The 57,671-nt window shown below is 31.1% G+C and carries 43 protein-coding genes and 1 tRNA gene (1 of these 44 running past the window's edge); 14 read left to right on the top strand and 30 right to left on the bottom strand.

Going from position 1 to position 57,671, the window contains the following annotated elements; genetic code table 11:
- The 4 genes in view from gcvH to WH52_RS12855 are tightly spaced (at most 57 nt apart) and all read right to left on the bottom strand, a layout consistent with a single transcriptional unit that may run on beyond the window.
- Positions 1 to 91, bottom strand: partial view of a glycine cleavage system protein GcvH gene (gene gcvH, locus WH52_RS12870; protein WP_086031367.1) — the start only. The gene continues 290 nt to the left of window position 1, outside the view; only the first 91 of its 381 coding nucleotides appear in the window; it begins with the start codon at positions 89 to 91; the stop codon falls past the left edge of the window.
- A 27-nt stretch (positions 92 to 118) separates the two neighbouring features.
- On the bottom strand, positions 119 to 7,360 hold the full coding sequence (gene sov, locus WH52_RS12865; RefSeq protein ID WP_233131565.1) for a T9SS outer membrane translocon Sov/SprA: 7,242 nt from the start codon (positions 7,358 to 7,360) through the stop codon (positions 119 to 121).
- A gap of 6 nt (positions 7,361 to 7,366) precedes the next feature.
- Complete coding sequence (ruvA, locus tag WH52_RS12860) at positions 7,367 to 7,948, bottom strand: Holliday junction branch migration protein RuvA (protein ID WP_086031365.1); 582 nt, start codon at positions 7,946 to 7,948, stop codon at positions 7,367 to 7,369.
- A gap of 57 nt (positions 7,949 to 8,005) precedes the next feature.
- Entirely contained in the window at positions 8,006 to 10,309 is a 2,304-nt protein-coding gene (locus WH52_RS12855) for an NADP-dependent malic enzyme (RefSeq protein WP_086031364.1), read from the bottom strand.
- 141 nt (positions 10,310 to 10,450) lie between these two features.
- Between WH52_RS12855 and WH52_RS12850 the strand changes: the two genes are divergently transcribed.
- On the top strand, positions 10,451 to 11,074 hold the full coding sequence (locus WH52_RS12850; protein WP_086031363.1) for a PAS domain-containing protein: 624 nt from the start codon (positions 10,451 to 10,453) through the stop codon (positions 11,072 to 11,074).
- Between the two features lie 38 nt (positions 11,075 to 11,112).
- Here WH52_RS12850 and queG read toward each other — a convergent pair whose 3' ends face one another.
- Positions 11,113 to 12,039 (bottom strand): tRNA epoxyqueuosine(34) reductase QueG, encoded by a 927-nt coding sequence (queG, locus tag WH52_RS12845; RefSeq protein WP_086031362.1) that lies wholly within the window; start codon positions 12,037 to 12,039, stop codon positions 11,113 to 11,115.
- Positions 12,040 to 12,145: 106 nt separating this feature from the next.
- Between queG and WH52_RS12840 the strand changes: the two genes are divergently transcribed.
- The 3 genes from WH52_RS12840 (at position 12,146) to WH52_RS12830 (ending at position 17,598) form a co-directional block, all read left to right on the top strand.
- Positions 12,146 to 14,737: an AsmA-like C-terminal region-containing protein gene (locus tag WH52_RS12840; RefSeq protein ID WP_086031361.1), complete on the top strand. Its 2,592-nt coding sequence runs from the start codon at positions 12,146 to 12,148 to the stop codon at positions 14,735 to 14,737.
- Between the two features lie 129 nt (positions 14,738 to 14,866).
- On the top strand, positions 14,867 to 17,341 hold the full coding sequence (locus tag WH52_RS12835) for a DUF5686 and carboxypeptidase regulatory-like domain-containing protein (protein WP_086031360.1): 2,475 nt from the start codon (positions 14,867 to 14,869) through the stop codon (positions 17,339 to 17,341).
- A 14-nt stretch (positions 17,342 to 17,355) separates the two neighbouring features.
- Positions 17,356 to 17,598 carry a MoaD/ThiS family protein gene (locus WH52_RS12830; RefSeq protein WP_086031359.1) on the top strand — a complete coding sequence of 81 codons (243 nt, stop codon included), beginning with the start codon at positions 17,356 to 17,358 and terminating at the stop codon, positions 17,596 to 17,598.
- A gap of 30 nt (positions 17,599 to 17,628) precedes the next feature.
- Here WH52_RS12830 and WH52_RS12825 read toward each other — a convergent pair whose 3' ends face one another.
- From WH52_RS12825 to porZ, 4 genes are read right to left on the bottom strand one after another with little or no spacing between them, the layout of a single operon-like run.
- Positions 17,629 to 17,898, bottom strand: coding sequence for a DUF3817 domain-containing protein (locus WH52_RS12825; protein WP_086031358.1), 270 nt, complete (start codon positions 17,896 to 17,898; stop codon positions 17,629 to 17,631).
- 10 nt (positions 17,899 to 17,908) lie between these two features.
- Entirely contained in the window at positions 17,909 to 20,374 is a 2,466-nt protein-coding gene (locus tag WH52_RS12820) for a TonB-dependent receptor (RefSeq protein WP_086031357.1), read from the bottom strand.
- 3 nt (positions 20,375 to 20,377) lie between these two features.
- Positions 20,378 to 21,100, bottom strand: coding sequence for a DNA repair protein RecO (gene recO, locus WH52_RS12815; RefSeq protein ID WP_086031356.1), 723 nt, complete (start codon positions 21,098 to 21,100; stop codon positions 20,378 to 20,380).
- On the bottom strand, positions 21,100 to 23,418 hold the full coding sequence (gene porZ / locus WH52_RS12810) for a type IX secretion system anionic LPS delivery protein PorZ (RefSeq protein ID WP_086031355.1): 2,319 nt from the start codon (positions 23,416 to 23,418) through the stop codon (positions 21,100 to 21,102). Before porZ ends, recO begins: the two co-directional genes overlap by 1 nt.
- 63 nt (positions 23,419 to 23,481) lie before the next feature.
- Here porZ and WH52_RS12805 point away from each other — a divergent pair, with 63 nt between their 5' ends.
- Positions 23,482 to 23,952 carry a CYTH domain-containing protein gene (locus WH52_RS12805; RefSeq protein ID WP_086031354.1) on the top strand — a complete coding sequence of 157 codons (471 nt, stop codon included), beginning with the start codon at positions 23,482 to 23,484 and terminating at the stop codon, positions 23,950 to 23,952.
- A gap of 192 nt (positions 23,953 to 24,144) precedes the next feature.
- Here the strand turns inward: WH52_RS12805 and WH52_RS12800 are convergent, their stop codons facing one another.
- The 5 genes from WH52_RS12800 to WH52_RS12780 are packed head-to-tail and all read right to left on the bottom strand — an operon-like array spanning position 24,145 to position 28,948.
- The gene (locus WH52_RS12800) at positions 24,145 to 25,479 is read right to left on the bottom strand and encodes a sensor histidine kinase (protein ID WP_086031353.1); all 1,335 of its coding nucleotides are present in this window, start codon (positions 25,477 to 25,479) and stop codon (positions 24,145 to 24,147) included.
- Positions 25,479 to 26,183 carry a LytR/AlgR family response regulator transcription factor gene (locus WH52_RS12795; protein WP_086031352.1) on the bottom strand — a complete coding sequence of 235 codons (705 nt, stop codon included), beginning with the start codon at positions 26,181 to 26,183 and terminating at the stop codon, positions 25,479 to 25,481. Before WH52_RS12795 ends, WH52_RS12800 begins: the two co-directional genes overlap by 1 nt.
- 10 nt (positions 26,184 to 26,193) lie before the next feature.
- Positions 26,194 to 27,531 carry a sensor histidine kinase gene (locus tag WH52_RS12790; RefSeq protein ID WP_086031351.1) on the bottom strand — a complete coding sequence of 446 codons (1,338 nt, stop codon included), beginning with the start codon at positions 27,529 to 27,531 and terminating at the stop codon, positions 26,194 to 26,196.
- Between the two features lie 9 nt (positions 27,532 to 27,540).
- On the bottom strand, positions 27,541 to 28,182 hold the full coding sequence (gene trhA, locus WH52_RS12785; protein ID WP_086031350.1) for a PAQR family membrane homeostasis protein TrhA: 642 nt from the start codon (positions 28,180 to 28,182) through the stop codon (positions 27,541 to 27,543).
- Positions 28,154 to 28,948, bottom strand: coding sequence for a lysophospholipid acyltransferase family protein (locus WH52_RS12780; RefSeq protein ID WP_233131564.1), 795 nt, complete (start codon positions 28,946 to 28,948; stop codon positions 28,154 to 28,156). The genes trhA and WH52_RS12780 overlap by 29 nt, the downstream gene beginning before the upstream one ends.
- 94 nt (positions 28,949 to 29,042) lie before the next feature.
- On the opposite strand from WH52_RS12780, the gene trpS reads away from it, so the two are divergent.
- On the top strand, positions 29,043 to 30,011 hold the full coding sequence (gene trpS / locus WH52_RS12775; RefSeq protein WP_086031348.1) for a tryptophan--tRNA ligase: 969 nt from the start codon (positions 29,043 to 29,045) through the stop codon (positions 30,009 to 30,011).
- Between the two features lie 10 nt (positions 30,012 to 30,021).
- Positions 30,022 to 30,330: a DUF6370 family protein gene (locus WH52_RS12770; RefSeq protein ID WP_086031423.1), complete on the top strand. Its 309-nt coding sequence runs from the start codon at positions 30,022 to 30,024 to the stop codon at positions 30,328 to 30,330.
- A gap of 52 nt (positions 30,331 to 30,382) precedes the next feature.
- Here WH52_RS12770 and WH52_RS12765 read toward each other — a convergent pair whose 3' ends face one another.
- From WH52_RS12765 to WH52_RS12755, 3 genes are all read right to left on the bottom strand, one after another.
- Entirely contained in the window at positions 30,383 to 31,423 is a 1,041-nt protein-coding gene (locus WH52_RS12765; RefSeq protein WP_086031347.1) for an NADP(H)-dependent aldo-keto reductase, read from the bottom strand.
- Between the two features lie 117 nt (positions 31,424 to 31,540).
- Positions 31,541 to 32,728, bottom strand: a complete 1,188-nt coding sequence (locus WH52_RS12760; protein ID WP_086031346.1) for a phosphoglycerate kinase — start codon at positions 32,726 to 32,728, stop codon at positions 31,541 to 31,543.
- Between the two features lie 9 nt (positions 32,729 to 32,737).
- Positions 32,738 to 34,282 (bottom strand): hypothetical protein, encoded by a 1,545-nt coding sequence (locus tag WH52_RS12755; RefSeq protein WP_143592167.1) that lies wholly within the window; start codon positions 34,280 to 34,282, stop codon positions 32,738 to 32,740.
- Between the two features lie 80 nt (positions 34,283 to 34,362).
- Here WH52_RS12755 and WH52_RS12750 point away from each other — a divergent pair, with 80 nt between their 5' ends.
- Both WH52_RS12750 and WH52_RS12745 read left to right on the top strand, forming a co-directional pair.
- Positions 34,363 to 34,785, top strand: coding sequence for a molybdenum cofactor biosynthesis protein MoaE (locus WH52_RS12750; RefSeq protein ID WP_086031344.1), 423 nt, complete (start codon positions 34,363 to 34,365; stop codon positions 34,783 to 34,785).
- Positions 34,786 to 34,797: 12 nt separating this feature from the next.
- Positions 34,798 to 34,870, top strand: a tRNA-Ala gene (locus WH52_RS12745).
- A 3-nt stretch (positions 34,871 to 34,873) separates the two neighbouring features.
- On the opposite strand, the gene WH52_RS12740 is transcribed toward WH52_RS12745, so the two are convergent.
- Complete coding sequence (locus tag WH52_RS12740) at positions 34,874 to 37,627, bottom strand: PD-(D/E)XK nuclease family protein (protein ID WP_086031343.1); 2,754 nt, start codon at positions 37,625 to 37,627, stop codon at positions 34,874 to 34,876.
- A 124-nt stretch (positions 37,628 to 37,751) separates the two neighbouring features.
- On the opposite strand from WH52_RS12740, the gene WH52_RS12735 reads away from it, so the two are divergent.
- A complete protein-coding gene (locus WH52_RS12735; RefSeq protein ID WP_086031342.1) occupies positions 37,752 to 38,534 on the top strand; it encodes an amidohydrolase in 783 nt (260 codons plus the stop codon).
- A gap of 31 nt (positions 38,535 to 38,565) precedes the next feature.
- Here WH52_RS12735 and WH52_RS12730 read toward each other — a convergent pair whose 3' ends face one another.
- From WH52_RS12730 to WH52_RS12680, 11 genes are all read right to left on the bottom strand, one after another.
- The gene (locus WH52_RS12730; protein WP_086031341.1) at positions 38,566 to 39,546 is read right to left on the bottom strand and encodes an acyl-ACP desaturase; all 981 of its coding nucleotides are present in this window, start codon (positions 39,544 to 39,546) and stop codon (positions 38,566 to 38,568) included.
- A gap of 19 nt (positions 39,547 to 39,565) precedes the next feature.
- A complete protein-coding gene (locus tag WH52_RS12725) occupies positions 39,566 to 40,297 on the bottom strand; it encodes a lysophospholipid acyltransferase family protein (RefSeq protein WP_086031340.1) in 732 nt (243 codons plus the stop codon).
- Positions 40,298 to 40,360: 63 nt separating this feature from the next.
- Positions 40,361 to 40,789 (bottom strand): hypothetical protein, encoded by a 429-nt coding sequence (locus WH52_RS12720; protein ID WP_198938440.1) that lies wholly within the window; start codon positions 40,787 to 40,789, stop codon positions 40,361 to 40,363.
- Positions 40,790 to 40,892: 103 nt separating this feature from the next.
- Positions 40,893 to 43,556, bottom strand: coding sequence for a TonB-dependent receptor (locus WH52_RS12715; protein WP_086031339.1), 2,664 nt, complete (start codon positions 43,554 to 43,556; stop codon positions 40,893 to 40,895).
- A gap of 155 nt (positions 43,557 to 43,711) precedes the next feature.
- Positions 43,712 to 45,280: a glucose-6-phosphate isomerase gene (gene pgi, locus WH52_RS12710; RefSeq protein ID WP_086031338.1), complete on the bottom strand. Its 1,569-nt coding sequence runs from the start codon at positions 45,278 to 45,280 to the stop codon at positions 43,712 to 43,714.
- 7 nt (positions 45,281 to 45,287) lie between these two features.
- Positions 45,288 to 46,568: a peptidoglycan DD-metalloendopeptidase family protein gene (locus tag WH52_RS12705; protein WP_086031337.1), complete on the bottom strand. Its 1,281-nt coding sequence runs from the start codon at positions 46,566 to 46,568 to the stop codon at positions 45,288 to 45,290.
- 96 nt (positions 46,569 to 46,664) lie between these two features.
- The gene (locus WH52_RS12700; protein WP_086031336.1) at positions 46,665 to 47,147 is read right to left on the bottom strand and encodes a hypothetical protein; all 483 of its coding nucleotides are present in this window, start codon (positions 47,145 to 47,147) and stop codon (positions 46,665 to 46,667) included.
- A gap of 17 nt (positions 47,148 to 47,164) precedes the next feature.
- The gene (locus WH52_RS12695; RefSeq protein ID WP_086031335.1) at positions 47,165 to 47,947 is read right to left on the bottom strand and encodes a DUF3108 domain-containing protein; all 783 of its coding nucleotides are present in this window, start codon (positions 47,945 to 47,947) and stop codon (positions 47,165 to 47,167) included.
- 98 nt (positions 47,948 to 48,045) lie between these two features.
- Positions 48,046 to 48,963: a tryptophan 2,3-dioxygenase family protein gene (locus tag WH52_RS12690; RefSeq protein ID WP_086031334.1), complete on the bottom strand. Its 918-nt coding sequence runs from the start codon at positions 48,961 to 48,963 to the stop codon at positions 48,046 to 48,048.
- A 102-nt stretch (positions 48,964 to 49,065) separates the two neighbouring features.
- Positions 49,066 to 50,226: a 4-hydroxyphenylpyruvate dioxygenase gene (hppD, locus tag WH52_RS12685; RefSeq protein WP_086031333.1), complete on the bottom strand. Its 1,161-nt coding sequence runs from the start codon at positions 50,224 to 50,226 to the stop codon at positions 49,066 to 49,068.
- Between the two features lie 20 nt (positions 50,227 to 50,246).
- A complete protein-coding gene (locus tag WH52_RS12680; RefSeq protein ID WP_086031332.1) occupies positions 50,247 to 51,404 on the bottom strand; it encodes a homogentisate 1,2-dioxygenase in 1,158 nt (385 codons plus the stop codon).
- Positions 51,405 to 51,715: 311 nt separating this feature from the next.
- Between WH52_RS12680 and WH52_RS12675 the strand changes: the two genes are divergently transcribed.
- The 4 genes from WH52_RS12675 (at position 51,716) to WH52_RS12655 (ending at position 57,457) form a co-directional block, all read left to right on the top strand.
- The gene (locus WH52_RS12675; protein WP_086031331.1) at positions 51,716 to 54,121 is read left to right on the top strand and encodes a TonB-dependent receptor; all 2,406 of its coding nucleotides are present in this window, start codon (positions 51,716 to 51,718) and stop codon (positions 54,119 to 54,121) included.
- A 384-nt stretch (positions 54,122 to 54,505) separates the two neighbouring features.
- Positions 54,506 to 54,808 carry a hypothetical protein gene (locus WH52_RS12665; RefSeq protein WP_086031329.1) on the top strand — a complete coding sequence of 101 codons (303 nt, stop codon included), beginning with the start codon at positions 54,506 to 54,508 and terminating at the stop codon, positions 54,806 to 54,808.
- Positions 54,808 to 56,889: a PepSY-associated TM helix domain-containing protein gene (locus tag WH52_RS12660; RefSeq protein ID WP_086031328.1), complete on the top strand. Its 2,082-nt coding sequence runs from the start codon at positions 54,808 to 54,810 to the stop codon at positions 56,887 to 56,889. Before WH52_RS12665 ends, WH52_RS12660 begins: the two co-directional genes overlap by 1 nt.
- Before the next feature lie 43 nt (positions 56,890 to 56,932).
- The gene (locus tag WH52_RS12655) at positions 56,933 to 57,457 is read left to right on the top strand and encodes a flavodoxin (protein WP_086031327.1); all 525 of its coding nucleotides are present in this window, start codon (positions 56,933 to 56,935) and stop codon (positions 57,455 to 57,457) included.
- Here WH52_RS12655 and WH52_RS12650 read toward each other — a convergent pair.
- Positions 57,454 to 57,671, bottom strand: a 218-nt coding sequence (locus WH52_RS12650; protein WP_143592165.1) for a 2Fe-2S iron-sulfur cluster-binding protein, incomplete at its 5' end; no start/stop codon positions are given. The two genes, WH52_RS12655 and WH52_RS12650, sit on opposite strands and share 4 nt — an antisense overlap.

The raw sequence follows: 57,671 nt of genomic DNA, 5'->3' as shown, positions 1-57,671 counted from the left end.
CAAAATCTGTAATACCAATTGTAGCTACATCTCCTTCTATTTTAATCCACTCGTGGTCTTTAGTGTATTTTAATTCTGATGGAATATTCATTGTACTGTTTTTTTATATTGTTTGTTTTTAATTTCCTAAATTATATACCAAATTAAATCCTGCATTAATTGCTTGTCTTGGAAACGTGGTAGAAACTGCATAGTTAAATGTTTGATGATTGTAATAAAACGATGCTGTTAAATTTCTACTCAAGTTATAATCGGCAAGAAACTTTATACCGAATAAACGCTCACCTCCTGTAATTTGATTGTTATCTTCATCGATACTTCTAATAAGAGTTAAGTTATCTCGTAACGAAATATCTGCTCTTAAATTTATATCTCCTTTTAGGGTTTCTTTTTTCCCTGTAAATCGGGTTACAAATTTAACATCTCTTATCTTATATCCAAATCCAATTACATATTCTGTTCCTTTAATATCTGTTAATGTATTGTTATTAAAGTTAAGTGTTAAACTTCTATCTTTTCTAATTTCTCCTTTTACCGAGAATGAATTTTTCATTCTAAAATCTACTTTAACTAATGGCGAAAATTCATCAATTAAAGTAGCAGAAGTAATTAATGTTTCTGGTTGATAATTGCCTGAAGCATTCGTTACAGTAGAAGTTGGACCTTCATATTGTAAATTACTAGAATAATTACCAATAGTGTAAGAAGACTTGTATCCATGCGTTAACGTGAACGAAGAGAAGTTCTTTTTAAACCACTTATACTTCATAAATCCGTTGTAACGTAAGGTCCAATTAGGAATAGGAATATTTCTAAAAATACCAGTACTTATTGAATTAGGACTTGTACCAGAATATGCAGCTAAAAATGCAGGTAACATTGCTTGTTGACCAGAAACTTTATACCCCGTTTGATCTAACCCAGTTTCAGCAGATAATCTACCAGCAATGATCTCTCTATAACTTCTAAATTTGGCAAATAAATCATCACTATTCGTAAATATAGTACCTAACATAAAATGGCTAATGCTATAATCTCCCGTTTCAAAAGCTCTTAAATTTCTGTTTTGTTCATAATTACTGTTATCTAATGGATCAGTTGCTCCATCTTTTAACACAACATCTAATTGTTGTGTTATTCTACTTGTTTGAATACGATTAGCTCTTAAATCAATTGTTAAACTTCTTAATGGCTTAACAGAAATGTTATAATCTAGTTTTTTATAACGTGTTTTTCCATATTCCTTATTATAATAAATATCATCAGGGTTATTCCTATCTCTGGTTACTAACCATCCATTTTGAATTGCTCTTTGTAAAATATCAGATTGACTTCCGAAAACAAAACCAAAAGTAGGTGCTAATCCTCCTCCAATATTATCTCTTCCTAAAAATCCTACTGAAGGTTTATATCCTTGTAATAAAGTACCATTGTTTTGCGTATAACTAATCTTTGCTCTTTTTACAGAAGTCAATACATCATACACACCTTTTAATGCTTTTTGACCAAAAGAAGCATTCTTTTTAAGTTTTGTCTTTTGATTTACTTGCTTGCTTCCTAAAGCCACCGATCCTTTTTGAGTTGGTTTCTTTCTTGTTCCTTTCAACATTAGCTTATCTAAACCTAATGTTTTGTAGAAACGCCCAAAATCTATATTAGTATTCAAATTATGCGTATTCGCATTTTGAATCATATTCCCTACTTTATCAGCAACAGTACCATTTTCTACACCTGCTTCGTTAAATACAGGTCCTTGAGAAGCTGCTTGCCAATCGAAATCGGCTGTATATCCATAATCTGCAGTTAAGAATCCTAAATACGGTAATTTATTAATCGGAATCTTGTAAGTAGCATTTAATTTTTGATGATAATTATTTGGTCTACCAATATTGAAGAATTTATCAAAAATTTCTAATTCTTCATCTCTACCAAAGCTATCATAAATATAATTGTTAGTAGCTTTAAAATTTAACTGTAATGATTTTGTTAAATCAAATCCAATAGTATAATCCCAATCAAACAAAAATCTCCTTTGAGTTAATGTTGGTTGCTCGTTAGGTAATTCAATTAAATTCCTAGACTGTTGTAAATTATAATTTCTAGTAATTCGAGAATTTATAGCTATTGTTTTAGGAACCGGATTAATATTTAAATCTCTTATAAAACGTAAATACTTATTATTTAATGTTTTTGATTTTTTAAATGGCTCTAAAACCCAAGGTTGAAAATTAAAATTATAACTCGCCCCTGCCATTAAATTTTGATTAACATATCTTTTGATATTATAATCTTTATGGAATTCTTCACTAAATGAATACGAAACTGCAAAGTTTTCAACATCGTAAAACTTAGGCTTTTCTTTACTTTCTGGGTTTCTATTCTTCTTAACATTAATAAAGCTTATACTCTTTCTACGTGTATAATCTTGTGCATTACTGATATTTTCTAAATCTTTAGCTTTCTTAATTGGATCATTTTCTCTATCCGCGGCAGCTCTAGCTTGTTCTAAAGTTACATCTTGACGTTGAGGATCATACTTAGGATCTTTAAACTCTTCTCCGTAACTAAAACTCATAGGTACTTGCATATTCCATTTTTTAGGCATCATTTTACCTAATTGAACATTGGTAGCGACACTATATTGTTTACGCTCTTCAAGACTTCTTTGTTGTACTCTATCTTCTACATTTCCAAAACCAATGGTAGACATGCTTCCTGCTAAAGCAATATCTGCTACATCTGCAAAATTAGCATCGGCATTTACCACTGCTGCCCACCCTCCTTTGTTATCGAAACCAACTGCACGTAATTCGTTAAACCAAACTTCTACCGATTTGTTTGGGTCTGCAGTCGTATTTTTAACTCCTAACATCACTGTTCTTACTTGAGCTAATGTTGGGTTTCCTTTTACAGATATTTTTAATCCGTTAGTACTTTGTCCTGAAAAAACATCTGAAATAGAACCCGTTGTAGGTCTAATCAACTTTAAATTAGCTAATTCTTCTAACGGAACATCTAAATCATTTTCAGTTGGCCAAATATCAGTATCTGTAGCACTCGAGGTTGATAAGGTTAATGGTTTTTCTACTTCGTAATAGTTATCGTTTAAATCTGTACCTAAACGAATAACCGCAGCCATATCTCCACTTTGTGTACTTGAGTTATTTTCATTTTGAGCGTGTAAAAACATTCGTAGTGTTTTATATCTACGCATATCTACACTAATATTTTTATAAATTGTTCTCGATTCTCCTGCTGGTAAATCGGTAACTTTTAAGGTAACAGATTGTTCATTTTGTCGTTGAATTCTGTTTGTACCTTGCAATTGCTCTCTTACAATTCCTGGAGGTAACTTATAAATCTGAGGGTTTTGCTCTACACTTACAACCCCAACTTCAAACTTGTTTAACTCATCAGAATCTAATGGTTGTGGCTGTCCTGTGGTTGGTAATGTGTTTGTATATCTTCTCCAATCTCCTCTTACTAATTCTAATTCTCCTAAACGTAAAACAACAGGCATTTTAAATCCTTTCATGAACATTCTTATAAAACGAATGCTATTAAAATCGGTAATTCCTCCAATCTTTTGAGCATCGGTTACATTTCTTACAGGAATTCTAAACTGATACCACGTAGTACTTCTTGTTTCACCGTTTGCTAATGTAATTGGTTCTGATTTTACGTCAACAATATTGTTTTGCCCTCGAACTAAATCAGCTCTATTTAACGATACTCTATATTCAAAATAACTATTAACAGTATTCATTGTTTGATCTCTGTTAATATCTTCTGTATCTGGATAAGTAGTTGATGATGTTGGAAATGCCTCACCAGATTGCCCTGGTGTCGGAGAGTTCCCTTCAGTTCCATTATAATTCTTATAACGAGAAAGAATAGATGCATTGGCAGCGTCTAACTCTGCTCCTCTAAAAAACTGGAAATTATCTCCTGCTGGGTCATTAGTATTAATCTTACTAAAGTCTATATTGTATATCGGCTTTCGATTATTTAACTCTTGTAAAAACGTTAATTCGTCATCATTTTTAACTCCATCAAGCCCAATATCTTGATTATTTCTCTCATCTAAACTATTTCCGAAAGCATATAAAATAGAAGGTGCAAATGGTGTATAACCCCAATCTGACAAACGAGTATTTACAGAACCTGTAAGTACAGGAGTTCCATCTCCTGGCAAACCATTTTCGTACTGTTTATTCTTATCTCTTAAAATATCTTCGGAGATGTTTCCTAAGTTAAAGAATAATTCTCCTACTTGATTCATTGGTAAATTTGGGTCAACTCCTGCTGGCAAACCTTCATCCTCTCTTATAGAGTAATTTTCATACGGATCCATTAACCAAAACTGAATATACTCCACATTGGCTTGTTCAAAATTACTTGTAGTTAAACTACGCATAATTCCACCCCAATTTTCTTCTGGTCTTATTAATTTCCCTTCGCTATCTACATCAGCCGATGTATCAAAGTTATAAGGACCTTTTTCGTGAGGATAATATGCTAAATCCAAAGTACGCACAATATTTTGTTGTGTAATATCTAAGTCTGTAGCTGGGAATAATTCTTCATAACGAATTTGACGAACTTCATTTCTTGATAATTCTGTTTCATTAATACTTCCTGGTCTATTACTTACACCATAAAATAATTGATCTACATTATACCAAGCTAGTTTCGCTCTCTTATAATTATAACGTAAATCATCATTATCATCTCCGTTTAAAGTCTGTGATATTGGCGTACTTGCTAAAAACCATTGTTGTGGTGAACTTAAATTGATTGGTATTTGAGAAGCTTCAAAATCATCTACATACGAAGTTGCTGTTCCATTAACATCGATACCACTTGGTGAACCTGGTAATAAATATGCCATATCTGCACGCACCGATAAGTTTGAAGGTGCATCAGTTTCTACAAACGGTAACTTATTCGCTAACTTGGTAAAATACGGTACTTCTGTAGAATAATCTACATTTAAACCTAACATTACATTATCAATAGGTTCAGCTCCATAGTTTACTTTTGGAGTAATTGGTCTTTCACTTACATTTAAAAATGTACCTCCTAAAATAAACTTATCAGAAAAACGATGCTCAACATCTATTCCTATAAATGTTTTACGTTGTTGATTGAAAAAGGTATTATTTTCAACTGTTGCATTAATTGGTACTCCTGATGCTTCTAAACCTGGATCTAAAATTTGTACACGCCCTAATTGATAATCTACTACATAATCTACTCCTTCTACTAATTGACGTCCTCCTGCTGTTACATTAACCGATCCTCTAGGAATATTAAATGCTCCTAAAGAAATTCCTCTACTAGATTCTGATTTAAAATATCCTTTTAAGAAGAATTTATCTTTGTCTTGATATTCGTTTTTTGCTTGAATTTTAGTTGTTAAGTATAATTCTTCAAAGACATATTTATCTCTATCCGACGGATTTGTTAACTCATCAGCTAAATCATTTCCAAATGGTTCTGGCTCAGGAAAAATCACATATCCTCTTTCTGAGTTTACCGTAATTCCTTCTACATAATCAAAGAAACCATCTCCATCAGGAACTGCATATTGACTTTGGTCTAACTTATCTAAATTAAAAATTCTCAGTAATGGTTTATTCTTCAAGTCTGCATTTGAGGCGTTTTGTAATGTGTTTTGTAATGTTCCTGTTTGATCATCACGATATAATAGCTCAAAACGAAAGCCTTCTCTTTGTAACGGAAATGCTCCTAAAGCATATACGTTTTTCATCATTAAGTTCCATGTAGGAAATCCTTCAACTGCATTAGTTATTGGGTTTTGTCTTGTGGTCGTTAAAATTTCACTACGTAATAATTTTACAACGATATTGTTTGGTGCTGCTACTCCATCGTTAGAAAATTCTCCAACTCTAAAAACTGTTTCAGTTCCTGTAGCTCCAACTACCGAATATTCATAGGCAATTGCTAAAACTTCTCCGTCATTTAATCTTCTGTTTAAAGATATATATCCTAATTGCGGATGTAAACGAAACTCATTCGGTTGTAATTTTCTTGCGTTTTGCAAGTAAGAATATCCTAAACCTTCTTTAATATTGAATGGATTTAAAGCATCATCAATAGTAGTTGCTTGTCTTATTTGACCATTCGGGTCGGTTAAAAGTCCATCTAAATTATTTGCCCCATTATACGGTATTACTTTTGCCATACCGCTTGAACTTACTGTTACAGCTCCAGGGGTTGTTGTTACCGTAGTAGGGTTCACCTTATTAGCATCTGCTCCTTCTCCAATATCGGCAAGTGCTACTATACTACGATAGTCAGTAACATTTTGATTTCTGTTAGTAACCCAAACTTCAACTCGAGTAATATTTATTGGACTGTTGATTAATGGATAATTGGTTAAGGCAGCTTTATAGTTCTCTCTAAAATATTGAGATAAGAAAAAGTGACGATCGTTATCATAGTCTGTTGCACGAAGTTCAAATTCTTCAACAGTAGCTCCTCCTTCAGCAACTACAGTTCTACTTTGTGAGTTTTGTTGAGAGAATGCTGTACGAATTGTAGTTTTTCCAAACTGAAAATCGGCACGAACACCAAATAATGACTGAGCACCATTAATTAACGAGTTTTTAATTGGAAGATTTATGTTACCTGCATCAATTTTTCTAATGATATCATCCTCTGTTGGTGTATACTCTAACTTTATAATGTTTTGAAAATCGAAAGTAGATTGTGTGTCGTAATTTGCCGTTACTTGTAATCTCTTACCTACTTTAGCTTGTAAACTTGCACTAATTTGCTGGTCGAAATCAAATGTAAAACTACTTTGGTTTTCAATAGAAACTTGAGGGTTTTCGTTACGTTGGTATATTCCTCCTAGCTTAATATTTATTTGACCTGATGGAATTACCTCAACAGTATTTCCTCCAAAAACAGATTCGAAAAACTTTGAGTTAACATAGTATTTAGGCAATAAGTTTTTTCTTGCATTTCTATTACCGTTTTTCTTACCGCTAGTAGCATCTACTTTTTCTTTAAAATAAGCTTTCATATCGTTCTTTAAACGATACTTATTATACTCTTCTGGAGTTAAAAAAATTGGAGTTCCAACATAATAGTTCCCTATTTTTTCAACAATTATAAATTTATTTAAAGCCTTATCGTAAGTGATTTGAGTTTGCGATGGGTTGTTTAAAAATAAACTTCCTTTTTGGTTAGCATTAAAATTATACTTAAGCGGAATTGTGTCTCTTTTTACAACATTTGTAGAATCTTGAGAAGTATTTTGTGAAAACGAAACAACACTTACCATAACAGTAAGTGCTGTAATTATGTGTTTAATAAACGATCTTTCCAACCTTATTTATAAGTTTTTCAGCGCCTTTTTTATAAGCTCTTCAACCGTAGCTTGTGGCGTTTCTTTTAATATATTACTAACTACTTTATCGGCTTGTTTACGTGCAAAACCTAAAACCTCTAATGCAGATAACGCTTCTTCCTTACGAGTATTGTCTTCAACAATCGAAACCTCATCAATATCAAACGTTTTAAGCATTTTGTCTTTTAAATCGACTATAACACGTTGCGCCGTTTTAGCACCAATACCTTTTACCGATTGAATTAACTTTACATTTTCAGAGGCTATTCCTTGTTGAATATCTTGGGTAGTCATAGAAGACAGCATTGTTCTTGCTGTACTAGGTCCTACACCCGATACAGAAATTAAAAGTTTAAAAACTTCTCTTTCGACCTTGTTAATAAATCCGTAAAGTGTATGGGCATCTTCTCGAATAGAAAGATGAGTATATAACACAACATTTTCATCACTTGGTAATGCGGAATATGTATTTAGAGAAATATGAAGTAAGTATCCTACACCATTGCAATCTACCACTACTTCTGTTGGATTTTTCTCAACAAGTCTTCCCCTAATTTGTGTTATCATCCCTAATTTATTTCGAGTTGTCTAAAGTAGAAAAAAATATTTGTCTTTGAAAACCTATTATTTTGCTTGATTTTTTTGTTTTGCTCGACGTTTTTTCTCTTTATTTTGAGCATCTACAACAGCAACAGCAGCCATATTTACCATCTCATCTACACTAGCTCCTAATTGTAAAATATGAACTGGCTTACTCATACCTAATAAAATTGGACCGATAGACTCAACTCCATCTACCTGTTTCATTAATTTATAAGTAATATTTGCAGATTCAAGATTAGGAAAAATAAGTACGTTCACTTTCTTTCCATTTAACTTTGAAAAAGGAAATTCTTTCGCTAACAAGCTTGGGTTTAATGCGAAATCTGCTTGTAATTCTCCATCAACCACTACATTTGGATGGTTTCTATGGATATAAGACACCGCTTCTCTTATTTTTTGAGAAGTTTCAGTTTTCGATGACCCAAAATTTGAAAATCCTAACATGGCAATATTAGGTTTCATTCCAAACATTTTTGCTAATACTGAAGTTAACTGTGTGATTTTAGCTAAGTCTTTTGCTGTCGGATTAATGTTTATCGTTGTATCAGATAAGAACATTGGTCCTTGTTTGGTAAGCATTAAGTTTGTTGCAGCCACTCTAGTTACTCCATGATCTTTTTCAATAAGCTCTAACATTGGTTTTACAACTGCAGGATACGGTCTTGAATATCCAGTTATTAAAGCATCTGCCTCACCACAATTCACCATCATTGCAGCAAAATAATTACGCTCACGCATCCATTTTTTAGCTTCAAAAAATGTTACTCCTTTACGCTGACGAGAAGCCCAAAATATTTCAGCAAAACGACGACGTCTTTCTTTTTCTTCTGGAGTTTTAGGGTCAATAATTGGCACATCTGCATCAAAACCTAATTCTTCTTTTAGCTCTAAAATTATCTCTTTATTTCCTAAAAGAATTGGCTTTCCTAATCGTTCATCATGAACTCGTTGTGCAGCTTTTAACACATCTAAATGATCTGCTTCAGCAAAAATTACTCGTTTAGGGTTTTTCTTAGCACGGTTGTGAATTAATCTAATTTCTTTACTACCAGTACCCGAACGATCCATTAATTCTTCTCGGTATTTATCCCAATCGGTAATTGGTTCTTGAGCAACTCCAGAGTCCATCGCAGCTTTAGCAATTGCTGGTGGAATTTCATATATTAATCTTGGATCAAATGGCTTCGGAATAATATAATCTTTACCGAATGAAAGACTTACCTCATCATAAACAATATTTACTTGCTCTGGCACTGTTTTCTTTGCTAAATCTGCAATTGCATGAACAGCAGCCATCTTCATTTCTTCATTAATTGCTGTTGCTCTTACATCTAATGCCCCTCTAAAGATAAATGGAAAACCTAATACATTATTTACTTGATTAGGGTGATCTGACCTTCCTGTTGCCATGATAATATCTTCTCTTGAAGCTACTGCTTCTTCATAAGAAATTTCAGGAACCGGATTTGCCATTGCAAATACAATAGGGTTTTTAGCCATAGACTGCACCATTTCTTTTGTTACCAATCCACCAACAGAAAGCCCAAGAAAAACATCAGCAGCTACCATTGCTTCAGCAAGGTTTTTATAGTTTTTATCTGTTGTAAATTTCTGTTGATTTGGTGCTAAATCGGTTCTGTTTTTATCTAACAATCCGTTTACATCAAACATTGTAATATTTTCTGCTCTGGCTCCAAGTGCTAGATATAATGTAGCACAAGACACTGCTGCAGAACCCGCTCCGCTTACTACGATTCTTACATCTTCAATATTCTTTTCTGCAATTTCTAATGCATTTTTTAATGCCGCAGCAGAAATAATTGCTGTACCATGTTGATCGTCGTGCATTACTGGAATATCTAATTCCTCTTTTAATCGACGTTCTATTTCAAAAGCTTCAGGAGCTTTAATATCTTCAAGATTTATCCCTCCAAAAGTAGGAGCTATTGCTTTTACTGTTTCTACAAATCTATCTACATCGGTAGCATCAACTTCAATATCAAAAACATCAATATCAGCAAAAATTTTAAATAATAAACCTTTACCTTCCATTACTGGTTTTGAAGCTTCAGGACCAATATCTCCTAAACCTAAAACGGCAGTTCCGTTAGATATTACTGCCACTAAATTACCTTTAGCGGTATATTTATATACGTTATTTTTATCTTTTGCAATTTCTAAACAAGGCTCTGCTACTCCTGGGGAATACGCCAATGCTAAATCGCGCTGGGTAGCATATTTTTTAGTTGGTACCACAGCTATCTTACCTGGTTTTGGTTTAGCGTGATACAATAAAGCCTCGCGTCTTTTTCGAGAATTACTCATAGATCTTCGGTTGTTTGTTTGAACCTGCAAATATACGGTTTGTTATTTAGTTTAAATAATATTGCTAAACTGACAAATATCATTTTCGCTTCTCCTTAAACTCATGATTTTTGTAAAACATAATTTAATAAATACGCTAAAATGAAAACAATTACTCCCCCAACTATTATTTTAGATGAAGAAGTTAAATGGGACAAATCTCAAACTATTGTAAGTAAAACAGATGTTCACGGTACTATTTTGTATGCTAATGATGCATTTACAAAAACTTGTGAATACAACGCTATTGAATTAATAGGTGAACCCCACAATGTTATTCGACACCCAGATATGCCTAAAGTTGCCTTTAAAGCCTTATGGGATGCATTAAAAAAAGGCAACAACTTTCATGCTATTGTAAAAAACTTAACTCGTTCAGGTAGGTATTATTGGGTGATTACCGACTTTACAATTGACAAAAACGAAAAAGGAGAAGTTACTGGTTATACCGGAAGGAGAAAAGCAGTGCCTAATAGTGTTATTGAAAAAATTGAACCTTTATACAAAACACTTTTAGACATTGAAAAAATTAAAGGAGAAAAGGCAAGTGAACTTTATTTCGAAGCTTATTTAAAAGAAGAAATAGGTAAGAGTTATGATGAGTTTGTTATTGACTTATTTGCACAAGAAACTATGAAAGAGAATAGTAAAGAACCAGCAGAAGAAACTAACAAATTTAAAAAAGGCTTAAATTGGTTTTTCTTCGGAGAAACCAACCCTAAATAAAAAGTACCTAATGAAAAACAGAGCAAATTTGCTCTGTTTTATTTTTTTAAAAAAGAAATATTTCGCTGCAAGCCTGCATATTTAGTTCTCTTTACAGCAGATTTTTTAAACACTTTACTAAAAGTTTCTTGTGTTATTTCCTCCCAATCTCTTTTAGTCATTTCTAACAAATCTTCTTGAGGTGCAAAAAGTGGCTCTGAATGTGGTTTAGAAAAACGATTCCAAGGACAAACATCTTGACAAACATCACAACCGAACATCCAATTATCTGTTTTGTCTTTAAATTCTGATGGAATCGCATCTCTTAATTCTATCGTTAAGTATGAAATGCATTTACTACCATCAACTGTATTATTGGGTAAAATGGCTTCTGTAGGACAAGCATCAATACATCGTCTACATTTTCCGCAGTGATCTGTAGCAAACGGATTGTCGTATGCTAATTCTAAATCAATTATTAATTCTGCTAAAAAGAAAAAAGATCCCTGTTGTTTTTGAATGAGTAATGTGTGTTTTCCGTTCCAACCTAAACCTGCTTTTTCTGCCCATGCTCTTTCTAATACTGGAGCTGAATCTACAAAACATCTTCCTGAAACTTCTCCAATTTCATCATTTATCAACGAAAGCAATTCTCTTAGTTTCGCTTTAATTATGTGGTGATAATCTTGTCCGTATGCATACTTAGAAATTTTATAATCTTGGTTTTTCTGAACTTCTTTTGGAAAATAATTGTACGACAACGAAACAACCGATTTTGCTCCTTCTACCAATAATCTCGGGTCTAAACGCTTATCGAAATGATTTTCCATATAGCGCATTTCTCCATGATAATTATTCTGCAACCAATTTTCTAATCTTGGTGCTTCTTCTTCTAAAAAATCGGCTTTGGCAATACCGCATTCTAAAAATCCCAAACGTTTTGCTTGGGCTTTTATAAATTGTGAATATTGTTCTTTTATTTTCAACTTAAATGCAAAACTACCAAAAGTTTTAATTTTATAGTTTTATTAGCGGTTTCTTAACAAATAATCAAGAACTTTGAACGTTATTAAGTTTTAAGTGTTTCTTTCTATGAAAAAAGTTTTCAAAATAGTCGCAGGTATCGTAGTATTTGGTTTAATAGTACTAATCACCATTCCTTTATTATTTCAAGACAAAATTATAAATCTTGTAAAAGAAACTATTAATAATAATGTAAATGCTCAGGTTGATTTTTCTAACGCGAACTTAAGTTTACTTAGTAATTTCCCTAACGCTTCAGTAAATTTAGAAAATATTACTGTTATTAATTTTGAACCTTTTAAAGGTGACACTTTATTCTACGGAAAAGAAATTAGTCTAAACCTAAGTTTATCAGAATTACTAAAAAACAGTAGTGAACAACTGAATGTTAAATCTTTTTCTATTAAAAATGCTTTAGTTGATGTGAAAGTTAATAAAAATGGAAAAGCTAATTACGACATTTCTAAAACGAAAACGACACAAACATCTTCTTCAGAAACTCCTGTTAGCTCAAGTAGTTTTGGAGTTTCTATAAAAAACTACAGTATTGAAAACAGTACAATAAAATATAACGATCTACAAACTAAAACTGAATTAGCATTAACAGATTTCAATCATTCTGGAAGTGGAGATTTCTCTCAATCTAACTCAGAGTTAGATACCAAAACCTCAACAACAATTTCTTTTGGTAAAAACGGAACTTTATATGCGAATAATCAAAAAGTTTCTTTAGATGCTGTTATTGGAATGGATTTAGAAAACAAAAAATTCACTTTTAAAGAGAATGAATTGTTACTAAACAAACTTCCTTTAAAATTTGACGGTTCTGTTAAAGTTAACGATAAAAATCAAGAAATTGCTTTAACTTTTGAAACCCCTTCTTCTGATTTTAAAAACTTTTTAGGGTTAATTCCTGAAGCTTACGCAAAGAACTTAAACGGAGTTACAACTACTGGTAACTTTTCGGTAAAAGGAAATATAAATGGAATTATAGATGATAAGCATATTCCAAAAATGGCAATTAATGTTGCTTCTAGCAATGCTTCTTTTAAATATCCTGATTTACCTAAAAGTGTGCAAAACATTCATATAGATGCTCAACTTAAAAACACTACTGGACTTTTAAAAAACACCTTTGTAAACATTCATAATTTCGCTTTTCAAATTGATAAAGACAAATTCTCTGGAAAAGGAAATATTTTTAACCTAACAACAAACCCGAAAGTAGATGGAACTGTAAATGGAACTCTTAACTTAGGAAATATTAACAAAGCATATCCTGTTACTTTTAAAAATGAATTGAGTGGTATTTTAAAAGCAAACTTAAACACTCAGTTTGATGTTGAAGCTATTCAAAAAAACATTGTTAATAGAATTAAAAATAGTGGACATATTGAAATTAACGATTTTGTTTTTTCTTCAAAAGACATTGTTAATCCGCTAACTATTAACAGTGCAAAAGTTGCTTTTACACCAAGCACTGTCAAGCTAACTAAGTTTGATGCTTTGTCTGGGAAAAGTGATTTTAAAGCTACAGGGAAAATTGATAATCTTCTAGGTTTTTTACTATCAAACAAAAAACTTAAAGGAAACTTTAATGCAAAATCAAACAATTTTTATGTGAGCGATTTTATGCAAGCTAAACCCGAGAATAAAGAACCTGAAACACCAACAAAAGAAGAAGCTCCTAAAACTGAAGAAGCATTGAAAATACCTGCATTTTTAGATTGCTCTGTGTATGCAGATGCTGCAAATGTATATTATGATAATCTTACTTTAAAAAATGTAAAAGGTCGCTTATTATTAAAAGACGAAAAAGCTGTTTTACAAAATGTAAACGCTAATATTTTTAACGGAGCTATTGCTTTAAATGGAGAAATAAACACTCAGAAAAAAGAGCCAACTTTTGCCATGAAATTAGGCATTAAATCTTTCAATATTGGGCAATCTTTTAACAGTTTAGAATTGTTACAAAACCTAAGCCCAATTGCCTCTGCTATGGACGGAAAGCTAAACTCAGACATTGACTTATCTGGAAGCTTAAACAAAGATTTTACACCAAATTTAACATCAGTTTCGGGAGATGCATTAGCAGAGTTACTTACAACTAAAATCAATCCTGAAAAAACAAAAGCTTTAAGCTTGTTAAACGACAAACTTTCTTTTATTGATTTAACTAAATTAGACTTGTCTGATATTAAAACAAAACTTTCTTTTAAAGATGGTAAAGTTGCAGTAAAACCTTTCAAAATAAAATATCAAGATATCGGAATTAATATTGGTGGAACTCATGGTTTCGATCAAACAATGAACTACAATGTTACCTTCGATGTTCCTGCAAAATACTTAGGTAACGAGGTACAGGGTTTATTATCTAAACTAAGTGCTAACGACCAAAACATTACTGTACCTGTAACTGCGAATATCACAGGAAACATGTCGAGTCCGAGTGTTAAAACAGATTTATCTTCATCAGTAACAAAACTTACTCAAACCTTAATTCAAAAGCAAAAAGACAAGTTAGTAAACAATACTCTTAATAGTTTGTTAGGCGGAGGTACTAAGAAAGATTCTACCAACAAAAAGAACGATGTTGTTAAAGACGTAAAAGACGTTTTAGGTGGCTTATTCGGAAAGAAGAAAAAGAAAAAAGATCAATAGAAGCAACCTTTTACAAAAATTAGTAGTCTATCTTTTTTAAGAGTTCTTTGTAACTTATTTAACTTTTTGTATACATATTTACTAACGGTTATTAAATAGGTTTGCCACCTATAAATCAACAATTAAACTATGAAAAAAATTACATTGCTACTTTTTTTATGTTGCTATTCTTTTAAGTTTTCTGCTCAAATAAAGGGAACTGTAAGTGACAAAAACAACAAACCAATCTCTTTTGTAAGCATTTATTTAGACGGAACGGTTACTGGTACATCTTCTAACAATAATGGTGAATATGAGTTATCGTTATCTAAAACAGGAAAACACACTGTAGTTTTTCAAATGTTAGGTTTTAAAACCTTACGAAAAGAAATTTCAGTAAACGAATTTCCTTATAAGCTTAATGTTCAACTTTCGGAAGAACAAGTTACTTTAGACGAAGCTGTGGTTAACAGCAAAGACAATCCTGCTATTAGAATTATCAGAAATGCAATTAATAATAAAGATCGAAATACCAATAAAACTGCTGAATACAACGCTAACTTTTATTCTCGTGGATTGATTAAAATAAAGAATGCGCCGAAACAAATTCTAGGTCAAAAAATAGGTGATTTAGGAGGCGGTTTAGATTCTACAAGAAGTGGAATAATTTATCTTTCAGAAACTGTTTCTAAAATTTCTTATCAAAAAAAACCTAAAAACTTTAAGGAGCATATTATAGCTTCAAAGGTTAGTGGACAAGACAACGGAATTTCTTTCAATCAAGCAGAAGAAGTTAACTTCAACTTTTATAATAATACAATTAACATTGTTGAAACTGATATTGTTTCTCCAATTGCAAACTATGCTTTTAGCTATTACAACTACAAATTAGCGGGTACTTTTTATACCAAAAGCGGTATTTTAATTAATAAAATTAAAGTTACACCTAAGCGCAAAAACGATAGAGTAGTAGAAGGTTTTATTTACATTATTGAAGATACTTGGGCTTTATACGGAACAGACATTACTGTTACTGGAGAACAGGTAAACAGCCCAATGATAAAGAATTTACATTTCAAACAGAACTATAATTACTCTAAAGATAACGATGCTTGGGTTATTATTTCTCAAACTATCGATTTTAAAGCTGGTATGTTAGGAATTAACGTTAATGGTCGTTTTACTGCTGCGTATTCTGACTATAATTTTACACCTAGTTTTACTAAAAAATCTTTTGGAAATGAGATTTTATCTTTTGAAAAAAATGCAACCAAAAAAGACTCCGCATATTGGAATACATTAAGACCAATTCCGCTTACAAAAGAAGAACACAAAGACTATATTGTAAAAGATGCTATTAAATTGGTTAGAAAATCTGAAAAGTATTTAGATTCTGTAGATCAAACTCGTAATAAACTTTCTTGGGCTACTCCTTTAGTTGGTTATACTTATAGAGACTCTTACGAAAAATGGAGTTTTAATATTGATTCTCCTATTCTAAACACTAATTTCAACACGGTTCAAGGATTCAACACATCGTTAAACATGTCTTATTTTAAACGTTTAAATGATAAAGGAAAATGGTATAGAATTGGTACTGATTTTAACTACGGTTTTTCTGACAAACGCTTAAGACCTACTGCTAGCTTCACGTATAAATGGAATAATATAAACAAACCGATATTGCGTATTTCTGGAGGTGTAACTACGAGTCAATTTAACAATAGAAATCCTATACCAAAACTATTCAACTCAATTAGCTCGTTGTTTTACGAAAGAAACTATATAAAGCTTTACGAGAAAAAGTTTGCTAAAGTTAGTTTTGATAATGATATTTTAAATGGAGTTCGTTTGTATTCTTCTTTAGAATTTGCAGATAGAAAACCACTTACAAATACTACCGATTATAGTTTTGTAAATAGAGATAATGTGGAATACACTTCAAACGATCCAAGAAATCCATTGAACACAAACCCTTCATTTACTCCACATCACATATGGACTGCAACTATTGGAGCTTCTATTAGTTTTGGAAATAAGTTTTTATCGTATCCAGATGCAAAATGGAACGTTCGTAACAAAAACTATCCTTCTTTATTTGTGGGATATAAAAAGACTTTTGGTTCAGGAAATAGTCAATTACATTCTGATTTAGTTTTCACAAGAATAAATCAAGATATTTCTTTAGGAAACATTGGTGATTTTAAATATAATATTCGTTCGGGAATTTTCCTTGAAAAGAACAATATTCCATTTATGGATTATCAACATTTTAATGGAAACCAAACCTCAGTAGCTCCTTCTAATGATTACACAAATCATTTTAACTTATTAGGGTATTATGATTTAAGCACAAATGATAAGTTTTCTGAAATGCATGCAGAGCACAATTTTAAAGGGTTCATTTTAAATAAAATCCCGTTATTAAATAAACTAAACTTTCATTTAGTTGCTGGTGCAAAAGGATTGTTTACTGGAGATACAAAACCTTATTCAGAACTTTCTTTAGGATTAGACAATATTGGCTGGGGTAAATGGCGTTTTTTACGAGTAGACTATGTTCGCTCTAGCTTTAATGGTAATCACAAAAACGGAGTCGTTTTTGGTATAAAACTGTTAGATTAATTTACCTTTGTTGTATGAGAATACAAATCCTATTATTTGGTATTGCTTCAGATTTAGTTGGAGAATCTTCAATAACAGTAGAGTTTCCTGAAAATATCTCTGTTTTAGAGTTTAAAACATTCTTTTCAGAAAAATTTCCGAAGTTAAAAACAGTAAGTTCTTATGCTATCGCCGTAAATGAGAGTTATGCGCAAGACGATTATATTATTAAAAGCAATGATGTAATAGCAATTATACCACCTGTGAGTGGTGGATAAAATAAAAAGTCGGGTTTAAAACCCGACTTTTTATTTTAAATATTTTCCTACAAAGAAAGTTCCGAAAGGTAATATGGAAAGTAAACATACAATTCCGAATGTTTTACCGTTCCAATTCAATTCATACTTTAACATTATTGCCATTATTATATAGGCAACAAATAATAATCCGTGTGGCATTCCTAACATTTTTACATATTCAGGATTTCCTTGTAAATACTTTATTGGCACTGCAATAAACAGTAATAAAATATATGATATTCCTTCTAAAAGACTTACGAGTTTAAACGCGTTGATCATGTTTTTGTGTTTATAAATTAATCATAAGAGAAACTGATAAATTTCTACCTGGAGCAGATACCCCAGATGCAAATTCTTTATAGTGAACATCAAACAAATTTGTTAATTGTCCTTGAACTGCTACACTAGAGTTTAGCTTGTATTTTCCGTACAAACCTACAGTTATCCAACTAGGTGTACCATAATACTTTTCTCTAGCATCTGTAGCATTTTCGTTAACTATTGGAGTTTGTTGATGATTATCAATTCCTTCTTCTATATTGTAATCTTCTATATCTTTTCGAGCATTAAAAACTAGGTTAGCTCCTGCTTCAATTTTATCGTCAGAATACCCTAATTCAAACCTACCAAATAATGGAGGAATAGATGATAATGGTTTATTAGTATCGTATGCCCTTCCTTTGGTATAGGTTATAAATCCTTCAGTTTTAAAATTATTAAACAACTTACCTAAATAACTTATTGTAAACCCAGTAACATAGGCAGACCCTTTGTTTACATTCGAAACAGTTGCTAATGATTGACCATCATAATTAATGTTCGTATTTCCATCTAACTGAAAAGCTTCACGATAAATATAATTATCTAATAAGGTATAGTATATATTAGCTCCTACTCTAAATTTTCTTTCATTAAAATACTTCTGAATACCAATTTCTGCATTATAAGCATACTCTGGTTTCAAATTAATGTTCGGCACTGTTACCAAGTCGTTTTTCTCTCTAACTTTACCTACATCGTCAATATTTGGAGATCTAAACCCTGATGAAACTACCGCATTTAATTGCCAGTTTTTTGTTGGTTTATAAACGTAACCAACGGTAGCAGTAACAGCAGTATTATTTAACTGAATATCATTATTTGGTAATTGAATAAAAGTCTCATCATTCCATTTAGCTTTAAGAACTGTGTTTGTTAATCGAATTCCAGTATTTAAAGTTGATTTACTATTAATATCTTGCCTATAATCTGTATAAATCGCAGTACTTAAATAGCTACTTCCGCCATCGGCATAACGAGATTGCACAGGAAAACTTCCACTAAAACCAATAATTTCACCATTGTTAATATTTAAAATTTTTCCTTCTGGTGTAGAATCTACATCATTGTAAGACATTTCAAAACCATATCCTAAATTTCTTTTTTCTGCCAATGGCACAGAAAAATCTCCATTTATACTAAAGATATTTACTTTTTCAGTTCTATAAGTTCTATTCAAACTACCAAATTTTCTATTTATTCGGCTTTCTTTAATATTTTGATATGCCAATGTTAACGTTCCTTTTTCCATCCATTTTTTGTTTGGAGAAAATAGTAACTGTGGAGAAATTAACAATCTGCTTTGAGGGCCATAATACCATTCTGCAAATTTTAAACTACCTCCTTTTAATTCGGTTAATCGATCAAACCTTGGTATGTCTGAAGATGTTGAATATTGAAAATTTAATTTTAAATCTGTTTTTTTAGAAAGAGGAATATAGAATTTCTGTAAAACATCCGTTTGTTTGTATCCTGTATTTCTTTGCAAGTTTACATCAGAATTTGCTGTTGGAGTTTCTTTATAATTTCCGTTTAAATTTTCTGAATAAAAGAATACTTTTCCCCAATCGTTAAAACCATGAGTTCTATTTTCTCCCATTTTTAAATCTCCAAAATTACTATGCGCTACCGAAGTAAATGAAGCCCATTTTTTAAATCGAAGTTCTGCAGAAAACACATTAGTGGTCTCTTGATTTACGGTGCTATATCTTGAAAACAAAGAGCTTCTTACTTCGTTTTTCTCAGATAATTTTGGTGTTTTGGTATAATAGTGAATAACCCCTCCTAAAGCATCTGAACCATAAATAACCGATGATGGTCCAAAAACAACCTCAGTTCTATCTAATAAATTCGGAGCAACGGTAATAGCGTTTTGTAAATGCCCTTTTCTGTAAATAGCATTATTCAATCGAACTCCATCTACCACCAATAAAACCCTGTTACTTTCCATTCCTCTTAACACTGGGCTTCCTCCTCCAAACTGAGATTTTTGAACTTTAATACCAGGAATATTTGCTAATAAATCTGCAGAAGTTTGCGGTGAAACCCGTTCTATTTCTTTTTGAGAAACAATAGCTATTTGTTCCGCTATTCTATTAGTTTTGGCTTTGTTCTTAAACATAGAAACCACTACCTCATCCAATTGTTCAGATTGTTTAGATAAAAAAACTTCGTTATAATTTGCTACAACTGTAGCTTTACTTAACTGTAATTCGGCATAAGAAACATGTGTAAAAATCAACAATTCTTTATCGGAAAAATCACTGACATCTATAACTCCATCTGAATTTGTTACCCCAGATTTAGACTTGTCTTTATTAAAAACCGCCACTGCTTCAATCGGCTTGCCTGTTTCACCATCGAATACAGTAACTTCTTGAGAAAAAATACTAATTGAAAAAAATAATATAAGTACTATAAATAAAGCCTTCTTCATGAGTTAACTAAACACCGTTTCTAATACATCTAACGATTTAGGTTGTTTAAAACCGTCCAAATGTAGTTCAAAATATTGAATTATAATTCTTAATACAGTTTGTCTTTCATTCTTACTAAATGAAATTTTATCTATTGCATCAAAATTTATGCCTAAAAGCCTTTTAAAAAGACCTAATTCGGGGTTTATTACTAAAAACTTTTCGTACTGATTATCTACAAATGCTCCCTCCAACAAATTAAAGGCTTCTTTGTGATGTTCACTTACATCTGGATAAAAACCTAAATACTTTGAAAAATTCAACAAAAACAGCAGATGAAAGTTTGAAACATTGTCATGAGTATCAATCCAAAGTAATGACGTTTCTATATATTCGTACAAAGGCTTATTCTGTTCTTCTTCTCTAATAATACCAGACAATACTTCAGACAAAAACAGTATAATAGTTTGTTTTATGACTGAAACTGGAATTGAATTATACGGATGAATAACTTCCACTTCTTTAATAGAATTTAAACTTCCTTTGGTATTGTGATTTACTAATAATTTTAATTGTGTTAATGGTTGAAAATACCCAGGCTTTATCTTACCTTTTTTAGATTTTAAAACACCTCGAAGCATGTACGATTTTACACCTTCTTCTTCAGTAAAACATTTTACAATTAAGCTTGTGTCTCCGTATTTTATCGCATTTAAAACAATTGCTTTTGTTGCAACTATAGCCATTAATTTACGATTGCTATTTTAGTTGTTGAAGTTTCGGAACCATCTTCATTTGAAAGTAATACGATATATATTCCTGAAGCTACTTTAGTACCTGCTAAGTTCTTTTTATTCCAAACTACTCTTCCTCCCAATAATTGCTGACCTTCTACCACATTTGTTTCATACACTAAATTACCAGCAACATCTAATATTTTAACGTTGGTTCCTTTTGGTAAATGCTTACCATTTCTACCATCAATTGTTACGGTCTCATGATTTTTTAATACAGGATTTGGATATGCATATACTTCCCCCAATTCTTCGCCAAACGGAGCTACTTTACTGTTATAAGCTACCATTCCTTTATTGGTAGCAAAGTATACTTTTCCTGTAATATCGTCTACCTTAATTTTTGCTATTTTGTTTGAAGGTAAAGGTGAATTGTCTTTATCAAACCTTGCTAATGTATTTTGCCCTGACGGATTTGTGTATACAACTCCACCATTATCGGTGCCAAACCATTTATTATCAGCTCCGTCAATTTCTATGCTATTTACTGTTTGATCTCCTAATAATCTTCTCGCAGCGCCATCATCTAAAATAATTACAGGTTCTGCATTGGTTATATCAGCATCAAAAACCCCCAACGCATTATTATAAACTACTAAGCCTGTTAAAGTTCCTAACCAAACTCTATTATTTCTATCTACAGCTACAGTTCTTACATTTAAATTTGGCAAATTTCCTTTATTAGGTTCAGTAACTAGAGATTTTTTTCGATTTCCGTTTTCATTATAAATAAACACTCCGTTTCTACGAGTTCCTACCCAAACTGTATTAGCTCTATCTACCACAACCTCGTTCATACCATTTCTTCTTGAAAGATCTAAAACATTTAAATCGATACTAGTCCATTGTCCGTTTGGTGATAATTTCTTTAGTTTATTTGGAACTCCAACATTAGTCACCCATAAATTCCCTTGTCCATCGAATGCGGTTCCACTTATTCTAATTGTGGTAAACGGAACACCCGCAATAGGTTCTAACAAACTATTGTTTTGATTAAAATAATTGGTAATTACATCATTTTCAACTTCCATTAAACCTCCCGTAGTTACTGAATTAGGATTCGTTGTTCCTCCCATAGTACTTATGTATGCTTTATTTTCTAGGGTTTTATCAATAGTAACATGTACTAAATCAGGATAAGGATATGAATTTGTATATCTAGAATTTAACCAATTAGCTCCATTAAAATGACTAAACCCTTTTCTAAAACCTAAAGGTGTATAGGCTGCATCGTAACCACCATAAACCACCCAAAGATTATTATTATGAACATCTATGGAAAAGATATCATTGAATAATGGACCTTCTGGATGAATTTCTTCAAAAGTTTGCGGAGAAGCTATTTGCGTTTTTAAAATTCCGAAGGTTTTAGTTGCTAAGTAAATTTCTCCATTTTCTTCATAAGATTGATTTAGTGTAAAACCAAAATTAGTAGTAGGTTGAACTTGTACTCTTGTATTTAAAGAAGTATTTAATACAAATGCCTCACTATTTAAGGAAACAGATAAACTCGATGGTGAACTTTTTAAAGCTACTACATCTTGAGAAAAACTCCTAACAACTGAACTCATAGTTCCATTAATTCGCAATAAATCTCTTCCTCTACCAGCAAACAACTGAGTATTAAAACTTGTTATACTTTTAAAATCTCCTGTAATCTGTCTTGTCCAATTACTAAAATCTATGAGGTTAGGATTATTTATATCAGCACTATACAATCCGCTTCTTGTAGCTGCATAAATTCTGTTTTGAAATACTGTCATTTCATTAACCCATTCATCTGAAGATCCTGCTCCAATAAAATATGTATCTCCAAACTCTAAATTATCTATATCGTAAACGACAATTGCAAATGACGTAGAAATATATAGCTTGTTTTGATATTCGTAAATATGATTTACTCTCTTCTCTCCGGTTTGATTAAAGTTGGTAATTTCTGGAGATGTTGTTATTTTTCCATCTCTATCTACAACTTCAATTAAGCCATTTTCATACCCTAAAACTAATCGTTCGTTGCTTTTATTGTAGTGAATTGATGTTGTAGTTTCTCCAGAAAGCCCCTGTATTGATGATAATTTTCTGGTACTTTTAGTTTGGGTGTCATAAATAAACACCGCATTATCGGTTACCGCATAAATTGTGTTACCTTCTTTTACAAAATCTTTTACGTTTGTATACGAAAATAAATCTTCCCAACGATTACTATAATCTGTTTGAGAAACAGCTATAAAACTCCAAAAAAACAGTAAAAACGTATGTATCCTTCTCATCTAAACATCAAAGATATTTATTATTAACGATAAAAAATGATACATTCGTACAAATCATCTTTTATGGCTACAGAAATCGAACGTAAATTCTTGGTAAACTCAAACAAGTACAAAGAAACTTCACACAAAAAAAACTATATAAAACAAGGTTTTTTAAACTCTAATAAAGAACGAGTTGTTAGGGTTAGAATTAAAGATGATACAGGATTTTTAACTATAAAAGGACCATCTAATAAAGAAGGGACTACTCGTTATGAGTGGGAAAAAGAAATTAGTTTAACAGAGGCTAAGGAACTTTTTGCTCTTTGTGAAAAAGGAATTATAGAAAAGTATCGTTATTTGGTAGAGGTAGAAAATCATCTTTTTGAAGTTGATGAGTTCTTAGGAGATAATAACGGACTAATCATTGCTGAAGTAGAACTTAATTCAGAAAACGAGTCTTTTATAAAGCCCAATTGGTTAGACCAAGAAGTTACTGGAGATGAAAAATACTACAACTCAAACTTAAGTAAGTTACCTTTTAAAGATTGGTAAAAACAAAAAGGTTAAAGTTTTTACACTTCAACCTTTCCTTTCCCTAATAATTAAAAGACTATGGGTTCCCCCCAGACACCACATATCTTTATTAATACAGCTAAATTATAACTTAATACCTTGTGATTACTGAGTTTTTAACATTTGGTAGTAAAAAAACAATATTTTGCTACGTTTTTTAAATATTTGGATTTATTCTACATAAGGAAAAGTTATAGTAACCATAGTGCCTGAGCTCGCATTCTCATTAATTTCTTTAATCTTTATAAACGTTTTTTGTGGTTGATACATAATTCTCAACCTTTCTTTTACAATACTTATTCCGTAAGATTTTCTTTTAACATTGCTTTTCTGTTTTCTCTTTTTACTTTCTTCAACTCCAATTCCGTTATCTATAATTTTAACTTCTATAGCATCATTCTTTTTCGAAATAGAAACATCTAATTTTTTATCTCCCTCTTTTAATGTTAACCCATGCCAAATAGCATTTTCTACAAAAGGTTGTAAAAACAATGGGACCACTTTTAACGATTCTACATTAATATTTTCATCTATCTTCTTAGTAAAAATAAAGTTATTTTTTAATCGCATTTGTTCTAGTTTCACATAAATAGCTAGCATATCTAATTCTTCTTGTAGGGTAATAGAATTCTTATTTGTAGCTTGTAAAACTTTTCTTACTAGAGATGAAAATTTGGTAATAAAATCTGAAGCTAATTCAATTTTATTTTGAATTACATAATTATTGATTGAGTTTAATGAATTGAATAAAAAGTGAGGGTTCATTTGACTCTTGAGAGCCGTTAATTTTAATTCAGAAATTTGATGTTCTTTACGAAGTAAACTTACTTCCATTTCTCTTTTCTTTTCAGCAATTTCACTAAAATAATTTCCTGTTAAAACTGCAAAAATGGTACTTTGTATTAAAGCCCCTACAAAGTAATAAAACATTCTATGTACTTTAAAATCGATTAAATAGTACTCTCCTTTAATCATTTTTATAGAACTGATATTAGCAAAAATTAAAAACAAAATTGATCCAAGGAGTAAGTAAAAAACCTCGGTTGTTCTTTTTTTAGAGATTAAATAAAAAACAACTAAACCACATATTGATGAAAACGGAACCGAATATGCTACTACTTTCTTTTGCACCTCATATCCATAAACAAATTGAACTCCAACTAAAATAGCCGCAAAAAGTAACATTACCTGTGACAAACGAACTACCCAAAAATCTAACTTCGGAAAATCAACTTTACTATTTACCAAACTTCTTGCAAAGTGAATAAAATAAACATATCCTACATACTGAATTGAAAAGCTAATGTATTTATAGAACTCTTGAACAGTAGGGTTAGGAAAAGCATCTCTTACCAAATAAACAGTTAAACAGAATAAATAACCAGTATAATACTTATGAATTTTGTCTCTACTTTGTAAATAGATTATGAAATGGTAAACGAATAACATTACCAAGCCTCCTCTAATCCATGAGTAAAATGCTGATGTAATATCTAATAACTGCATTATCTATCTAAATACAACTTTTCTATAAGTTCGTTCTTTTTAGTTCTACTAATACTTACCACAGTACCATCTTTCATAGTTAATTCACTTGCCCCTTTATTATATTCAGTTACATATTTCAGGTTAATCACATATGAATTATGAACTCTAAAAAACTCAGGACAGATAAATTTTTTCTGAACTTCTTTTAAAGTTTTTGTAGCTACTATCTTTTTCCCATTTTCTAAACTGATTGTTGTATAACTTTTGTCTGACTTTAGATAGAGAACTTCATCTTTATGAATTAAATATACCTTACCATCAGCAGCTATATTAATTTTAGCATCAATGTTTTGAGCAGATTCAATTTTAACTTCGTTTTTAATTTTGGTAATTGCCAAGGTTAATTCATCAATATCTATTGGCTTTAGCAAATAATCAAAAGCTTTAACTTTTACCGCTTTAACCCCGTATTCATCATAAGCAGTGGTAAATACTACTTTAAATTTTCTTTCAGGAAAATGTTCTATAAATGAAAAGCCATCCATTTCAGGCATTTGAATGTCTAGAAATACAATGTCTGGTTGAATTTCTTTAACAAGTTCAATACCTATTATTGGCGAACTACATTTGGTTATCGAAACATTTTCTTCACACCTATTAATTTTCCATTCTAATGCTTCTAAGGCATCCTTTTCATCGTCAATTAAAACAATTTTCAACATAAATCTTTTCTTATACTTTAAACTCTTTAGGAAATAAAACTGATACTCTAGTTCCCTTTCCTCTTTTCATTTTTGTTAAATCTTCAATAATAATTTGAACGTTTTCTTTTTTATAGATTAACTCCATACGGTTTTTTACCGTTTTTATTCCGTATGATTTTCGTTCTAAATTATCTTTCTTATTAATAGAATTGCTTAATCCTACTCCATTATCTTCTATTTCGGTAAGAATAAACTCACCGTTATCTTCTATTTTAACATGTAAAATACTTTTTCCTTCATTTAAACTTAGTCCATGCCATATTGCATTTTCTAAAAACGGCTGCATATATAGTGGCACAACTTCTAAATTAGAGTTTCGTAAGCTTTCATCTACTTCAATCTTATAAGTAAAAGAATTTCGTAATCGTACTTGTTCTATTTTTATGTATAGTTCAGCAATTCTAAGTTCTTCTTCTAATGGTATTGATACTTTTTCAGTTGTTTGAAGCACTTTTCTTATTAATCTTGAAAACTTTGTTATATAATCTGAAGCTACCTCTTTTTTGTTCTGAATAACAAAATTGTTAATTGAATTTAATGAATTGAACAAAAAATGCGGATTCATTTGATTTTTAAAAGCTGTCATTTTCAACTCATATAATTGAGATGATTTTTTCAATAAATTCAACTCTACTTTACTTTTCTCCTCTTCAATTCTCTTAAAAGTATCTGCCAACAACATTGCATATATAATCGTTTGAATTAAGATTCCTATAAAATAGTAAAACATGCTATGTACAGGAAATGAGAACAAATAATCTGTACCTCTAGCTAATTTCATTACTGTTACATTTGCTAATAACAAGAAAATTATAGAACCAATCATAAGGTATATTCCTTCAACAGTTTCTACAATTGTAATAAACATTAATGTTAAAAGCATAGTAACTGAAAAAACAGGAGCTATGTAAGACATAATTTCTAACTGATATTCAAACCCGTATAAAATTTGAACTCCTAGTAAGAACACAGCTAATACTAGTAGAATTATATTTGAATACCCAGCAGCTTTATCCCACAGCTGAAAAAACTTACGTGTATTAATAACTGCTCTTGTAAACTGTATATAAAAAACAAAAGCTATAAATTGAACTGGAAAGAAAAGATATTCATAAACCTTAGCCACACAAGGATTGTCAATGAATACATCTCTCATTAAAAACACAAAAACTCCTAAAAGATAAATGGAGTAAAATAGGTATATTTTCTCTCTATTTTTTAGATAAAAAATAAAATGATACAGTAGTAATAATAAAATTCCACCTCTTATCCATGAATAAAAAATAGAATGAATGTCTTGCAGCATTTTTCGTTTTTAAGCATAATAATATATGGATATAAAATGACTTATGCTACCTAACAGTACAAAAACATGAAAAATTGCGTGATTATAAGCTATTTTTCCTATGGAATAAAATATAGCCCCAACCGTATAAAAAATACCACCAGCAATTAAATAATATAATCCTTCGATCGGTAAACTTGCTATTAATGGTTTTATAAAAAACACTACCTGCCATCCCATTAGTAAATACATAGCGGTTGATATTCTATCGAATTTACCTGTAAAAAATAGTTTTAAAACAACTCCAACTAAAGCGAACAACCAAACAAAAACAAACATGTACCACCCTAATTCCGAATCCAATACCACTAAACAAAAAGGAGAGTAACTTCCTGCTATTAAAACATAAATAGCTGCATGGTCAAAAATATTGAGTTTTCTTCTTAAAACAGGATCTTTTGCCGCATGATAAAAAGTAGACGCAGCATATAACACAATCATACTTACCCCATAAATCACAAAACTCGCTTGTTTCCAAAAACCAGTGTATTCAAACGATTTGGTAATTAAAAAGTATAAACCTATGATACTCATCAGTAAACCAAAACCATGAGTAAGAACATTTAGTCGTTCTTCTTTTTCGCTATAACGGTGATTTAAACTCTCGCTCATTATTAGGTCTATTAGTGTCTTTCATATACAACTCATCATTAATTAATTCATTGTATATTAAATCGAAAGTTTGTCGTTTTAGTTGCTCTTTATCATCCATTGTTAAACCTTCTGTTTTAATAAAAGGTTTCTGTTTAACTCTAAACGTTCCTGGGTGACCTTTAAAGAAATCCCAAGAAAACAAACGTTTTGCATCGTAATAAATTTGAGGCACAATTTCCATTTGATACTCTATTGATAAACTAAAAGCTCCATTGGTAAATGGTGCTAAAGTTACATTTTCGGTAGGCACTAATCCTTCTGGAAAAATACCAATGCTCAATCCATCATCTAAACGTTTCTTAACTCTGGTATATACTTCTTTTCTACTTTTAGGATCTTTTCTATCGACCATTACGACCGCTTTTTTGTAGAAATATCCAAAAACAGGAAGCTTTACCAATTCCTTTTTCCCAACAAATAAGATCGGATTTTTACTCATTGCAATCATAATCCAAGGATCTAATAAAGAAGCATGATTCGCAATTATCATATAGCTTTTTCCGTATTCTAATTTTTGTTCAACAACTTTCTTTAGTCTAAACCCCATTCCGTAAATAAGGAAGAAAGACCAAAGTCGCATCAACTTCCAAAAAACTCCATAATATTTTTCTTTAGATAATAATATTAATACTAATGGAGACATGGCTAGTACAGAAACTATTACGAGAAGATAAAACCAAATTCTCCATATAAGTCGAAAAGGAAATACTAAATATTTAATCATAGTTTGCTAAAGTAGTAATTTCTTTTGTTTGATAAATTTTAACCTTACTTTTGCTTACTATTTTAAGATTATTACAAATAAATAACACTTTAAAATGCCAAGAGTTTTAACAGGAGTACAAAGTACAGGAACCCCACATTTAGGGAATTTATTAGGAGCAATTTTACCAGCTATTGAAATGGCTAACGACCCTAATAACGAATCGTTTTTATTTATTGCCGATATGCATTCTTTAACGCAAATTAAAGACGGAAAGCAATTACGAGAAAACACCTACAGTACTGCTGCTACTTGGCTTGCTTGTGGAATTGATATTAACAAAACAGTATTTTATCGTCAAAGTGATATTCCAGAAGTTACTGAATTAACTTGGTATTTAAGTTGTTTCTTTCCTTACCAACGCTTAACATTAGCGCATAGTTTTAAGGACAAAGCAGATCGTTTAGCTGATGTAAATGCTGGTTTATTTACCTACCCAATGTTAATGGCTGCTGATATTTTATTATACGATGCCGAAGTTGTACCAGTAGGAAAAGATCAATTACAACATTTAGAAATGACGCGTGATGTTGCTAATAGGTTTAATAATATTGTTGGAGACATTTTAATTCCACCAAAGGAAAAAATTAATGAAAACACAAAATTAGTTCCTGGTACCGATGGTGAAAAAATGAGTAAGTCGAGAAATAATTTTATCGATATTTTCTTGCCAGAAAAGAAGCTTCGTAAGCAAATTATGGGAATTCAAACCGATAGTAAAGCTTTAGAAGAGCCGAAAGACCCAGATACCGATAATGTTTTCGCCTTATATAAATTATTAGCTTCTGATGAGCAAATTGCTGAAATGAGAGCTAATTACGAAAATGGAGGTTACGGTTACGGACATGCAAAACAAGCTTTATATGAATTAATTTTAGAAAAGTTTAGTGATGTACGTGCAAAATACAATCATTATATGGAAAATCGACATGAGATTGATGAAGCCTTAGCTATTGGAGCAGAAAAAGCTCATTCGGTTGCTAAAGATGTTTTACAAAGAGTTCGTGAAAAAGTTGGTTACTAAAAAAGACTTTATGAATAAAATCTTATTCCTTTTATTTTTAGGATTAATGGCTTGTTCAAAGCCTGTTTCTAAAGAAAAAGAACAAATTGTTGAAGCTTCTTGTGGTCAATGTCAATTCGGGTTAAAAACTCAAAAAGGTTGTGATTTAGCCGTAAGAATTGATGGAGAAGTTTATTTCGTTGATGGCGCTCATATAGATGATTATGGCGATGCCCACGATGAAAACATTGGTTTATGTAACGCAATAAGAAAAGCCAAAGTAAAAGGAAAAATTGAAGACAATAAGTATAAAGCATCTTCTTTTGAAATTATAGAATAACAAAAAACTCCAATGAAATTTCATTGGAGTTTTTGTTTAAATTTTAGTTTATTTATGGTGCTGGATTCGGCATTGCTTTATGTACAGCTTCAATTTCGCTTAAAACTTCATCTGACAATTCAATATTAATAGAATCAATATTTTCTTTTAATTGACTCATTTTTGTAGCTCCAATAATGTTACTGGTTACAAATGGTAATTGATTGATATACGCTAATGACAATTGCGCTAACGTTAATCCGTGTTTTTCTGCAATTTTTAAATATTCTGCTACTGCTTTTTGAGAACCTTCGGTCATGTAACGAGCAATAAATCTTGGAAATAACGTTCCTCTTGCCCCTTCTGGTTGACCTCCATTTAAATACTTACCAGATAATACTCCTTGTGCTAAAGGAGAATATGCTAACAATCCAATATTCTCTCTCATAGAAACTTCACTCATTCCAACCTCATATCCTCTATGGATTAATGAATAAGAGTTTTGAATCGTTGCCATTCTAGGTAAATTATGCTGTTCTGCAGTTTGTAAATACTTCATCGTTCCCCATGGAGTTTCATTTGACAAACCAACATGTTTTATTTTTCCTTGTTTAATAAAATCGTTTAAAGTTTCTAAAATCTCTAAATGATTTTCAGCTTCTTTTGTAGACGTTTTATAAGGATAGTCACGAACTCCAAAACAATTCACTCCACGATCTGGCCAATGCAACTGGTATAAGTCAATATAATCGGTTTGTAAACGTTTTAAACTACCTTCAATTGCTTCTGAAATATTCTTTCTTCCAAACTTGCCCGAACGAATGTGAGCTGTATAATCACCTCCTCCAGCAATTTTAGACGCTAAAACTACTTCTTCTCTTTTACCTGTTTTTTTAAACCAGTTTCCTATAATTTTTTCGGTAGCCCCATACGTTTCTGGAGTTGCTGGCACTGAATATAATTCTGCAGTATCCCAAAAATTTACGCCTTTTTCTAAAGCATAATCCATTTGTTCAAAAGCATCTTCTTGAGTATTTTGTCTTCCCCATGTCATGGTTCCTAAACATATTTTAGAAACCTTAATATCTGTATTTGGTAAAGTTGTGTATTTCATAATTTAGTTAATCGTGTATTTATATGTAAAAATACGTCGTTTAAGTTCTGGATTCCTTAAAATTAGCATAAAAAAATCCCGCTTATAGCGGGATTTTCAATTTATATCTTTCTAAACCTATTTTAAAATAGCTTCAATTCCTGGCAATGTTTTTCCTTCTAAGCTTTCTAACATTGCTCCACCACCTGTAGAAACATAACTTACTTTATCTGCAAATCCGAATTGTTTTACAGCCGCAACAGAATCTCCTCCTCCAACTAAAGAGAAAGCTCCATTTTCAGTTGCTTTAGCAATTGCATTTCCTAACTCAATAGTTCCTTTTGAAAAGTTTTCCATTTCAAAAACACCTAAAGGTCCGTTCCATAAAATGGTTTTAGATTCAGCAATAACTTGCGCAAAATTCTCTGAAGTTTTTGGTCCAACATCTAGCCCCATCCATCCATCAGGAATTTCTTTTGTATCTACTATTTGCGTATTAGCATCGTTTGAAAAGACATCAGCAATTACAGCGTCTACTGGTAAATGAATTTTTGTGTTCTTTTCTTCTGCTAATTTTAAAATATCTAAGGCTAATTGTAATTTATCGTCTTCAACTAACGAATTACCAATTTTTCCTCCTAAAGCTTTCACAAAAGTAAAAGTCATACCACCACCAATAATAATATGATCTACTTTCTCGATAATGTTTTCTACAATTCCGATTTTTGATGAAACTTTAGCGCCTCCTAAAATTGCTGTTACTGGTTTTTGAGAATCGTTTAAAACCTTATTGATACTTTCAATTTCTTTTGCTAATAAACTTCCGAAGCATTTATTTCCTTCAAAAAACTGGGCAATAACAGCAGTTGATGCATGAGCTCTGTGTGCTGTACCAAAAGCATCATTTACGTAAATATCTCCCCATTGAGAAAGTTGTTTTGCAAATGCTTCGTCTCCTGCTTTTTCTTCTGAATGAAAACGTAAATTTTCTAATAATAACACTTCCCCGTTTTCTAAATTAGCTACAGCTTCTGCAACTTTATCGCCAATACAGTCCTCAACAAATTTTATTTTAACCCCAATTACTTCAGTAACTTTATCAACTATATGACGTAGAGAGAATTTATCTTCTACTCCTTTCGGACGCCCTAAATGCGACATTAACACACAGCTTCCACCGTCTTCTAATACTTTAATAATAGTTGGTTTTGCAGCTTGTATACGCGTATTGTCTGTTACTTGAAACTCGTCATTTAAAGGCACATTAAAATCTACTCTTATTAGTGCTTTTTTATTATCGAAGTTAAAATTGTTAAGTGTTTTCATTCTATTATTCTAGTTGATTGTTATTTTAATTAATTGTTTTTTCTTCTTTTTCTGACCATACAAAATTAACTCATTTTCAGACACTTGCTCTACATACCTACAATTAAAAATAGTTTCTTCATTTTTATTATGTAAAATTGTCTTATAAATAAAGTCACCATCATCATCAATTTTAACCATATATAAGTTTGTATTTCTTTTGGTAGCTTTCCATAGAAAACTTTCTCTAAACTTTATTCTACCTCCAGATAATTCTCCCATATTTTTATGGGCATTCAAAATCAAATATTCATGATTATTATATTGAGCTGTACCAAAAGACATTAATGGATCTGAAAAATACCCAGACGTTTGAGCTTTATTAATATTTCTAGCCCAAATTAACTTACCTTCTTTATTCAACTTTAACACCATTATATCGTCAAAATTATAAGAAGTAGTTGTATAACCTCCATATTGTGTGTACACGTAATTTGTAGTAATAAAGAATTCTTCCGCAGTAATAATCATATTTCCATCATTATCGTAAGAAACATTTTTAAAAGTAACGTTGGATAATTCTTTATCTTTTTTCTTCCCATATTTATCAGTAATAAATTGTTCTGTAAAAGGAGAAAAGTAAGTATTCGTTTTTTCTAAGTTTTCTGAGTTAATTAAAAAAGAACAAACTCCTTTGAATTGAAAATCATTCTTATTAGAATAAAAACCTATTAAACTAACATTACCTTTTGTGTCAAAATCTAACTCTAAAGTAGCAACAAAATGTTCTTCTACTGATATTTTAGATGACATAACTTTGTCTTTAGTAAGTTTAAATAATTCATAATTATATTTTCCTCCCTTCTTCTTTTTCTTTTTCTTAATTATTACTTTTCCTAAAACAAACACCTCTCCTTCATTAGAAACAATAACATCTTGCAATTGAAATTTTCTATCTTCGTATGGTAATTGAAAGTCTTTTTCCCATAGTTTATTGAATTCTTTATCAAATACAAGTATGGTATGTTTTTCGTTTTTTTTATCAAATGAATCAATATTAAAAACATAATAATTTCCTGACTTAGAAAAGGACATGTTCCCTTTAAAATTTCTATCAATCTTAGAAGAAGAAAACAAGCTTTCAAAAAAAGTTGGATAACTATCTATTCCTACTTCAAATATTTTTCTAGAAACAAATTCAAAATTATCTTTATTCGAAGTATGCAAAAAAGCTTCTACTTTATCTTCTTTTTTATTTCTATAATACTCTATAAACCCTATTTTATTTCCATCTAAAAAACCTCCAGATATTTGATGTCTCTTTTTTAATTTATGCTCATAAGAATTAATTTTTTCAAAGTCTTTTGTAAAAACATCTATTAGTAAACTTTTACCATTTTCGAGTGTTCTTATAACATATAAATTATTGTTTTTATCCTTAAAAATAGTATTTAAAACACTTTCTTTTTTCTCTTTAAAAACTTTACTCTTCACTATGTCTATATCAATAGTTTCTTGAGCTTTCATTGAAGAAAATACGAACGTAAATATTAATAAGTAAATTAGGTTTTTCATAGTAATTATTCTGGTTATATTTTAGCTGCGAAAAATACTATATTTTCGTAGAATATTAATCTATTTTTCATTTAAGTTTTATGGAAAAAATTGCCATTAAAATAACCGAAGAAAAACTGAATTTACAAGAATGTATTAATTTTGTAACCGAAGATAATTGCGGCGGAATTGTACCTTTTATTGGTACTGTGAGAAATGCTACTAAAAACAAAACAGTTACTCAACTTGAGTTTTCTAGTTATGTACCTATGGCTATAAAAGAAATGGAAAAAATTGCATTGAAAGCCTTGGAGAAGTTTGCTGTTGAAAAAATTGCGATTCATCATGCTATTGGGACTTTAAAAGTTGGCGATATTCCTGTAATTATTACTGTTTCTGCTCCTCATAGAAGAGCTGCTTTTGAAGCTTGCGAATACGCTATTGATACTTTAAAAGAAACCGTGCCTATTTGGAAAAAAGAGTTTTTCGAAGATGGTGAAGTGTGGGTAAATGCACATCCTTAAAAACTTATTTCAGGGCATTAGCTCAGTTGGCTAGAGCGTTTGACTGGCAGTCAAAAAGTCATCGGTTCGATTCCTATATGCTCCACTTTTAAAAAGGTAAATCTAAAGGTTCTTTAAATGTAACTTCAGGATTATACATTTCTAGAATAATACTTTTAATTTCTTCCATAAAAGTTACTATTCTTTCAGCTGTAACTTCGTTATCTGCAGTTCTTGAAGAAGAAAAATTCACAGGCATAAAACCACTTTTTAAATTCTTAAAAGAAATGATTCCTGTTTGAATAGGTGTGTTTTCTGGAATATGATTTGAACTCGTATATAAAAACGAATACAACATAACCTGAATAGCTTTATGATATTTGTAGGCTCTTATTTCTTCGTCAAACTCAGTAACTTTTAAATTACTTGCTTCTACTTTTCCTGTTTTATAATCAATAATTCGTAAGGTACCGTTTAGCTCATCAATTCTGTCTACGATTCCTCTAATTTTTATTGGATAATCAATCCCGTCAACTTTAATATCAGCTTCTAATTTTTGTTCAGTCGCTATAATTCTAAGTGTGTTTTTCGGATCCTTTAAGATTTTCTTTTCATGATTTAGATAGTTTTGAACATAACGTTTAGCTACTTCAAAAATAAGTCGGTTTTTACCCGTAGTTATACCTCCATTTTTAAAGTGTTTTTTGAAATAAACTGTTACCAAATCTTGAACTTCCTTCTCCATTCCAAGAATATCATTATACACAATATTCTTTCTTTCAAAAGGTTTGAATAGCTGCTCTAAAGTATCGTGAACCACAGTTCCCATAGTGTTTACTGCTACCGTTTCTTCAACATCTTCTAGTTCTTTTATCTTTAAAACTTTTTGCTTGTAAAATGCTATCGGATTGTACAAATAGTTGGTTAATGTCGAGGGAGAAATTCCTTTTTCCGCTAACTCTTTTAGTTTTTCTAAAACAGCTTCATTTTTATGAATTTCTTTTAGCTCTTCTTTTGAAGAAATTCCTTTTGGCACTACAATTTGTTCCAAAGCATTTTCTTTCATCATTTGTAACTGCGTAACAAAACGGCTTTTTTCTCCACTACCATAAACATCATGCTCGGTATTGTATAAAATGGAAATATTTTTAGCACGTTGCAACAACCTAAAGAAGTGATATGAAAATAACGCGTCTTTCTCTTTATACGTTGGTAATTCAAAAGCTAATTTTACATCAAAAGGAATGAAAGTATTTTGTGAATTACTCGCTGGTAAAATTCCCTCGTTTACCGAAGTTAGAATTACATTTTCAAAATCTAATACACGTGTTTCTAACAATCCCATTAATTGCAAACCTTTTAAAGGCTCACCTTGAAAGGATAAATTTTCTGACGAAATTAATTGTTTAAAAAACTGATTTAGCGTTTTTAAATCTTTTATATAACCGAATTCTTTGTCTAAGTTTTGTAGTTGGGTAAACGTAGTATAAAAACGGAATAAGTATTCTTTTTCTAACTCATTTGCTCCTTCTTTTAGATAGAATAGTAGACTTAAAATTCGTTCAATAAATTCAGAAACTGTAGTAATTCTATTAAAAATATTTACTATTATTTCTTTGGTTTCTGTTGGAAGTTTTCCAAGGCATTCTTCAAGAAACTTTTGATTAACAAATGTGTTATTCTCTTTTACTATTTTCTGTGAAATACTATCGGTTAGTGATTCTTCATTTACTAATAAAACTTTATAAATAGAAGCATCTTTTAACAATCGAAGCACATCCTTGTAATAGAAATTATTTTCTTCTTTCTGATTTAATTTTTCCTGTGAAAGAAACAATTGAAAAATAGACAGTACCAAATTTGTAGTCGGAATATTTTTTAACGGATATCCCATAGTAATGTTTACCGCTTCTACTTTTTTAGGTAACGAATTCAGTGTTATTGGCAACAATGTTTCGTCTGCTAGTACTAATGCTGTATTCTCAAAATTGTCTTGTTTTTCTAGTAATTCACCAGCATATTTTAGTTGCGTAATGTTTTTTGACGCCCCAATTACCTGAATGGTTTTATCTTTTGAAAACCAACCCTCTACAGTTTTTATTTCGTTAGATTGATAATACTTCCAACGTGTTTTGTATTTTCTGATAAAAAAACCTGCTTGATGATTACTTTCATAAAAAGCCTTATCTATATCCCAATAGGCGTCAGCAATTTCAGCTTCTAACATTCTTTGAAACAAGAATTCTTCTGCTTTATTTAAGGCGTTAAATCCAATAAAATAGTATTTCTTGTTTTTATTAGCATCAATAAAATCAGTTACTTTTTTTACAGCTTCTCTATATAAAACTCCTTGATAGCCTACTTGTTTTTCAATCAAAAAACTATAAAACGCATCGTAATATTCGTTTAGCTTTTCAATAAACGAGAAATAGTCTTTAATCAATTCTGTTTCTTGAAAAGTGCCTTTAACCGACCATTTTCTTAATCGATGAATATCTCTTAAATAAATAAAAATGTCTTTTGTATTTACTAAGTGCTGATCTAATTCATTAAAGTCTTGCAATACTGTAATTGCCCATGAAGAAAACACATCGAAGCTATCAGGATTTTCTTCAATTGATGTATAAATCGAATAAAAGTGGAATAATAACTGTACAGAATCTATTTTATTTACTCCAGAAACTTGTTCTACAAAAGACTCAATATTTACTATTTCTGGTAAAAATCCTTGTTGAATTTCTTCTTTTAAAGCGTCTTTTACAAATACACGTGCTCTTTGAGAAGGCAAGACTAAAACTACATTTTCAAATGACTTTTGTGTTTTAGCAATAGCTTTTATAGTTTCTGAAATAAAGGTTTGCATGTATCTTGTTTACTCTTAGATTTATGATTTATAGCTGTCTAAATTTCCAAAAATAGATTTCAACCAACAAACCTAAAGTACAATATTTATCTTATTTTTAGTCATTATTTAATTTTAATCGAACGTGAAAAATTCATCAAAATTACAAGTAGCTTTAGTTCAAGCAGATTTAGTTTGGGAAGCCATTGATTTGAATAAAAAACATCTTGAAGAAAAGATTAATTCAATCCAAAACAATGTGGATTTAATTATACTTCCGGAGTTATTCACTACTGGTTTTACCATGAACACTTTGTTAGCTGAAACTATGAACGGTACTACCATTTCTTGGATGCAAGAATTAGCAAAATCAAATAATACTGCGATTACTGGAAGTATTATTATTGAAGAAAATAGTTCTTTTTACAATCGATTATTATTCGTTCATCCTACTGGAAAAATTGACTTTTACGACAAACACCATACCTTTACACTTGCCAAAGAACACAAAGCTTTTAACGCTGGAAAAGAACAAGTAATTATTGAGTACAAAGGTTGGAAAATTAGGCCTTTAGTTTGTTATGATTTACGATTTCCTGTTTGGGCAAGAAATACCGAAAACTACGATATATTATTTTACGTTGCTAGTTGGCCAAAAACAAGAATTGCTGCTTGGGATACTTTATTAAAAGCTAGAGCAATTGAAAACATGAGTTATACCATTGGCGTTAATAGAGTAGGTGTTGATGCTAAAAATTTAGAATACACAGGAAACTCCGCTTGTTATGATAGTCTTGGTAATTGTGTAACTAAAAATAATACAGGAGAAGAAACTATTTTATACTGCACTTTAGAGAAAGAAAAGCAGCAAGCTATACGAGATAAGTTTCAATTTTTAGAAGATCGAGATTCTTTTATATTTCAATAAAAAAAGCAACCTTGTTTAGGTTGCTTTTTTATTATACTGGAATCATCCATTTAAAATTATATTTAGTATCTGGAATAACAATTCTCTCTGTTATTCGAGCCATTCTATCTGGCAACTTCATTAAAAAATCTCTTGCTTTTTCTGCTTCAGCAGTTAAATCGGTAATTTTATCTATTTCCCAAGCAGCATTCAACTTTCTTAAAATATCTACATAATCAAATCCTGTATAAACTCCTGCTCTTTGTGCAGATGTTGAGAATTGGTCGAACAAACTACCTTTTTCTCCATAAGATTCACGTAAATGCATCGCAGGCATTACTATTTTATGCTTCATCATATGCTGAAAAGCGAGCATCATTTCAGAAGGGTCTATTTTAAAAATTTCCTTTACAAACTCGGTATATGCTAAATGATGTCTCATTTCATCCCCTGCAATTATACGTGACATTTTTGCCAAAGCTTTGTGTCCTTGTTTCTTTGCTATTTTAGCAACATTAATATGTGAAATATACGTAGCTAATTCTTGAAAACTTGTATACACAAAGTTTTTGTATGGATCAGTAGAAGTACCAATATCAAATCCATCTGAAATTAAATGCTGTGTTGTAATTTCTACCTCACGCATATTTACTCTTCCTGATAAATACAAATATTTATTTAAAACATCTCCATGTCTGTTTTCTTCTGCAGTCCACGCACGTACCCATTTTGCCCAACCATTATCTGGTTGTTGAGTGACTCCATCTAAATCTAATAACCAAGACTCGTAAGTTGGTAAAGCTTCTTCAGTAATTGTATCACCTACTAAGCTCACCCAAAAATCGTCATCTAATTCTTTAGAAATTTCTTGAATTTCTTTTATTTCCTCAATAAAATTATCGCTTTGTGAGTTTGGAAGGAAATCAGTTGGTTGCCATATCTTTTCAATAGGCACCAAAAATTTATCTACAAAACTATCGATATTTTTCTCGAGTGTTTTCATTACTTCCTTTCGGATGTTTTGTATTGACATGTATATAGATTTTAAGCTGTTATACAACAGCATTTTTAATAGTTGTTTCTACTTGTGTTATAAGTTCATCAAACGGTAAAGCATCTACTTTTATTGGCTCGTGAGTCATAATTTTTATTGGACTCATAATTCCTAGTGGAAATTTTCCGTACTTGAATACTTTCCAAGAGTTATTAATTGTTAAAGGAACTATATAACTATTTGGATTGAACTTAATAATAGTCTTTAATCCGTTTACTGAAAAAGATTTTGGCTTACCAGTTCTGCTTCGAGTTCCTTCAGGAAAAATTACTGCAGACCAATTATTATCGTTTACTCTTTTTGAATAGGTAATTAACTCCGATATTGCTTGCTTTGGGTCTTTTCTATCGATTAAAGCAGCTCCTCCATGTTGAAGGTTAAACGAAATACTCGGTATTCCTTTTCCTAGTTCTTTTTTTGAAACAAATTTTGGATAGTATTTTCTGAAGTACCAAATTATTGGTGGAATATCGAACATACTTTGGTGATTTGCTACAAATATTAAACTTGTATTTTCGGGAAGTTTCTGTTTGTTTTCAAGTTTTACACGCACTCCTAAAATCAATAGTGATTTTATAAGAAACCAGTTCATTACATTTACTACTGGTTGATGTCCTTTTTGCTGTCCAAATAATTTTAGACCTAACCATTGTAATGGATGAAAAATTAATAATAGTAAGAAAAATACTACCGCAAATATTGTAGATAAAACGTAGCTTAAGGCTTTCATTTTTAGTTATAAGTTTGTTGAAAACAAATGTAAAAAAAATCCTGCCGAAGCAGGATAAATATTTTAATTAAACCAATTGTTCCAAGGTATTCTTGCTAATATCAATAATAGTGCTAAACCATAGAAAATTGCGAATGTTTTAAACTTAGATTCGCTCTTTACAACTTTTTTGTGTTTAGACCATCCGATTGTAATTAATACAATAGCTACTATCATCATAATGGGATGTTCAATAGCCAATAATCTTGCTGCAGGTTCTCCCATAACTTCACTTCCGTTAGCTTTTAAAGCTTTGTACCAAGGCGACATAAAATACCATCCTAAACCTATTAATAATTGAATATGAGCCGTAATTAAAGCGAATAAGCCTAAACGAAAGTCTTTATGAGTAAACTCTTTCTTTTGAGTTAAGCCAATAATTGCATTTATCACTGTAAATACTAATACTGCTAATACTATATACGCCCAATAAGAGTGTAATGTTTTTATCATGATTTGTTAGTTTTAATACGATGTAAAGGTACTGAATTTTGGGTATAAAAAAACCACCTCGATTGAGAGGTGGATTTTATTTCATTTGTCTTTATTAAGTTGCTTAGAAGTTAAATCTAATTGATCCATTCCAAGTTCTTCCAAATCCAAAGTAAACTCTGTTTCTTACATCAATTCCATTATAAGTAGGATTACTTCCATCAGCATGGATATTTGTAAATCCATCAGAAATATATGTTTCATTAGTAAGGTTATTCACATTAAATCTAAAGTTAATAGATTTTTTATCTCCTAATTTCCACTTATAAGAAACTCCAGCATCCATTAATGAATGACCAGGTAACTGTAAAGATCCTTTTGCATTATCAGCTAAAGTAGTAAAATCAGATGGATTGATTCTTGAATATAACCTTGAAGCATAGAATTGGCTAATATCAAACTTTAACCCTTCAGATACTTTATACGTAAATCCAATTCTAGCAGTAGTTTGAGCTGCATCTCCAACTTTTACTCCATCTAAATAGAAAGGAACATTACTTCTAACTAAAGTATTATCTTGATCATATTCTGTTCCTACTGCAGTACCTTTATATTCATAGTCTCCAATAGATAACATACTTTCAATTGTTAAGTTACCAAATCTAGCAGTAGTCTCTAATTCAGCTCCCATATGCACTTGCTCTACTCCACTTACTTGAATAAAGTTATTTCTTGCACTACCATTAGCTCTTAAGAATCTATCTTTCCAAGAAGTTCTATATAAGTTAAGCTTCACGTTGTAGTTTTCACTCTTGAAACCATATCCTGCTTCAATACCTAAAATCTTTTCGTTAGATAAGAATGGGTTAATTCTATTATCTCTAAAGCTTGTGTAAACACCATCAAATAACGGTTGTTTTGAGTAATATCCTGCATTACCAAACACATTATGCTTTTCGTTGATATTCCAGTTGATACCACCTTTAACATTTCCTCCCCAGATATTTTTAAATCCTGATTTTTGATCAGCTGGAGCTAAGTTAAAGTAATCCACTCTTTGAAATCCTTGACGAGAAACTCCTGCTTGAATAAAAGTAGAAATATCATCATTTTTATACTCTACTTGACCAAAAGCTCCTAACCAATTTACATCACCGTCATTATAATACTCTATCTTTTGTTGATCAGCAATACTTTGCCAAGGGTTGAAGCTTGGAGAAGCTTCAACAAAATCAGTAATATTTCTATTTGGATTATTACTATCTCTATTATCAGTATACCCTGTTGCTCCTAAGATATTATTAACAACTCTGTAGTGAATACCTTTATAAGTTCTTAAATCAACTCCTAAGTCCCAGCTTAAATTTTCATTAGCATCGTTATGGAAGTTAGCGATAATACCGTACCAGTTATGAGAGTTCATCGAAGCTCTTCTAGTTAAACCATTCCTTCTATCATTAACTGTTCCTCCAGTTCTATCAGGAATTCCAAAACCATGTCCTGACTGACCAGAGTTCCACTTTACAATATCATCAAAACGAACAATTCCATTAGCATCCCTTAATCTTGAATCAAAATCTCTAATTCCTCCAACACTACCAATAGGACCTGTTCCTCCTCCACGTCCCCATGAAGCATATAATATAGAAGATAATTTAGAAGACTCATTGATCTTCCAATCATAATTTAAAGACATTACAGGTTTATGATAGAAGTTTCTTCTGAAAGAAAACTCTTCTCCATTTAAATAACCCCAAGCTGCGTTGTATTTAATATTTGGCACTCCCCCTTCTCCGTATCTCTGATACGTAGATATAGTTTCAGCCCATGATCTTTGGTGGTGCCATTGAGGTGCTCCAGTAAAAGTAAACTCTAAAGAGTGTGCATCATTAATTTCATACCCAAAAGCAAGGAAATAATTATGTCCTAAAAATTTAGTCCCATCAACATATCCGTCACCTTGAGTTCTACTTAATAAAACAGAAGCTGACAATCCATTATCTAACTTTCCAGTAGAATAAGATGCTTTATATTTCATATAACCGTCATTACCAAAACTAGCAGCAACAGCCCCTCCTTCTTTTTGATTTGCCGTTCTTGTAATTACGTTAATCGTTCCACCAACAGAAGAAATTGCTAATTTAGAAGAACCTAAACCTCTTTGAACTTGCATTGCTGAAGTTACATCAGATAAACCAGCCCAGTTAGACCAATATACCCAACCATTTTCCATATCATTTACAGGCACACCATTAATTAGCACAGCTGTATTTCTTTGGTCGAAACCACGAATATTAATTCTAGCATCTCCAAATCCACCTCCTGATTTAGTAGCATAAACTGACGGCGTAGATTTTAAAACCTCTGGAAATTCTTGAGACCCTAACTTCTCTTGAATAACAGCAGCTTTAATAGTAGAAGCTGCAACTGGAGTTTGTCTATCTTTAGCAACATCAATCACCCCTTGAATAACTACTTCTCCTAATAAGTTAGACATTTCTAACTGAATAGTTCCTAAGTTAGTTTTTGCAGAAGTATAAGCTACTTCTTTACTAGTGTATCCAACAAAAGAAACTACAACTATACCCGAGTTTGAATTCGAGTTTAACATAAACTCTCCATTGAAGTCACTCGCAGCACCATTACTAGTACCCTTTACTAAAACACTTGCTCCTGGTAATGGCTCACCCATTTCGTCAACCACTGTACCAGTAAGTTTAGTTTGACCTAAAACTGTAGCAGAAATAAAAAATAACGCTACAAGTAATAAATTGTTAAATTTTCTCATTTTTAAATTTAATAGTTATTAAATGCAGGTGCAAAAATCCCCTTTTTGTAGCGTTCTAATATTAACTTAATGTTAAGTTTTTAACATTGTTTTAAGAAGACAAAACATATAAACAACTGTTTTACAGATACTAAAGCGTTTTTAATGTTAAAATTTTAACTATTCAAAAGTTTTTTTGCTAATTCTTTCCCTAATTCTACACCAAACTGGTCATAAGAATAAATATTCCATAAAATTCCTTGGGTAAAAATTTTATGTTCATACATAGCAATTAACATTCCCAATGAGTTAGGTGTTAGTTTTTCAAACAAAACAGCATTACTTGGTCTGTTTCCCTTAAACACTTTAAATGGGAGTAATTGATTCACTTTACCTAACGAACCAGAAGTTTTCAATTCAAGATGAACTTCTTCTTTTGTTTTGCCAAAAGCCAAGGCTTCCATTTGAGCATAATAATTAGCCATTAATTTTTCATGATGGTCTTTAAAATCATGTAATGATTCTCCATAACCAATAAAATCTGCTGGAATTAATTTTGTTCCTTGATGTACTAATTGCATAAATGCATGTTGCATATTGGTTCCTGTACTTCCCCAAACAATAGTGCCAGTTTGGTAAGTAACTTCTTTACCCTTTCTATCAACTCCTTTTCCATTACTTTCCATAATAGCTTGCTGGAGATAATCTGGTAATTTTGATAAATATTGAGTGTATGGTAAAATTGCTTCAGTTTCGGCATTAAAGAAATTGTTATACCAAACACTTAATAAAGCTAAAACTACTGGTATATTTTTATCAAAAGATTGTGTTCTAAAATGAATATCCATTTCTTCTGCTCCATCTAATAGGGCTTTAAAATTATCGTATCCAACAGATAACGATATGGATAATCCTACAGCAGACCATAGAGAAAAACGACCACCAACCCAATTCCACATTGGAAAGATATTTTTCTTATCTATTCCAAAATTAGTAACCGCTTCTATATTTGTAGATACAGCTACAAAGTGTTTTGGAATATCAAATAAAGTTCCTGATTTTAAAAACCAATCTCTTATTGTATTTGCATTAGTTAGCGTTTCTTGTGTTGTAAACGTTTTAGAAACAATAATAAACAATGTTGTTTCTGGGTTCACCTTCTTTAAAACTTCAGCAACGTGATCTCCATCTACATTCGAAACAAAATGTGTATTCAGTTTATTTTTATAAAACTGTAAAGCTTCCACCACCATACTTGGTCCTAAATCAGACCCACCAATTCCTATATTAACAACATCAGTAATTGATTTTCCAGAATACCCTTTCCATTTTCCTGAAATAACTTTATTACTAAAAGCTTTTATTTTACGAAGAGCTGTTTGAATTTTTGGCTTAATATCTTTTCCGTCTACCAAAATCTCATCTTCACTGTTGCTTCGTAATGCAGTATGCAAAACTGCTCTTTCTTCAGTAGCATTAATTACATCTCCTGAAAAATATTTTTCAATAGCATCTTTTAAATCAACTTCATTGGCTAACTCAAGTAATAAATCAACTGTTTGCTTAGTAATAAGGTTTTTAGAATAATCTAATTTTAAATCAGAAACAGTAAGACTAAAATCTTCTTTTCTACATTTATTCTCTCTAAACAATTGTTTTAACTGAAAACCTTTTGCTTCTGAATAATGTTCAGCAAGTTTTTTCCAAGCATCTGTTTGAGTTGGATTGATATTTTTTAAAGCCATAGTTAATTTAGTGATTTTCGATTATTTCTAGTTTCTTAGCTAAAATAGGTTTCTTTTTAGGAAACGGAATACTATCTAATTGATTTTTTAGAGGTTTGATAAACTCTAAATATGCTGGTTTAATTTCTGGATCTAAAGGTTCTGCCGACGGTAATTCTTCTCTAAAAGGATCTACTTGTCTACCATTTTTCCAAAAACGATAACAAACATGTGGCCCGCTTGTATTACCTGTCATACCTACCCAACCTATTATATCGCCTTGTTTTACATAGTCCCCTACCTTAACTTTTCTTCTTCTCATATGTAAATATTGAGTAGAATAAGTACTGTTATGTTTTACTTTTACGTAATTACCATTTCCTCCTCTTCGAGCAGATTCAACAACAGTACCACTGGCTGTTGTCATAATTGGTGTTTTTTCCGGAGCAGCAAAATCAGTTCCTCTATGAGGTCTAACTCTATTTCCGTATAACTTAATTCTTCTTCTTAAATTATATCTAGAAGAAATTCTATACTGAAATTTAATTGGTGATTTAAGAAATGCTCTTCGTAGCATATTTCCTTTTTCATCGTAGTATTCAGCAATATTTTTAACAGAATCTGCAATAAATCTGTACGCTTGTAAATCTTTTCCTTTATGATTAAAAACCGCTGCTTTTATTTTACCATAGCCTACTAAAGTCGTGTCGTTTATATAACGCTCTTCAAAAATCAATTTGAATTTATCTCCTTTTTGTAACCTTAAAGGATCTAAAGTCCAAGCATAAATATCAGCTACTCTAATTGCCATTGTTGGATGTAGACCTAAACTATCCATTGTCATGGATATATTCGAATAAATTTCACCAGCAATTTCTTTTTCTACAATCTTTACAGGTTCTTTGTAATTATATGCTGACACAATAGAGTCTTTAAAGTTGATAATTGTTGCATCTACTTTATTTCGTTTGTAAATAAAAATTTGAGCTTGTTCTAAAGAATCTTTTGAAGCTAAAATAATATAAGGTTTACCTGCTCTAACTCTCCTTACATCAAACGTATCTTTAATTGTAGTAGCAATTTGGTTTATTTTTGGATACATTACATGGTGTCTATCCATAATAATTCCAAAGCTTTCTCCATTCTTTATTGTATCGTTTATTACTTTGTATTTATCTAAGTTAAATCCGTAAGCATACACTGGTTTTGGTTTTTCAACCTTTTTTTCTACAATTACAGGTTCTTTTTTTTCTTCCTTACAAGAAAAAAGTATTGACAAAACAACAAAAGGGAGAATGAATTTCTTCAAAAAATAAGTGTTTAAATTGAAAATAATCGCAAAAATACAAATTAAAAGAGTTTCTTATAACACTTTAACAATATGTAAACACTTACATCAAAATAATTAGGGCATCCCATTTATTTTAAAATCTGAAGATTTCTTTTTGTCAAGATTTATATTTATTTTCCAATAACATTCTCCTCCATCATTTACACTCATGTAATTCTCTTTCCAAGAAAACATAACCTCATCAGGCGAATCTAAGATTTTACAAAAAGCATTTACGTGAAGTATTCTGTCTCCTTGATTATTTATAAAAGGTAATATCTGCTTATAATAGTTTCTTAAATATTTGTTTCTAGGTCTCTTTAAAAAAGAAAAGTTACTCTTTTCAAGTTCTTTTTTTAAGATTTCATCATAAAGTTTAAAATCTCTTTGACTAGGTATCCAACCTTTATACCCACTATTTTCATAAGGAGTATTCTTATAATCTGAACTTAATAAGATTACAGTTTTATCATCACACAGCGATTTTTCTTTTCTACAAGAAGAAAATACAACTACAAAAAAACAAAGAGTTATTGTATTTATAAATAGTTTATACACTTTAAAAAGAAAATATTTTATTTAGTAAAAGTAATTTCAAATGGATTTGCTAATCCTTTGTAAGCTTCTAATTCTGCTCTTAATGAACCGACTGATAAAGATGCTTTCATTTTGATTGGTATTTTATTGTCGTCGGCAGTAATCCAAACTGTTACACTTTCTTGAGCTTTAAACACTCTACCGGCTTGTACTAACGGACGAAACATTTGTGTTTTTACTTTACCAAACTTTGTTTTTATAGTTTCAAAACCTAAACACCTCAACTTAAAAGGATATATCTTATCGTCCATAAACATATCTACTTTTATTTCATCTCCTTTTTTAAGCTTCTTGGTATCATGATTTCTTAAAAAATAAAATGTAGATATCATGTCTTGAGGACTTTTTACCGATATAACGCTATCTTTTTGCTTTATAAAATCCTGAACATGGGCGGTATTATTCGTGTAATTAAATGTAGTATGACGATGTTTTTTGTAACCACCTTCATCAATCTTTCTTTTAAACAAGTAAGGTTTTATGTCATTCGGATCAAAATAACTTTCGTAAGTATCATCAACTTTAAAAAACCAACTTATCACTCCGCTAGTCCAACCTTTACCTGTAGCATGAATTACTTTCTTTCCATTTAACTCTTCTTCGTTAAGTTGTAAAACTGCAGTACCCGCTTTTAAAAAACCACTATAACTCATTCTATATCTCAACCATTCTCCTCCTTTAAATGCAGGAGGCATTTTTTCTTGAGAACTCATATTGGTGATTACAAAAACTACTACTAAAAGGGATATAATTCGTTTCATACTCTTCAAACTTATGAAATTAGAAAGACAATTACCATTCCAAAATAAAAAAAGAGGTTAAAATTAACCTCTTCTTAAACTTATATTTTCTTAAAAAATTAGAATGTTCCCCAGTTTTTAAGTTCTTCTTCACTCCATAAATACGGGAAGAAAATTCTTCTTTGATACTTAGGATGCAAGTATTTTCTCCAATTACTTCCTCCTGTGGCTTCCAACTCTTTGTCGCTTCCACCTAAATATTTACCTGCAGCATTATAATGTGCCATCACCCATTTTACATTTACCGTATAATCGTAATGACGCATTGCTTTTATTAATTCTTCATCTTTTTGAACAGCTTCTGGAAGTTGCTTAAATTTCTTAGATAAATTACAGTCATTGTAATCTTCCATAAAATCTATAAACTCACCCATATACTTTTTCTCAAATAACTTTAATAATGTCGTTTTTTGACCTGTAGAATAATTTTTTCCTGCGGCTTGCCAATACAAATGATCATAGGCATTTTTGAAAGAAGAGTTTCTATCAATAGTATCTCTAAAACGAGCATCGATTAAATTGATTAACTCGGTAGATGCAAATTCTATTTTACGGTATTGAGCGCTTTGAAATCCACTAGCAGGTGTCAAAGTATTTCTGAATTTTAAATATTGATCTACATCCATACCATCACCCATCACCGAAAAAGAACTACTTAAAACATCAAAATAACGACTAATTCTCATTAAGTGTTTGGTGAATTTTTCAGCAGAAATTTCAGTTGATTTTGCTACCTGATCTATTTCCCAAAGAATCATTTTAAACAACAATTCGTTTACTTGATGATACATGATAAATACCATTTCGTCAGGTTGCGTTGTTCTTGGTATTTGCAACCCTAAAAGTGCATCGGTTTGAATATAATCCCAATACGTTATAGGCTTACTCCAAAGTAAACCTTCTAACATAGCTTCTACAGGAACACCTAATTTTTCGTATTTATCTTCTATTGATTTTAATATATCTTCTTTACTCATTTTTCTATTTTATATAAACATTATTATAATTAATCACCATCTCCATAAGTAATTGAACCTATGAAAATGGTGATTTAATGTTTCTATAATTATCCATTAGGATTATAAAGTTCCTCTTTTTGCTTGTTCTCTTTCTATAGATTCGAACAATGCTTTAAAGTTTCCTGCTCCAAAACCTCGAGCTCCCATTCTTTGAATAATTTCGAAAAATAATGTTGGACGGTCTTCTACTGGTTTTGTAAAGATTTGTAATAAGTACCCTTCTTCATCGGCATCAATCATAATACCTAAAGCTTTTAACTTTTCGATATCTTCTCTTAAATCATGATCGAATTCTTGTAAGCGCTCTGGAACTGCTTTATAATATTCTTCTGGTGGGGTTGATAAAAACTCTACTCCATTGTCTCGTAATTGCGATACTGTTTTTAATATATCATCTGTAGCAACTGCTATATGCTGTACACCTGCTCCTTCATAAAAATCTAAATACTCTTCAATTTGAGAACGTTTTTTTCCTTTAGCTGGCTCATTAATTGGGAACTTAATTCTTCCATTTCCATTCGACATTACTTTACTCATTAATGCTGAATACTCTGTATGGATTTGCTTGTCATCAAAAGACAAGAAGTTTTCAAACCCCATAACATCTTCATACCATTTTACCCAAACATCCATTTGGTTCCAACCAACATTACCAACCATATGGTCAATATATTTAAGTCCTGCTGTTGGTGGATTATAATCTGATTCCCATTTTTGAAAACCTGGTAAAAATGCTCCGTTATAATTTTTGCGCTCCACAAACATATGAACGGTTTCTCCATAGGTATAAATTCCAGCTCTTACTACCTCTCCATCTTCATCAGTTTCAACCGTTGGTTCCATGTATGATTTTGCTCCACGCGAAGTTGTTTCTTTATATGCTTGCCTCGCATCATCCACCCAAAGTGCTACTATTTTTACACCATCACCATGTTTTACAATATGGTCATTAATTGGTGATTTACTATTTAATGGAGTCGTTAGCATTAACTTGATTTTGTCTTGTGTTAATACATAACTTACAGAGTCTGTAGCACCCGTTTCTAATCCACGATACGCGTGTGATTGAAAACCAAATGCTGTTTTGTAGAAATGAGCTGCTTGTTTTGCATTTCCTACATAAAACTCTACATAATCTGTTCCTAAAAGTGGTAAGAAGTCTTGCGCTCCTTCAAATATTTTTTCTAAACCGTAGTTTACTGATTTTATTTCTTTACTCATGATGTTGTTTGTTGTTTTTGTTACTCTAACCAAGATTTGTAATAATCTTCATCAGCTATTTTCATTGCTTCCTCTGTTACCTTTAATGGTTTGAATGTATCTACCATTACTGCTAACTCTTCTGTTACTGTTTCTCCAATACTTCTTTCAGTAGCTCCAGGGTGTGGACCATGTGGAATTCCAGCTGGGTGTAACGAGATATGTCCTGCATCTATATCATTTCGACTCATAAAATCTCCATCTACATAATACAGTACCTCATCCGAATCAATATTACTATGATTGTATGGAGCAGGAATTGCTTGAGGGTGATAATCGTACAGCCTTGGCACAAAACTACAGATTACAAAAGCATCTGTTTCAAAAGTTTGGTGTACCGGTGGCGGTTGATGTATACGTCCTGTAATAGGCTCAAAATCATGAATAGAAAAAGCATATGGATAGTTGTAACCATCATAACCAACGACATCAAATGGATGTGATGCATATACCATTTCTATGATTTCATCTTGTTTTTTTACTTTAATAAGAAAATCACCTTTCTCATTGTATGTTTCCAGCTCTTCTGGCCTTCGAATATCACGCTCACAAAATGGAGAATGTTCTAACAACTGCCCAAACCAGTTTCTATAACGTTTTGGTGTATATACTGGACGGTACGATTCAACAATAAATAATCTATTATTTTCATCGTCAAAATCTAGTTTATAAATCATTCCTCGTGGAATAACTAAATAATCTCCGTATTTAAAATCAAGATTACCATACATGGTACGAAGTTTCCCCGTTCCTTTATGAACAAAAATTACTTCATCCGCATCAGTGTTCTTATAAAAATAATCTTTAGTTGATTGTTTTGGAGCTGAAAGAATAATGTTACAATCAGAGTTTGTTAAAACTACTTTTCTACTTTCTAAATAATCGTTTTCTGGTGGAACTTGAAATCCTCTAAAACGATACGATTGTATATTATTAGCTTTTGCAACCTTTGGTGCAACAGAATATTGCTTACGAATTTCTTTAACCATTGTAGGTCTAAATTCATGGTAAGAGTTGGTTGACATTCCGTCGAAACCAATAGTACCAAACAGTTGCTCATAATATAAGCTTCCGTCTTCTTTACGGAATTGTGTGTGTCTTTTTGGTGGTATGTTACCTAACTTATGATAAAAAGGCATTTTATTAATGTATTAATTGTTAATGTATCAACGTAACAATGAAGTGCTACATTTTCTCAATTGATAAATTGTTACACTAGTTACTCCGGATTGCGTTTTATCATGAATTTTAAGTGCGCTAAAAGACCTTCCCAATACATCTTTTCTAGATTTAGTTGTGTACTTACAAATATACAGATTTTAAAAATGGTTATTCTCTTTTTAATTTTCTTTAGAAATTTATTTAAAATTAATCTAAATAAATTTTGTAACTTTAGTTTTGCTTTCTACATTTGCTGAAAATTATTTTTAACAAATCTAAATAAATACAAATGAAAAGAGTTTTACTAGCCATGTTTTTACTTATTACCTTGGCAATAACAGCTCAAAAATCGCAAATAAGCGGAAAAGTATTAGATAACAACAACAATCCATTGGTAGGAGTTAACGTTATACTAAAAAATTCAAAAATTGGTACTCAGACTGATATTGATGGAAATTTTGAAATTTCAAATTTAACTGAAGGTAAGCAAGAATCTATTGTTATATCCTACGTGGGGTTTAAAACCCAAACAGTAGCTATTACTGTACCACAACAAAACATTTCTATTACTTTATTTGAAGGAAACGAGTTGTTACAAGAAGTAATTGTTGATACTAACAGAAAAAATAAATTTTCTAGAAAAAAGACAGCATATGTTGCTAAACTTCCTTTAAGAAGCATCGAAAATTCTCAGGTATATAGCACAATTACCAATCAACTTTTAGTTTCTCAAAATGTAACTAACTTTTCAGATGCTTTAAAAAATGCTGTTGGTGTCGATCAGCTATGGCCATCAACTGGTAGAAGTGGAGATGGTGCAGGATATTATTCTGTTAGAGGTTTCTCTGTGCAACCTCAATTAGTAAATGGAATGCCAGGTATTACTAACGGATTCATTAATCCTTCTAATGTTGAACGTGTAGAGGTAATTAAAGGACCATCTGCTACTTTATTTGGTAGTACTGTAACCTCTTATGGTGGTTTAATTAACATAGTTACTAAAAAACCTTACAAAGGTACTGGCGGTAATATTACTGTTGGTGCTGGTTCTTTTGGCTTTAAAAAACTTACTGCAGATATCAACACAACAGATGAAAGTCAAAAGTTTTCATTACGCTTAAACGCAGGTTTTCAATCTGAAGATAGTTTTCAAGATGCCGGATTTAGAAAATCTCACTTCATAGCTCCTGCAATTTCATACCAAGCAAATGACAAATTAACTTTTAATTTAAGTTATGAGTTATCATCAACCGATCAAACAAATCAAGTTTTCTTATTCTTAAACAGAGCAGCTCCATTAACCTTTAAGAATATTACAGAGTTAAATTATAATACAGACTTATCATTAACAAATGATGATGTTTCTATTAAAAATCCAACTCAAAACTATCGTGGAGAAATTGCATATAAAATAACTGACAATTGGTCTTCTCAAACAATTATTGCAGGAGGAAATGCAAAATCGCAAGGATACTACACGTACTTGTACAACTTACGAGCTAACATGTTTGGTTTATATGCTCAAAACACTAATGCTGAGACTAACACTTTCAACTTACAACAAAACTTTACAGGTGATTTTAAAATCGGAACAATTAGAAATAGGCTGGTAGTTGGTGTAGATTACTTAAAGTCACAAACAATTGATAATAGCTCTAATTGGAGGGGAATACACGTTGTAAATCCTCAAGGGCAAGTAATTCCTGTTCCTGCTAATTTTGGTTTTGCCAATTTACCTATTAACAAAGCTAATATTAATTCAGTATTAGCAAGTGCTGGTAATGTAAATACAGATGTAAATCAAAACATCTTTGGAGCATACATCTCTGATGTAGTAAATATTTTACCAGAATTATCAGTGATGGCTGGTGTTCGTTATGATCGTTTTAATTATAAAGGAGATGAAAACAATCCTTTAGATGATGCAACTGCATATACCAAGTCTACATTATCACCCAAATTTGGAGTAGTATACCAACCAATTTTAAATAAAGTGTCTGTTTTTGCGAATTACCAAAATGGTTTTTCGTACGTGAACCCAGAATTGACATTGATAGATCCTAATAATCCAGCAGTTGGAACACAATTACTATCATTTGACTTAGAAAGAGCTAATCAATTTGAAACAGGAATAAAAACCAATCTTTTCAACAATAAATTGGAAACTACCATTAGTTATTACAATATCTTGGTAAGTGATAAAATTATTGGTTTTGGTCCTTCTAAAGTACAAGATGGAAAAGTAAAGAGTCAAGGAATCGAAATAGAAGCTAATGCAAATCCAATTGACGGATTAAATGTTAGAGGTGGTTTTAGCTACAATGACTCTAAAGTATTAGAATCTGCTTCTAACCCGGCAATAATTGGTAATAGATTTGGAGAAGCCGGAGCAAAGTTTAACTATAACTTTTGGGCTGATTATAAGTTTGGACAGGGTACTCTTAAAAACTTTGGAATTTCAGGAGGATTTAATGGAGCAAGCGATTTTAACACTATGGAAAACTACCCTATCTCTGGAGAATTTATTCTACCAGCATATACAGTATTTAATGCTGCTGTTTTTTATGAAAACAATACTATTAGGGCTAGTGTAAACGTAAACAATTTAACAAATGAAACCTATTATAAAGGATGGAGTACTGTTACACCTCAACAACCAAGAGCTATTTATGGTGCATTAACTTATAAGTTTTAATAACGTTCGTTTGAATTATTTAACACTACAAAGCTCTATAATCAGAGCTTTGTAGTTTCTTTTTAAAAATGATTACAAGTATTCTTTTTTTACTTTTAACAGGTTCTATTTTCCTGTATAGTACTTCTAGCAAAACAATGTTAAATAACCTAACTTCAAGCATAAAATTATCAAATTTTATAGGAGTTTCTTTATTAATAATAGCATTATACATCGCTACGATTTATCTAGGAACTTTTTCAGGTTTTTTGTTTTGGTTAATTTCATTTATAGTTTTTCTAAGCTTAGTTATTATTATCTATCCTTTAAAAATTATCAACTACAAATACCTTATTGTTCTAGTACTTTTTTCTCTTTCTTTCGAAATAATTTCATCTTTTTAAAATGCCCGCTAACCCAAAATATTTAACACAATCAAATTCTCAAAAGCTCGCAAAACTTTCAGCAGGAATTTTTGGAGGATATATAGTTTCTGCATTACTCCACATATGCTTAGTTGTATGGCTACCTAATTCAAAAGAGATTTTAATCACAATTATATACACTCACTTTATTATTTGGGGACTTTTATTAATTATTCCTTACTTATTTGATAATGGTTGGAAAGCTTGGGGAATTTATATTCTTTCAGCCATTCTTCTTTTTACAATTTATCAATTTGGCAACCAACAAAATCCATTCGTCTAATGAGTAACAGAAACTACAACGTGTTTTTTAACACACATACTGTTAGTGGAATTATTATTAGTGTTGCTTTATATGTGATTTTCTTTGCAGGGGCTTTTGCTTTATTTAAAGATGAAATTGAAGCATGGGAAGAAGGAAAACACTCAAAACACATTGCTAGAGAAAATATAGATTTTGACTCTTTATTAAAGAATTTATCAAAAGAAAAACATTTAACAAGTAGAGATTTACGATTTTATTTAGATAATACTAGAAACGACATCTACCTATTATCTTCTCCTGCAAAAGACACTCTAAATATTCCCGAAGAAGCTAAATATCAAAACTATGAAGCAATTAACATTCATACTTTAAAAACTGCAACTTACACTGAAAAATATAGCTTAGGAGAATTTTTATATCGCTTACATTTCTTTGCCCAAATCCCAATCTTTGGTGTTTATCTTGCTGGTTTTGTTTCCTTATTTTTCTTATTTGCTATAGTTACTGGGGTAATCGTTCATTGGAAAAAAATTATTTCAAATTTTTATCAATTTAACCCTAAAAATGCACTCAAGCGAGTTTGGACAGATGCGCATACTGCTTTAGGAATTATTGGCTTGCCTTTTCAATTTATGTATGCTATAACTGGAGCTTACTTTTGCTTAAGTATTTTTGTTTTAATTCCAGCTAATTTTTTATACAATGGAAATCAAAAGAAATTAATGGAAGACCTACGTCCTGACCAAAAAACTTACGGATGGACAGGTAGTACTCAAAAAGAATTACCCAGCATAAATCAATTCATCCAAAAGAACTCTTCTCGTTGGAATTATTTTAATCCTACATTTTTACTCATAAAAAATTATGGAGGAGAAAGCATGAAATATGAATTAATCGGAGAACTAAACGAAAAAGAACAATTTTTAAGTATCGGTTATATTTCCTATGATTTGAAAAGTAATCATACAACAGTATTAAGAAACCCTACTAAGGCAAAATATACTGACGATATTCAACAATCTATGTATCGTTTACACTTTGGGAATTTTAACGGAAAATTATCTAAAGTAATATATTTCATTCTTGCTTTAATTACCTGTTTTGTAATTATTACTGGGGTTTTAATTTGGATTGAAGCCCGTAACAAAAAAAGTATGACGTTAAAACAACGTTTATATACTGCTAAAGTAGGTCATATTTATTTAGCTATTTGCCTGTCTTTATTTCCTGTAATAGCATTATTCTTTTTAGTTGTAAAACTATTACCAGAGGCATACCAAACCCAAAAAATGGGAATTCTATATAATTATTTCTTCGGAATTTGGCTTTTAGCCACCTTATTCTTCAGGTTTAAGCGTGATAATTATTTCACAAACAAAATTACTTTATTAATAGGAGCTGTTCTAGGTTTTTTAATACCAATTGTTAACGGAATTGTATCAAATAACTGGATATGGAATACCTATAAAAATAAACAATACGACATTTTAACCATAGATTTATTATGGATTTCACTTTCAACAATAGCACTTTGGGTCTACTTTAAAATTAAACCAAAACCCGAAATGCAAAGTGCCTTTAACAAACACCCTATAGACTATAAAAATCGAAAACAATTATTAGCTACAGAAAGAGAATTGAATCAATCGGAGTTGAAAACAAATCAATTAGAAACAGAAAAAATAGAAGATCAAAATTACATACCTATGAGAACAAAAATAGTTATCCTTTGGATATTTTTAGGAATTGGATGGATTGTACACCACATGTACGGTTTATTTAATATTTATTATAACGAAACTTTAGTAATGGAAGGAGCTACAGGAGAAGCCCCTTTAATACATCATATTTATCGAATCTTATTTGAGGGAATGTGCTTACTATTTGGGCTATTAACCTTAGAAATTTCTGAGAAATGGTTTAAAATAACCTCATTAATTTGGGCTAGTATTGCTGCATTATACAATGTATATCATTTTATTGAGGCCATCTTACACGAAAGTAGTAATATTTCAGAAATTTTTATGCTAATACTAGTTACCATAGCAAGTATCTTTTTAGTTAAAAATTTAAACTCTTGGCGAAAAGAAAACATATAAAATCTATGCCTAAAAATGTTAAGTGTCCTTTAATTTTAAATTGATGAATAAAATTGCATTAATCTACGGTTCAGATACTGGAATGACAGAAGAAATAGTTAGCTCAATTGTTGACGATTGGACACTTACCGATTTAGAGGTAATAGAAGTATCTAACGTTACAAAAGATGATTTTAAACGTTTTGATTACTTTATTTTAGGGCTTTCTACTTGGTACGATGGTGATTTACAAAGCGACTGGGAAACTTATTTTGACAAAGAATTTCAACAGATTGATTTTACAGGAAAAACTATAGCTATTTTCGGATTAGGAGATCAATATGGTTATGCTGAGTATTTTATTGATGGCGTAGGAATTTTAGCCAAAGTTATTTTACAAAACGGGGGAAATCTTATAGGATCATGGTCAATCAAAGAATACGATTTTGCCGAATCTAAAGCAGAAATAGATGGTAAAAATTTATTTTATGGTTTAGCTATTGATGAAGATAATGAGCCAGAAAAAACACCCGAACGTTTAGCCAATTGGCTACAGCAAATAGAAAAAGAGTTTCAACAAGTAGATTAGCTCTCAGGAGCTAATTCTACTTCTAAGCCATCCATTTCTGGTGTCATTTGTATTTGACATCCTAAACGACTGTTATCTTCTACATAAAATGCTTCCGCCAACATCGCATCTTCATCATCAGTCATTTCAGGCAATTCATGGTCTGATTTCACATAACATTGGCAAGATGCACACATAGCCATACCTCCACAAATACCAATGGTTCCTTCTGGAG

It is taken from the genome of Tenacibaculum holothuriorum, from assembly GCF_002120225.1.
Classification (GTDB): domain Bacteria; phylum Bacteroidota; class Bacteroidia; order Flavobacteriales; family Flavobacteriaceae; genus Polaribacter; species Polaribacter holothuriorum.
The sequence above is the reverse complement of the archived record's forward strand: the minus strand, read 5'-3'. Positions and strand labels throughout refer to the sequence as shown.

What these genes read in the sequence shown, in the direction of transcription:
- porZ (WP_086031355.1), bottom strand. Translation starts at nt 23,418, where the DNA reads ATGAGAAGGATACATACGTTTTTACTGTTTTTTTGGAGTTTTATAGCT.
- WH52_RS12680 (WP_086031332.1), bottom strand. Translation starts at nt 51,404, where the DNA reads ATGCCTTTTTATCATAAGTTAGGTAACATACCACCAAAAAGACACACA.
- pgi (WP_086031338.1), bottom strand. Translation starts at nt 45,280, where the DNA reads ATGGCTTTAAAAAATATCAATCCAACTCAAACAGATGCTTGGAAAAAA.
- WH52_RS12725 (WP_086031340.1), bottom strand. Translation starts at nt 40,297, where the DNA reads ATGAAAGCCTTAAGCTACGTTTTATCTACAATATTTGCGGTAGTATTT.
- WH52_RS12770 (WP_086031423.1), top strand. Translation starts at nt 30,022, where the DNA reads ATGAATAAAATCTTATTCCTTTTATTTTTAGGATTAATGGCTTGTTCA.
- WH52_RS12695 (WP_086031335.1), bottom strand. Translation starts at nt 47,947, where the DNA reads ATGAAACGAATTATATCCCTTTTAGTAGTAGTTTTTGTAATCACCAAT.
- WH52_RS12790 (WP_086031351.1), bottom strand. Translation starts at nt 27,531, where the DNA reads ATGCTGCAAGACATTCATTCTATTTTTTATTCATGGATAAGAGGTGGA.
- WH52_RS12825 (WP_086031358.1), bottom strand. Translation starts at nt 17,898, where the DNA reads ATGATCAACGCGTTTAAACTCGTAAGTCTTTTAGAAGGAATATCATAT.
- WH52_RS12850 (WP_086031363.1), top strand. Translation starts at nt 10,451, where the DNA reads ATGAAAACAATTACTCCCCCAACTATTATTTTAGATGAAGAAGTTAAA.
- WH52_RS12820 (WP_086031357.1), bottom strand. Translation starts at nt 20,374, where the DNA reads ATGAAGAAGGCTTTATTTATAGTACTTATATTATTTTTTTCAATTAGT.
- WH52_RS12750 (WP_086031344.1), top strand. Translation starts at nt 34,363, where the DNA reads ATGGAAAAAATTGCCATTAAAATAACCGAAGAAAAACTGAATTTACAA.
- WH52_RS12835 (WP_086031360.1), top strand. Translation starts at nt 14,867, where the DNA reads ATGAAAAAAATTACATTGCTACTTTTTTTATGTTGCTATTCTTTTAAG.
- recO (WP_086031356.1), bottom strand. Translation starts at nt 21,100, where the DNA reads ATGGCTATAGTTGCAACAAAAGCAATTGTTTTAAATGCGATAAAATAC.
- WH52_RS12760 (WP_086031346.1), bottom strand. Translation starts at nt 32,728, where the DNA reads ATGAAAACACTTAACAATTTTAACTTCGATAATAAAAAAGCACTAATA.
- WH52_RS12720 (WP_198938440.1), bottom strand. Translation starts at nt 40,789, where the DNA reads ATGATAAAAACATTACACTCTTATTGGGCGTATATAGTATTAGCAGTA.
- WH52_RS12780 (WP_233131564.1), bottom strand. Translation starts at nt 28,948, where the DNA reads ATGATTAAATATTTAGTATTTCCTTTTCGACTTATATGGAGAATTTGG.
- WH52_RS12675 (WP_086031331.1), top strand. Translation starts at nt 51,716, where the DNA reads ATGAAAAGAGTTTTACTAGCCATGTTTTTACTTATTACCTTGGCAATA.
- WH52_RS12730 (WP_086031341.1), bottom strand. Translation starts at nt 39,546, where the DNA reads ATGTCAATACAAAACATCCGAAAGGAAGTAATGAAAACACTCGAGAAA.
- WH52_RS12805 (WP_086031354.1), top strand. Translation starts at nt 23,482, where the DNA reads ATGGCTACAGAAATCGAACGTAAATTCTTGGTAAACTCAAACAAGTAC.
- WH52_RS12740 (WP_086031343.1), bottom strand. Translation starts at nt 37,627, where the DNA reads ATGCAAACCTTTATTTCAGAAACTATAAAAGCTATTGCTAAAACACAA.
- WH52_RS12830 (WP_086031359.1), top strand. Translation starts at nt 17,356, where the DNA reads ATGAGAATACAAATCCTATTATTTGGTATTGCTTCAGATTTAGTTGGA.
- WH52_RS12715 (WP_086031339.1), bottom strand. Translation starts at nt 43,556, where the DNA reads ATGAGAAAATTTAACAATTTATTACTTGTAGCGTTATTTTTTATTTCT.
- trhA (WP_086031350.1), bottom strand. Translation starts at nt 28,182, where the DNA reads ATGAGCGAGAGTTTAAATCACCGTTATAGCGAAAAAGAAGAACGACTA.
- WH52_RS12655 (WP_086031327.1), top strand. Translation starts at nt 56,933, where the DNA reads ATGAATAAAATTGCATTAATCTACGGTTCAGATACTGGAATGACAGAA.
- trpS (WP_086031348.1), top strand. Translation starts at nt 29,043, where the DNA reads ATGCCAAGAGTTTTAACAGGAGTACAAAGTACAGGAACCCCACATTTA.
- WH52_RS12840 (WP_086031361.1), top strand. Translation starts at nt 12,146, where the DNA reads ATGAAAAAAGTTTTCAAAATAGTCGCAGGTATCGTAGTATTTGGTTTA.
- WH52_RS12800 (WP_086031353.1), bottom strand. Translation starts at nt 25,479, where the DNA reads ATGCAGTTATTAGATATTACATCAGCATTTTACTCATGGATTAGAGGA.
- WH52_RS12755 (WP_143592167.1), bottom strand. Translation starts at nt 34,282, where the DNA reads ATGAAAAACCTAATTTACTTATTAATATTTACGTTCGTATTTTCTTCA.
- hppD (WP_086031333.1), bottom strand. Translation starts at nt 50,226, where the DNA reads ATGAGTAAAGAAATAAAATCAGTAAACTACGGTTTAGAAAAAATATTT.
- WH52_RS12665 (WP_086031329.1), top strand. Translation starts at nt 54,506, where the DNA reads ATGCCCGCTAACCCAAAATATTTAACACAATCAAATTCTCAAAAGCTC.
- WH52_RS12660 (WP_086031328.1), top strand. Translation starts at nt 54,808, where the DNA reads ATGAGTAACAGAAACTACAACGTGTTTTTTAACACACATACTGTTAGT.
- ruvA (WP_086031365.1), bottom strand. Translation starts at nt 7,948, where the DNA reads ATGATAACACAAATTAGGGGAAGACTTGTTGAGAAAAATCCAACAGAA.
- WH52_RS12795 (WP_086031352.1), bottom strand. Translation starts at nt 26,183, where the DNA reads ATGTTGAAAATTGTTTTAATTGACGATGAAAAGGATGCCTTAGAAGCA.
- WH52_RS12690 (WP_086031334.1), bottom strand. Translation starts at nt 48,963, where the DNA reads ATGAGTAAAGAAGATATATTAAAATCAATAGAAGATAAATACGAAAAA.
- WH52_RS12855 (WP_086031364.1), bottom strand. Translation starts at nt 10,309, where the DNA reads ATGAGTAATTCTCGAAAAAGACGCGAGGCTTTATTGTATCACGCTAAA.
- WH52_RS12765 (WP_086031347.1), bottom strand. Translation starts at nt 31,423, where the DNA reads ATGAAATACACAACTTTACCAAATACAGATATTAAGGTTTCTAAAATA.